The sequence below is a fragment of the Sphingomonas sp. PP-CC-1A-547 genome, assembly GCF_003610375.1.
Taxonomy (GTDB): Bacteria; Pseudomonadota; Alphaproteobacteria; order Sphingomonadales; family Sphingomonadaceae; genus Sphingomonas.
Window position 1 is genome coordinate 495353 of sequence record NZ_RAPZ01000010.1, and the last position, 57242, is coordinate 552594.

Here is a 57242-nt window from a genome sequence, read left to right on the forward strand (position 1 = left end):
TCGACGACGGCGCGCTCTTCGACGCGAACGTTCGTTACGGCGGAATGAATACTCTCCATAGTCCTGCAATAGCAGTAAGATGCGCCTCACCAAATCCTGTTTGAGGCATGGATCGGCAAAACGCATTCACCGTATTTTTGTGGTGCCGCAGAACCGCAGCGATCGTCGACATGGCCCGTTGGTCGCGGTTTTATCCAGCAGCAGCGCGTGTGCCGACCAGAGATCCCGCGCAACCAACCCCCGCCCCACCCGTTCTCAGTGGCAATCCAAGCCAATAGGAGAATGACGATGGCCGACAAGGATACCCCGCAGGAAGTCGCAGCGAAGTTCATCGACAAGCTGAAGGCCAGCCCGTTCGTGATGATCGGCCTCAACGACGGCCAGCATTCCGAGCCGATGACCGCGCAGATCGACGACGATCAACCCAACGCGCTGTTCTTCTTCGCCGGTCGCGACAACCGCATCGCCAAGGGTGGCGCGGCGATGGCCCAGTTCGTCGGCAAGGGTCATGATTTCTTCGCGTGCATGGCGGGCGACGTCTCGACGTCGAACGACCGTACGCAGATCGACAAGCTCTGGAACAACCAGGTCGAGGCCTGGTTTCCGGGCGGCAAGGAAGACCCCAACCTCACGCTCCTGCGCTTCGACATCGACAGCGCCGAGCTTTGGGAGACCGATATCTCGGTCGGCGGTCGCCTGAAGATGCTGTTCGGCGGTACGATCCGCTCGGACGAATCGAGCAGCCACGCGGTGGTGAACTCGATCGCGTAACGACTGCGGGCAGCCTGCAGGGGCTGCCCGTTTTCCATCACCCGTTCGCGGTGATGAACTCTTCCACTACCGGCGCGATCTTCTCCCGCCAGCGCGTGCCGTTGAAGATGCCGTAATGACCAGCACCCTCCGCCATCAGATAGCGCTTCTTCTCGTCGGGTAGCGCAGTCGTCAGTGTCAGCGCCGCCTTGGTCTGGCCCAAGCCCGAAATGTCGTCGCGCTCACCCTCGACCGCGAGCAAACCGATATCGGTGATCGCCGCCGGATCGACCAGCCGACCACGATGCGTCATGATCCCACGCGGCAGCGCATGGTTCTGGAACACCACATCGATCGTCTGGAGATAGAATTCCGCGGTCATGTCGCAGACCGACCGGTATTCCTCATAGAAATCCTGGCTCTGCGACGCGCTCTCGCCGTCGCCCTGGACGAGATGCTTATACATCTCCCAGTGCGAGACCATGTGGTTGCCCAGGTTCATCGACATGAATCCGGCAAGCTGGAGGAAGCCGGGATAAACCTTCCGCCCCGCACCCGGATAATTGCCCGGGACCGTCGCGATGACGTTCTGCTCGAACCACGCATGCGGCCGCTCGGTCGCCAGCGTGTTGACCGCGGTCGGCGCCTCGCGCGTATCGACGGGACCGCCCATCATCGTCAGCGTCTTGGGACGGCACGGGTTCTTGTCCGCACTCATCAGTGCGACGGCGGCGTAACAGGGAACCGAGGGCTGGCAGACGGCCAGCATGTGCGTGCCCCCCTGCCCTTCGTTCGCGCCGATCGTCTCCAGATACTCGATCAGATAATCGATGTAGTCGTCGAGATCGAACCGCCCCGCCGAGAGCGGCACGCTGCGCGCATCGCGCCAGTCGGTGATGTAGACGTCGGCGAACGGCAGCATCCGCTCGACCGTGCCGCGCAGCAAGGTCGCATAATGGCCCGACATCGGTGCGACGATCAGCAGCTTCGGACCGCCCTCGACGCCCTCGCGCACGAAGCGCTTCAGCTGCCCGAAGTCCTTCCGGAGCACGATCTCCTCGCGAACTGCAACCTCGCGGCCGTCGATCGTCGTCGTATCGAGGCCGAAGGCAGGCTTTCCCCGCGTTGCATTCGCGTGTGCGAACACTTCGAGCGCCGAGGCGACCACCGTGCCGCCGCCCAAATAGGCGAACGGGTTTGCCGGATTGTTGAGCATATCCGCGCCGAAGCTCGCCATCTTGCTGGCGCCGGCCATCATCGAACGCTGGAATTCATAGGCATCGTAGAGCATGCGGTATCCTCTCGCCTCATCGGGCTTTGCACGGTGGTAACGCAATTTTGCCGCAGTGCAACGCGCGATCGACCGCCGCTCCGTCTGGCGCGACCGGATCGCCGCTCTCGGCGACGCCCGGTTCTCGTTGAGCGCCACCCCCGCCACTGCTAGGCACCGCGCATGGCCAAGCCGATACCCGAAGAGAAGACGTCCCGCCGGATCGGCGACCTCGCGATGGTGTGGCGTCACGCCTCCCAATACCCCCGCCAGATCGCGTTCGCCGGCCTCGCGCTGATGATGACCTCGGCGGCGACGATCGGCATTCCGTACGGGTTCAAGCGCGTCATCGACCGCGGCTTCGGCCCCGGCGCGGGCGGGTCGGTCGCCAACTCGTTCCACTATTTGCTGATGATCGTCGTGGTACTCGCGCTCGCGACCGCGGTGCGCTTCTACTACGTGTCGTGGCTCGGAGAGCGCGTCGTCGCGGATATCCGCACCAACGTGCAACGCCATCTCCTCCGCCTGACACCGCGCTTCTTCGAGGAAAACCGCCCGTCCGAGATCGCCTCGCGCCTCACGTCAGATACGGCGCTGATCGAACAGGTCGTCGGCAGCACGGTGTCGATCGCCCTCCGCAACACCTTCACCGGCATCGGCGGGCTGATCTACCTGTTCGCGATCTCGCCGAAGCTAGCGGGCATGCTGATGATCGGCATCCCGCTGATCATCCTGCCGATCGCGCTGCTCGGCAAACGCGTCCGCAACTACTCGCGCACCTCGCAGGACCGGGTCGCCGATGTCGGCTCGATCGCCACCGAGACGCTCGGCGCGATGAAGGTCGTGCAGGCATTCGGGCAGGAAGACCGCGAGGCGATCCGCTTCTCCGACGCGGTCAGCGCGACCTTCGCCGCGGCTCGCGCCCGGATCATGCTCCGCGCGGTGATGACGGCAATCGTCATCGGCCTCGTCTTTGGATCGATCACATTGGTCCTGTGGGAAGGCGCAATCGACGTCGCCGCCGGCCGCATCAGCGGTGGCGCGATCGCCGCGTTCGTCCTGACCGGCGGCATCGTCGCGGGCGCGTTCGGCGCGTTGACCGAGGTCTACGGCGACCTGTTGCGCGGCGCCGGTGCAGCCGGACGCCTGTCCGAGCTGCTCCGCGAAAAGCCCGAGATCGCCGCGCCTGCCAATCCGGTCGCCCTGCCCCAGCCGCCACGCGGCGCGCTCGCATTCGAAGGCGTGCAGTTCCACTACCCGACGCGCCGCGACGTCGCCGCGCTCAACGACTTCTCGCTCGACGTGAAGCCGGGCGAGACGGTCGCCGTCGTCGGCCCCTCGGGCGCGGGCAAGACGACCCTCTTCCAGCTGGTCCAGCGCTTCTACGATCCCGATGCGGGCCGCGTGACGCTCGACGGGATCGACCTGCGCGACGCCGACCCGGCAGAGGTCCGCGCGCGGATCGCGATGGTGCCACAGGAGACGATCATCTTTGGCGCCTCGGCCCGCGACAACCTCCGTTACGGCGACTGGTCCGCAACCGACGACCAACTCTGGGCCGCCGCCGAAGCCGCCAACGCCGCCGAATTCCTCCGCAAACTACCCGAGGGCCTCGACACATTCCTCGGCGAAGGCGGCGCACGGCTGTCGGGTGGCCAGCGCCAGCGCGTGACGATCGCGCGCGCGCTGCTCCGCGATGCGCCTATCCTCTTGCTCGACGAGGCCACCAGTGCGCTCGATGCCGAGAGTGAGCGGCTCGTGCAGGAGGCGCTCGAGCGGCTCATGGCGAACCGCACTACGCTGGTCATCGCACACCGCCTAGCGACCGTACGCGCGGCCGAGCGGATCATCGTGATGAGCGATGGTCAGATCGTCGAAGAAGGCTCGCACGCGTCGCTGATGACCAACAGCGGGCTATATGCGCGGCTGGCTAGCCTGCAGTTCAACGAGGCCGCCTAGACCTTTTTGACCTTGGGCTTCTTCGGTTTCGGCATCGGCAGTTCCGCGGTCGAGATACGGACGAGTTCGGCCAGCCAGTCGGCGTCGTCCCAGCGATCGGCATCGACCAGCAGGCACGGTTTCGCCCCCGGATACGGCGACGCTTCGTCGATCGCCCCTGCGAACGCGCGGCCACCCGGGGTCGGCTTTACGAACAGCTGGTCGTCGCAAACCAGCGCGACCATCCTGCCGTCGCAATAGACGCCGTACTCACCGAACATCGGCTTTGCGGAGACATCCCCCGCCGCGGCCAGCTGTTCGACGATAAATGCGACGGTCTTGCGATCGGATGCCATCGGGCGATACTCGCAGATCGATGCGCGCATGGCGAGCCGCGCAACGGCGTTTCTCTTGCGACGGCGCGCCCACACGCGCAGAACTGCCGTCAAACAGGAGATGGGTATGCGCGACTTCGACATCGTCATCTACGGCGCGACCGGGTTTACCGGCCGGCTCGTGGCGGAGTATCTCGTCCAGATCTATCCCACGGGCGTTCGGTGGGCGATGGCCGGGCGTTCGCTGTCGAAGTTGCAGGAGGTCCGCGACCTGATCGGCGCGCCTGCCGATACGCCGCTGATCACCGCCGACTCCGACGACCCCGCTAGCCTCCGAGCGATGGCCGAACGCGCCACCGTAGTTATCTCGACGGTCGGACCGTACCAACTGTACGGCTCCGCGCTGGTTGCAGCGTGCGCCGCGACCGGTACCGGTTATGTCGATCTATGCGGCGAGCCCGCTTGGATGCGCCACATGATCGACGCGCATGAGGGGGAAGCGACGCGGACCGGTGCGCGGATCGTGTTTTCCTGCGGCTTCGACTCGATCCCGTTCGATCTCGGCGTGCTGACGTTGCAGGAGGCGGCGAAGGCCAAACACGGCATCCCCGCACCCCGCGTGAAAGGCCGCGTGCGGAAAATGCAGGGGACCTTCTCCGGCGGCACCGCGGCCAGCCTCAAGGCGACACTCGCCGCCGCCGCGCGCGATCCCGGCATCGTCAAGCTGCTGACCAGCCCGTTCGCGCTCACTCCCGGCTTCCAGGGACCGCATCAGCCGACCGGCCTGCTCCCCGAATACGACACGACCATCTCGGCTTGGGTCGCGCCGTTCGTGATGGCACCGATCAACACGAAGAACGTCCACCGCACCAATTTCCTTCTCGGCGAGGCCTATGGTGCGGACTTCGTCTATGACGAGATGATGGTCGCGGGACTGGGCGATCTCGGCAAGGTCGCGGCCGAGGCGATCGCCAAGTTCAATCCGTTCTCGGGCGACAAGGGGCCGAAACCCGGCGAAGGCCCATCGAAAGAGGAGCGCGATGCCGGCCATTACGACCTGCTGTTCGCGGGCATCATGCCCGATGGCGAGCGGATCGACGCGGTCGTCACAGGCGACCGCGATCCCGGCTATGGCTCGACCAGCAAGATGATCGCCGAGGCGGCGCTGTGCCTCGTCCAGGACGTGGAGGGCGATGGCGGGATCTGGACGCCGGGTGCGCTGATGGGAGCGACGTTGCGCGAACGGCTAGTGGCGAAGGCGGGGCTTACCTTCACGGTCGGGTGATCAACTGCGAAAGAACCGCGTGGCGATCCAGGCAATCAGCACCGACACGATGATGGCGATCGGCACAGCGAGACGTCGGCGTCGCTCGACGGCAGCATAATGCGCGTCGAGATCGAAATAGAAGTTGCCTGGTGCGGTTTCGCGGACGATGCCGTTGGCGCGTAGCCGATCGAACGCCGCCTGCTCCGGAGCGTCACGAGGTTGGAACGCGATCGCATCGTCGGGTCCGATCGCGTGTCGTGCCAGGAACAGCGCCGGGATGACCCCGCGAGTCCGATGCGGCCGCAACGCCATCGGCATGCCGGATGGGCTCGGATATACCGGCGAGCGCTTATTCGGCAAGCGTGAAGACCGTCGCCGCCGCCGCAACGCTTGCAGCGACCCCCGATACCCCGACGATCGCTGCTGCTCGAAGTCGCACCGAAGCGCGAAATGCGCCGAGCTTTCGCGCATCGAGATGATAGCGCCCGGCTCCGTCGTCGACGATCGCGCCATAGACTCGAAGTTGGCGGAATATCCGCGCGTCCTTCGCTACATAAGCGATCGCACGATCAGCCGACGTGGCCCGTGCCGCGACGAAATCCTTGACGATCCGTCGGCGCGATCGGCCTAGAATAAGTCCCCGCATACTCTTCCCCCCGCGCCGATCTCGCATAACGCGGGGGGTTTGTGCAATTCCTAACGCCGCTTGCCCTGATGGCGGATGTTCGTTGGGCGACCGCGTCGCTTGATCTCGCGCACCGGCTTGCGTCCGCCACGGGGAGGCTGGGCCGCGCCCTTCCCCTCGGGCATCTCGAAGCGTAGCGCGCCCGACACCGGGTTCGCTTCCGCCAGCCGCAGCTCCAGCGTCTGACCCTGCGCGAAGACATCGCCGCTATGCTCGCCGGTCAGCGTGCGCGCACCCTCGTCGAAGCGGAAATATTCGCCGCCGAGATCACGCACCGGCATCAGGCCGTCGCCGCCGATCCCCTCGACCGTCGCGAAGAAGCCGAAATTGGTCACGCCGGTGATCCGCACGTCCATCACCTGGCCGACGCGCTCCGACAGGAACGCCGCGACATAGCGATCGGTGGTGTCGCGCTCGGCCTCCATCGCGCGGCGTTCGAGCCGGCTGATGATCTCGCCGACCGACTCCATGTTGGCTGCGTCGTCCGCCGGCAACCCGCCCTCGCCAAGCCCGTAAGCCGAGACCAGCGAACGGTGGACGAGCAGATCGGCATAGCGCCGGATCGGCGATGTAAAATGCGCATAGCTGCCGAGGCTGAGGCCAAAATGCCCGTGATTGCCGGGCGCGTAATAAGCCTGGGTCTGGGTACGCAGGATCTGCTCCATGACCTGAGGGCGGAAGTCCGCATCACCGATCCGCTCTATGATATGGTTGAACGTTGCTGGCCGCACGACCTGCCCGAGCGCGAACGGCACGTCGAACGTCTCGAGATACTCCTTCAGCGCGGCCAACTTCTCGCGGCTCGGTGGCTCGTGGATGCGGTACATCACCGGCGCCTTCTTCGCCTCGAGCGCCTTGGCGGCTGCGACGTTGGCGGCGATCATGTAATCCTCGATCAGCCGGTGCGCGTCGAGGCGTTCGCGCGGGGAAACGGACATGATCCGCCCCTGCTCGTCGAGCACCACACGTCGTTCGGGGAGGTCCAGATCGAGCGGTGCGCGTGCGTCGCGCGCCTTCGCAAGCGCGTGCCAGCAGGCCCAAAGCGGCTGTAGCACGCCCAACATATCTCCCCTCCCGTCTAAGGGAGGGGTCGGGGGAGGCGCTTCCTGACTCTTAGCCGGATCGAATGAGGCACCGCCCTCCCCCGACCCCTCCCGCAAGACGGGAGGGGAGGAGGCGTCGATGATCGCTTGCGCCTCTTCATACGCAAGGTTCGCGGCAATCCGCACGACCGCGCGTGTGAAGCGCCACGACTTCAGCGAGCCATCCTTGCCGATCCGCAGATGACATGCGAGCGCTGCACGGTCCGCGCCTTCCTTCAGCGAACACACTTCCGCCGATAGGATCTCAGGCAGCATCGGCACAACGCGGTCGGGAAAATACACCGAGTTCCCGCGCCGCCGAGCCTCGCGGTCGACCTCCGACTTCGGTCGCACGTAGAAGCTGACATCGGCGATCGCGACGATCGCCTTCCAGCCGCCGGCATTCGCGGGATCGTCGTCCGCCTCGGCCCAGACCGCATCGTCGTGATCGCGCGCATCTTCTGGGTCGATTGCGACTATCGGCAGGTCGCGCAGATCCTCCCGGCCCTCCCCCAATGGCAGCTTCGAGACCCGCTCCGCTTCGTCGAGCGCCTCCTGCGAGAACACATCCGGAATGCCGAGCTTGTGGATCGCGATCAGCGAGAAACTACGCGCGGCAAACGGATCACCCAGCTTCTGCACGACACGTGCGGCGATCTTAGGTGGCTTCCCCGCAAGTTCCGCCAGCACGAGGTCACCCGGCGCCGCACCACCCGCATCCGCCACGGCGAACTCACGCCGTTCACGCTTGTCGACACCCGTCAGCCACAGGCGTCCGGCCTCCTCGCGCAGCACGCCCAACACTTGCTCGGACGCCGGCGCTAGCACCTTCATCGGATGCGCGATCCATCCGTTCCCGGCCTCCTCGGTCCGCGCGAGGATTCGCTCGCCGACGCCGAGTGCACCGCGCTTCCGCTCGCGTACGCGCAACCGCGGCGGCGGCACGCCCTCTGCCTCCCAGCGCTCGGGCACCGCCCAGACGTTGCCGCCGTCGTCGACGTCCGCGATCCGCAGCACCGTCACCTTCGGAATGCCGCCCATCTTGTGGAACGCGCGGCCTGGAGCGCTGTCGATCAGCCCCTCGTCGGCCATGTCCTTCAACAGCGCTTTCAGCCCGATCTTGTCCTGCGCGCTGAGCCCGAAGCCCTTGGCGATCTCGCGTTTCCCCGCGGGCACGTCGGAAGTGGCGATGAAGTCGAGGATCTGCTCGCGCGTCGGAAGACCGGCTTTTGGTTTGTACATGGTACAGAGATAGTCGGTAGGCCCGCCATTACCAAACGGCTAAGCTACGGGCATGACGCAAAGTTACGACATCCTCATCGTCGGCGGCGGCATCAACGGCGCCGCGATCGCCCGCGAGGCGGCACTGAACGGCCTGTCGGTCCTGCTCGTCGAGAAGGGCGACCTCGCCGGCGCGACCTCGTCCGCCTCGACCAAGCTGATCCACGGCGGACTGCGCTATCTCGAATATTACGACTTCAAGCTGGTCGCCGAGGCGCTGCGGGAGCGCGAACGCCTGGTGAAGGCCGCGCCGCACATCATCCGCCCGATGCGTTTCGTCCTACCGCACGAGAATGCGGTACGGCCCTGGTGGATGGTCCGGCTCGGCCTGTACCTCTACGACTGGCTTGGCGGCCGCATGACGCTGAAACGATCGCGGGGCCTGCGCAGGAGCGACACCGCCTACACCGCGCCGTTGAAGAACGGCGCGCGCGGCTTTGTCTATTCCGACGCGTTCGTCGATGATTCCCGCCTAACCGTGCTGAACGCGATGGACGCGCATGCCAACGGCGCGGAGATCGCAGTCCGCACCGAACTCGTCACCGCCCGCCGCGACGGCGGAGTATGGTGCGCGATGCTGTCGGACGGCCGCGACGTCACCGCGCGGGCGCTCGTTAATGCCGCGGGCCCGTGGGTTGCAGAATTGCTCGGGCGGCTCGGCATCAACGCCAGCGCCGGCGTCCGGTTGGTCAGGGGCAGCCACATCGTCGTGCCCCGACTGTACGAAGGCGACCACGCCTATATCCTGCAACTTGCCGACCGTCGCATCGTCTTCGCGATCCCGTATCAGGGCCAGACCGAGATCGGCACGACCGACATTCCCGTCGACCGGCCCGAAGACGCGGTGATCGACGCGGGCGAGATCGCGTATCTCTGCGACGCCGCGAACCAGCATTTCACGCGTCAGATCGCGCCCGCCGACGTCACCTCGACGTGGTCCGGCGTACGCCCGCTCTACGACGACGGCGCCAGCGAGGCGAAGGCGGTCACGCGCGACTACGTCCTCGAACTCGACACGCTCGGCGATACGGGCGCGGCGCCTCTACTGTCTGTGTTTGGTGGCAAGATCACGACTGCGCGCCATCTCGCCGAGGAAGCGCTCGCAAAGATCGCCCCCGCGCTGGGTACGGCCGTTCGCCCGATGACTCGCGACCGTGCTTTCCCCGGGGGCGCCATCCCACCTTTTGCGACCTATCTCGCGCAGGTCCGCGCGCGATGGCCGTTTCTGGGGGATCCCCGTAGCGAACGGATGGCGCACGCTTACGGGGCTTTGCTCGACGACATGCTCGCGAGTGTCACCGACACAGCCGGGCTCGGCGCCGACCTTGGCGGCGGCCTGACCGAGATCGAAGCGCGCTGGATGCACGATCGCGAATGGGCGAGGATACCCGAAGATGCATTAATGCGCCGCAGCAAGATCGGGCTGACCTTGGATCAGGCGGAGACGGACGCATTCGGTACGTGGTGGAGCACGGCATTCCCCTCGTAAGTGTTGGGGCTTGCATGTTTTACGATTGAGCATATTCTCGACGCATATCTATCGAGGAGACCTCCAATGGCCACATACCCGGACCTCCAAGTCGATCCCGAGGACAAGAATCTCGTGATCCTGCAGAGCCTGATCTGCCTGTTGCGCGAAAAGAACATACTGTCGCGCGCCGATATTGAGGAGCTGTGTGACACGGTGAAACGCCGCGCTAGCGACCATGCGAGCGATCCGCTTCCCTGCCAGATGAACGGTGCGCGTGCAGCCGCTACCGAAGTGGCGCAGATTGGCGATTATATCGGCCGCAAGTACGGCGGAAAGCACCGCCGTTCGATCTGAGTCCATGCGTTGCTCGCGAGACGGCGAAATGGTCGCATTGCGCGGTTTGCGTTGAAGGAAGTGTGGATCTGACGAACCAAGCTGGAACGTTAGCCTCACAATGCCGAGGGCAGCACGGCTTGGTCTGTAACCCTCGGCGTTGACCTCTGATTGAGAGCGACCCGCGAGATGCAGCGACGCGATAGTCTGCTGTTCTCGATTCTAGTACCCGAAGGGCCGTACGATGAGAGCGGTTGCTGAAGAACCGTTCGACGCCGTGTTTGTAGGGGTCGCTACGTCACTTCACCAAAAGTGCTGATTGCCGCCGCCGTTACTACCGTTACGCGCGCATTTCCAAGAAGCAGTCGGTGCAGCCACCATCGTCGCTCTCTATCCCGGTGTCGGCCACGGCCGTCCCGGTAAGTCTGCGATAGCTAACTGTCGACGTGATAGGCTCCATGAACTGGCCCCCGTCTCAGACCAAAAGTATGGCCTTAGTCCTGGTACCGCTCCTTCTTTGAGGGAGTTGATCGCCGGAGTTTAAACACCCCGCGCCGTCTAAGGTCGCGAGGCGCGCAGGCAGCTGACCGGCGCGTTGGCAACCGCAGTATCATTGAGGCGCAAAGCAAGCGAGCAACCGCGGGCGCGACTGCTACGTGCCTCGCCCTCGCTCTACCGCTTTGCGATCAGCTCGCGACGAAGCATGTCTCGCCGGCGACGCGCAACCGGCCGCAAATATCCGCTGCTTGGTTCGCGCTGCCTGCGTTCACGCGCAGGCGATACAGGGTGCGGCCACCGGCTGCGACCGGCTGGACCGACTTGTCGAGCGCGCCGACATACGCGAACCGCTTCGAGAAGTTCGCCCAGGCGGCGTTGGCGACCGCCTCGCTGGGATAGGCACCGAGTTGGACCAGCGACCCACCGGTAGCCGTGCCACCGCCATTGGGCTTCGAGGGTGCCAGGGGCGCCGCAGCGACCAGTCGGCCGCCCGAGGCAGGAACCTGTGCGACCGCATTACGACCCGCCGCGTCATCGGGCTTGGCCGCAACCGCACGCCTGCCCGCGACCGGTGCCTCCGGCACGCCGCGCAGGTCGATCGCGCCGTTGCCCGACTTGCCCGCGCTGGTCGCGATCGCCGAGTCGCCCTCGCCCTTGACCTTCAGGCCGCCAGCGTCGTCTGGCTTTACCTTGTAGTCACCCTCCTGGGCGGCGATCAACTGGCCATCGCCGGTGGGTGCGCGCTGTTGCAGCTTGTAGATGCCGAAAATGATCGCCGCGAGGATGGCCAAGCCGAGTACGACGAGCGCGATTACGCGGCCGATACCGACGGTTTCCTGTTCGTCCGGCTCGACCGTTTCGAGCCAAGGGAGCCGGTCTTCCTCGCGCAGATCCATATCTTCGGCCATCACTTCATCTCCGAAACCGCTTCGACACCCATGATGGCGAGGCCGTTATGAATAATCTGCCCTATAGCGGACGCCAGGAAAAGCCTTGCCGCGGTCGCCTGGGGATCCTCTATCACCAGGAAACGACGGTCGGGCCGGTCGTTTCCGACATTCCATAGCGCGTGGAACGCTGCCGCCAAGTCGTAGAGATAGAACGCAATTCTGTGTGGTTCGCGCGCGGTCGAGGCGATCTCGACGAGCCGTGGAAACTGCGCAGCGAGCTGTACCAGCGCCAGTTCGTCCGTATCAAGCCGGGACAAATCCGCAGAAATAGGCGTAATTCCCGCCTCTGCCGCGCGACGATGCAGCGATGCGATCCGCGCATGTGCGTATTGGACGTAGAAAACCGGGTTGTCCTTCGACGCCTCGACCACCTTGGCGAAGTCGAAATCCATCTGCGCATCGGACCGCCGCGTCAGCATCGTGAAGCGCACCACGTCCTTGCCGACCTCGCGCACGACGTCCGCCAGCGTGACGAAATTGCCCGACCGCTTCGACATCTTGACCGGCTCGCCATTACGCAGCAGCCGCACCATCTGGACGAGCTTGACGTCGAACCGCGTCTTGCCGCCGGTCAGCGCCGCAACCGCCGCGACGATCCGCTTGACCGTGCCGCCATGATCCGCACCCCAGATATCGATCAGCTGATCGGCGCTGTGGCTCTTCTGGAAATGATAGGCGAGATCGGCGCCGAAATAGGTCCACGACCCGTTCGACTTCTTGATCGGGCGATCCTGATCGTCACCGAACTGCGACGAGCGGAACAGCGGCAACTCGACCGGCTCCCAATCATCAGGCGTCTCACCCTTCGGCGCTTCGAGCACGCCGTCATAGACGAGATCGCGCGACCGCAGTTCGGCCTCGGCCGCCTCGGGCTTCTTCGCGGCCTGAAGTTCGGCCTCAGACGCGAACACCTCATGCTCGATCCCGAGCAGTGCGAGATCGGCACGGATCATCACCATCATCGCGGCGACCGCCTGCGTGCGGAAGATGGCCAGCCATTCGGTCTCGGCCGCCCCGACGTAGCGATCGCCGAACTCCTTGGCGAGCGACTGGCCGACGGGGACGAGATAGTCGCCGGGATACAGGCCTTCGGGGATCTCGACGGTCTCGCCGAGCGCCTCGCGGTAGCGGAGGTGGACCGAGCGCGCGAGCACGTCGACCTGGCCACCCGCGTCGTTGACGTAATATTCGCGGATGACCTTGTGGCCAGCGAACTCAAGCAGGCTGGCGAGCGCATCGCCGACGACTGCACCGCGGCAATGGCCCATGTGCATCGGACCGGTTGGGTTGGCCGAGACGTACTCGATGTTGACGGTGATCCCGTCGCCCTGCTTCGATCGGCCGTAGTCGGCGCCAGCCTCGGGAATCGCCGCCAGTTCGGCGCGCCAGGCGTCGTCGGTCAGCTTCATGTTGATGAAGCCGGGGCCTGCTACGCCCGCCGAGGCGACGTCCTCGAGCTTCGACAGTTCGGCGACCAGTGCGTCGGCGAGCACGCGCGGATTGGTCTTGGCGGGCTTGGCGAGGACCATCGCGGCGTTGGTCGCGAGATCGCCGTGGCTGGTGTCGCGCGGCGGCTCGACCGTGACGTTCTTGCGATCGAGGCCGGCCGGCAGCGTCCCCGCCGCGGTCAGCGTGTCGAGCGCCGCATCGATATGCGCGGCGAAACGGGTGTAGAGCGTCATGGCAGTCCCGGTACGTCAAGGAAACGCGCGCTCTAGACCATCGCGGCGCGACGCTCAATTTTAATCCCGTTGCGGATAAGGAGACAGCGCCTCAACTCCAAACGTCATTCCCGCGAAGGCGGGAACCCATAGCGGCTAGCTTCACGATCGATCGCCGACGGTCGAGGATATGGGTCCCCGCCTCCGCGGGGATGACGAACGGGATGGGCGGACGACGAGCGGGCGCTGACAATTACGCGCGCACCAGTCCCTCGATCGCCGCCGCCTTCGCGCTCGCCGGAAACAGCGCGGCCATCGCGCGCGCGGGCTCAACGCCAAAATGCGATGAGACCGCGCCGCCGATGAACGCGTCTAGCTGCATCGTCGGTTTCAGATCGCGGGCTTCGTAGAGCGCGGCAGGGGCGAGACCGGGCCAGTCGGATACTACGCGGCCGCCTTTCACGGTGCCGCCGAACAGCATCGCAGACGTGCCCGTGCCATGATCCGTCCCCCCGGTGCCGTTCACCGCTACCGTCCGTCCGAACTCGGTCGCGACCAGCACCATCGTATCCGCCCATAACGGTCCCAGCCCCGCCTGCAGCGATGCGACCATCGCGTCGAGGCCCCTCAACTGCGCGGTCAGCCGGCCGCGCTGGCCGGTGTGCGTATCCCAGCCGCCGGTCTCGATCATCGCGATCCGTGCGCCGGTGTCGGGCTTGAGCAGCCGCGCGGCGAGCGCGCCGATCGCAGCCGCATTGCGCCCGCCGTCCTGCGCAAGATCGCTGGTGAGTTGCCGCGTCGCCATCGCCTCGCTCCACAGGCCGTGCAGTTGCTGGTCGCCGTCGTAAAGCATCGCGACGCGTTGCAGCAGGTCGTCGGACGCGTCCGGCAGGCTCGACGGTGCATAGGATGCCACCTCGCGCCGCCCCCGCAACGCCATCGGCACAGTCGCCGCGACCGCGATCGCGCGCGCCTCGTCCGCGGGCAGCACGCCGAGCAGCCGGTTGAGCCAGCCGTCGCGGACCTGATACGCACTCGCGCCCCCCGTCTCGAGCACGTTCTGGCCGTCGAAATGCGAGCGATCTCGGTAGGGCGAGGCGATCGCGTGCGCGAACAACGCCTGGCCCTGCGTGTAGAGCCCGGCACTCGCGGTCATCGCCGGATGCAGCGTAAACATGCCGTCGAGCTTGGCGCCCGTCGCAAAATCTGCCGCAAGATCGCCGCGGACGCCTGCAAAGGCCGGATCGCCGACCGCGCCGATCGTCCCGAGACCATCGGCCGCGCCGCGCTGGATGATGAACACGAACCTTTTGTCGGTCGCCGCACGCGCGAAGGCGATGCGCGGCGCGAACGCGGACGCCAGCACGCCGAGCGTACCGGTCGAGAGTAAGGAACGTCGGTCGAGCATGACTATCTCCGCAGCGATTCTGGAGCGACGAGCAACAGCGCGAGCGCCTGGGCCGGGCTTTCCGCGCGCGCGAGGCCCTGCGCGGTCGTGGGACTTAGCGAGGCGGGGAACAGAGTCGGCGCCAACGCCCGCGCATCGACCGGCCCGGCGCGCGCCGCGAACCGCTCCGCCGCGTCGACGCGCCGCATGATCGCATCGGGCCCGGCCCAGGCTGCGGCGACGTCGTCATACCCGATCGGCTGCCCCGGCTGCCAGATCGGCTGGCCGAGCTGGTTCATCATCCCCACCGTGACGCCGGGCTGAATCGTCGACGTACCAAGCGCGCGCTGGGTCGAGACATACCATTCCCAGGGCGACTTGAACTTCACCGGCCGGGTCACCCAAGCCTCGGGCGACGCAACGAGCGCGCGGTACACCGTCGGCAGGTCACCGCCCGATTTCAGGAACGCCGCCTTCAGCCGCGCGACCATCGCCGGGGGCGGCGCATCGCCCGCGAAATGCCGCGCGAGCTTGGTCGCGATGTGCGTCGCGGTCGCCGGGTGGACGGCTAGGTCGGAGAGCACCGCCTGCGCCTGCGCCTCCCCCGCCGCGGGATAAAGCTTGCCCATCACCGTGCGATCGCCGGGCTGGTGAACGTCGTCGAGGAACAGGAAGGCGCCCGCGCGCGAATCGTCCTGGATGCGCGCACCGGGACCACGGCCGATACCCGCGACCGTCCAGCCGGTCATCGCCCGCGCGAACTCGGTGACGTCGGCCTGGCTGTAGCCGCTGCGGACGCCGAGCGTGTGCAGCTCCATGATTTCGCGCGCGAGGTTCTCGTTCAGCCCGGTGCGGCGCCGGGTCTTTCGCACCGCGAACGGACTGTCCGGGCCGATCGACACCGCCTGGTCGAGATACAGCAACATCGCCGGATGCCGCTCGACCGCGTTCAGCATGTCGGCGAACTTGCCGAGCACATGCGGGCGGATCGCCTCGAACTCCATCGGCCCGGCGAGCGCCATCACCTCGAACTTCTCAGTCGAGACCGCGAAATGGTTCGCCCAGAAATGCACGAGGCGCTCGACGAACGGTGCCTCGCCGGTGAGCGCCGCCATCGTCCGTGCCGCGACCGCCGCGCCGTATTCGCTCCGGCTTTGCTTGCCGATGACCTGCCGCGCTTCCTGTCGTGCGGCCGCGCCTGGATCGATCGCCGCCGGCGCCATGGGGCCCTGAGTCATGCCGGGGGGCGCAACGCCCGCCGACACGGGGGCAGGGCTCATCGCACCGGACATGATTGGGGCGGCGGCTGCGGGTTTCACGTCCGAGCCGCCCGCCGCCTTCGGCTTACGAGGACCGAACTGATCCCTGATCGCCTTTTCCTGCGCGTAATAGGCGATCAGCCCTACCGAGATGCTGGCCGTCGCCGGTGCGTTCGCAAGTACAGCCGGCCGTGCTTCGAACCGTTCGGACTGCGCGAGCACCCACTTCGCCGGATCGCCAGCGACGCTATCCCCTGGCCTGGCGCCGAGACCGAACCGATTAAGTGCGATACTGGAAGCAGACACGATGCTTCTCCTTCGACGCCGGATTACGCGCCAAATGTCGTGGAAGTATGTCGGCGTCGTCGCTCGTCGCACGGGCGCGGCTATTTACCGTTGCAATGGGCGCAATCGCGACGGATGGGTTTGCAATTGCAACTGATGCTGCAGCGCAATATTTCCGTGACTCGAGAGTTGGGTGAAGACCTGATCCGGCTCGACTCACCTCGGGAGACACGATCATGCGCACGACCATCAAGATCATTGCAGCAGCAGCGGCGGCCCTCACCTCGACGATCGGCATGGCCGCCGACGGCAAGCAGAGCTTCGTCCACGAGGGCAGCACCTACGTCTATACCTCGACGCAGGACCATGGCCGCCAAGTCATCGACGGCCGTCGCTATCCGTCGGGCCAGAAGTTCCACCTGATCGTTCGCGGCGACCGCGTATCGGGTGTCTCGGCCGGCGTCCCGGTCGCGTTCAAGACCAACGAAGCCAATGGCGCGGCTGGCGGCATTGCTTCGGTTACGCGTTGAGCTAGTTAGCTTTTGAAAATTGCAGCGGCGGTCGGACCTCGGTCCGGCCGCCGTTTTGCGTTGTGAGGTAATCCTCCCCCGCAAGGGGGAGGTGGCGCCGAAGGTGACGGAGGGGGAGGAAGCACAACGGCGGTTTCGCGTCCTCCCCCTCCGTCTGGCAAATGCCAGCCACCTCCCCCTGGCGGGGGAGGATCAGTCGCTCAGAATCCTTCGGGCAGATCGATCGGGCCGACCAGGTCGCGATAGCGCGATACAGCGTACCGGTCCGTCATCCCGGCGATGAAATCCGCGATGTGGCGGCTGCGATGGGGGTCTTCGGTCGGCAGCCGCTCGCGCCATTCCTCGGGGATCGTCAGCGGGTCGTCGCGATAGACCGCGAACAGCCCGGACACGATTCCGTGCGCCGCATCCGCCGCCGCGAGTTGGCGCGGGTGATGATAGAGGTTGGCGTACATGAAGCGCTTCAGATCGCGCTCCGCCTCGCGCATCTCGGGCGAGAAGCCGACCAGGCACTGGCCCACATCGCGAACGTCGTCGACGCTGGTGACGCCGCTCGCCGCGATCCGCTGACGGGTTTCTGCGATCAGGTCGTTGACCATCGTCCCGATCTGCGTGCGGACGAGCTCGCCGACCAGGCGCTTCGGCTCGATATCGGGAAAGCGGCGGCGCACATCGTCCCAGCCGCGTGCGACCAGCGGCACCGCGAGCATCTGGTCGAGCGTCAGCAGCCCTGCGCGCAAGCCATCGTCGATGTCGTGATTGTCGTAGGCGATATCGTCGGCGATCGCCGCGACCTGCGCTTCGAGGCTCGAGAAACTGGTCAGCGCGAGTGGGTATTCCGCGTCCGCCGTCGCCAGCGCCCAGCCCGGATGCCGCACCGGGCCGTTATGCTTGGCGAGGCCTTCAAGCGTTTCCCAGGTCAGGTTCAGCCCGTTCCACATCGGATAGGGGCGCTCGATCGTCATGAGCGTGCGCAGCGTGTGGCCGTTGTGATCGAAGCCGCCTTGCCCGTTCAGTGCCGCCTTCAGCGCATCCTCACCGGCATGGCCGAACGGCGGATGGCCGATGTCGTGCGCGAGGCACAGCGCCTCGGTCAGGTCCTCATTCAGCGCCAGGGTGCGCGCGATCGTCCGACCGATCTGCGCAACCTCCAGGCTGTGCGTGAGGCGGACACGGAAATGATCGCCGTCGGGCGCCATGAACACCTGCGTCTTGTGGCGCAGGCGACGGAAGCTGATCGAGTGAATGATCCGGTCGCGGTCGCGCTGGAACGCGTCGCGGGGGCCGCGAACGGACCCGTTCTGTTCCTCGTGAAGCCGCCCTTTGCTGCGCGCCGGGTCCGATGCCCAGGGCGCGCGGTAACTCACTTCGCTGGCAACTTCGTTATGATCTCGCCCGCATCGCTGGTGAAGGTGAACGTCGGGACGCCTTCCTTAGCGAGCTGATTGACGAAGGTGCGGGCTTCCGAATCGGTCTTGAACGGGCCGGCGAGGACGCGGTTGGTCGCCTTCCACGGCGCGGTCCAGCCGCCGCGAGCGCCGAACACGGTCGGTGCCTTGGTCTTCGCCTTCTTCCACGCCTTGGGCAGGTCGCCCTCGGTCGCGCCGGTCGACACCTGCACCCAGGTCCGCGCGGGATTGGCGCGTGCGATCCGCTTTTCTTCGGCCGCGGCCTTGTCGGCGGCGAGCTTCTCGGCAGCGGCAGCCTTCTTCTCGGCAAGCGCCCTCTTGTCGGCGATGGCCTTTTTCGCCGCGGCCTTCTTGTCGAGCGCGGCCTTCTTGTCGGCGGCGAGCTTGTCCGCAGCCAGCGTCTTCGCCGCGGTCGCCTTGGCCGCTGCGTCGCGCTCGGTCTTAACCTTTGCCTCGGCCAGCACGCGCTCGGAATCATCTGAGACCGGGATCGCGGCTGGCGTCACGACCGGTGCGGGATGCATCGGCGCGACGTCAAGTTCGGACGCAGGAATCGACAGGCCCGCGACGATCCGCGCGAGGATCGAGTCCTCGCTCGCGGCGACCGCGTGGGTGCGTGGCGACGATGTGCCGGCTACCGGTGCGAGCGTGGACGAACTGGTGAAGCCGGGCGTCGGCGTCTCGGCGCTGGCGCTCTGCGCTGGGGCGACCTGCTGAACGGGCGCCTGCTGTATCGGAGTCTGTAGCGGCGAAACCGAGGGCGCCGCCGTCGCCGACGCTGCGAGCGCATTCGCCGCGCGGGTCGGATCGGTTCGCGCCTGTCCCACCGGGATGGCCGCCATCTGCGTGGCTACGCTCTGCGGAAGCGTACCCGTCGTCGATGGCGCCGGGACGGTACGAGCGACAGACGATGGGCTCGGCTGGATAGTGGCCGAGACTACCGAGTTCGTTTCCGCAGCCGGATTGGTACGAGTGCCCTGAGCCGCAACGTTCGGTGCCGAATAGCTTGGTTGCGAAGGTTGGACAGTACGCGCCGGAAGCGGCTGCACCGTCTGCATCGGCGCTGCTGCGAGCTGGACGGGGGCAGTGTACGGGGTCCGAGCCGGAACCGTCGTCAGCGTACGTGGCGCGGTGGTCGTCGGCGGGACCGGTGCCGACGTCGTCACGGGTACTGGTGTTGACGACGGTCGCGTCACCGCTGCCATCTGGACACGGTCGCGGCTCGATCGGCGATCGCGCTTGTCCTTCTTGCCGGTTGTCGCAGCGACTGCGGGTTGCGGCGTTACGGCTGCCATCATTACCGGCGCGGTCGGATCTGCGGCTAGAATGCCCAAGGGTGGCGCCATCCGTGCATCCGCGAGGCGTGCCGGCGTCGCGTGGACTTCACCGAAATGTACCGCAAAGGCGCGGTCGCTTGCCGGCAGGTTGGGCAGGCGTTGGAAAAAGGGTTGCAGGCCTTGCGCCGTGCCTGCGGGCATCATCGTGGTTGCGATCTTCTCCGCGCCGGCGACGTCGCCGTTCATCGCGAGGATGAAGGCGCGGGATCGCCATGCGCCACGATCGCTCTTGAGCAGGAGCGGGTTGAGTTGCTGGATCGCGAGATCGGGCTTTCCGGAGATGCCGAGCGACAACGCATAGCGACGGGTAGTCTCGTCGTCGGGCGCATCGCGGAGTGCCACCCGGTAGTCGCGCTGCGCCCGGTCCTGCTGGCCGATCAGGTCGTAGGCGAGGCCGCGATCGGCGGCGAAGTTGCGCGCGTCGAGGCCTAGGCCTTCCGCCTGCGCGTAGTAGCGTAGCGCTTCGCCGGGACGCTCGGATCGGACGAGGATCGATGCCATCCCCGCCTTGGCGCGACCATCGCGCGGGTTCACCTTTTCCGCGCGCGCGAACAGCGCGGCCGCACCGCTGAGATCGCCCAGGCCCATCGACAGGTCGCCGGCCTTGATCAGCGCGTCGATGTTGCGGGGGTTGCTGGCGAGTTGGCGCATCACGTCGCCGAGCTTGTCCGCGTCGGTCGTGCCGGGGATCGCCTGGACGACGGCTTGCGCAGACGCGGCGGCTGGCACGGCCGCGAGCACGAGGGCCAGCGCGGCGGTCAGGAGATGATGGGAGGACCGGGTCATGAGGATCATCTGTCTAGACGCCAGCCCGACCGAACCGGCAATGTCTCGCACGCAACGGCGCGGCGAACTGGGCTGGGGCGGCGACGAATGCAGGGTTTTGCGTGCTCAAGCGCGGTAGCCTGCTTGCGTGCCCTCGCCCTTTGCCGCCTTCGGCGTCTCTCCCTCTCCCGGTGGGAGAGGGATTTGAGCCGCGGCAGCTTGGCCGGGAGGACAAATTGTCAGGAAGGTATTGAGAAGCCTCGGCTATTCCGGCTTACTGGTTGTTCTGGCGATGTAGAAAGCGCGGGATGTCGAGCGGGTCCTGCGGAGTCGCCTCGCCGTCTTCCTTCGCAGCACCGCGTGCCGCATTCGACATCCGCTCGAACAGCGTACCGCCGAGCTTCACGCGCGGTGCGGCCGGCACCGCCTCGGGGGCAGCCTCGGCACCCGGAGCGAGCCAGCGACGACGTGCACCACCTTCGTCAGCAGCCGGCGTCGGCACCGGAACAGCCGGCGCGATCGGTGCGCGAGCGGGCGGCACCGACGATGCCGACGCCGGACGCGCGATCGGACCGCGGCCGTAAGGCTCGTCGCCATAGGTGCGCGGCGCGGGCGCAGGCTGCGGCGCAGGAGCAACCGGCGCAGGTGCGGCCTGCGGCACCATCGTCTCGGCACCGAGCACCAGCTCGTCATCCGACTTCGACGCGGACGGCTCGACTTCCGACGACGCGTTCAGGTCGAGCGGCTCTTCGTCGGCGGACGACGCAGCAGGCGCGGCCGACGAAGCGGCAGGCTCGCTCGGACGGAACGACGTATTCTCGTCGGTCTTGCGCGATCCGAAGCTGAACGAGCGGGTTGGCTCGGGTGCAACTTCCGGCGGACGCGCATCGGCGTCGATCCCGGTCGCGACGACCGAAACGCGGATCTTGCCTTCGAGCTCCTGGTTGAACGCCGAACCCCAGATGATGTTCGCATCGGGATCGACCAGGTCGCGGATGTGATTCGCGGCTTCGTCGACTTCGAGCAGGCGCATGTCGTCACCGCCGGTGATCGAGATGATGACGCCCTTTGCGCCGCGCATGCTGACGCCTTCGAGCAGCGGGTTCGAGATCGCCTTCTGCGCAGCTTCGAGCGCGCGGTTGTCGCCGCTTGCCTCGCCGGTGCCCATCATCGCCTTGCCCATCTCCTGCATCACCGAGCGGACGTCGGCGAAATCGAGGTTGATGAGACCCGGCATCACCATCAGGTCGGTGATGCTGCGGACGCCCTGCTGGAGCACCTCGTCCGCCATCGTGAACGCTTCCTTGAAGGTCGTGTTCGCGTTGGCGATGAGGAACAGATTCTGGTTCGGAATGACGATCAGCGTGTCGACATACTTCTGCAGCTCGTCGATGCCGCCCTCGGCCGACTTGGCACGACGGTTGCCCTCGAATGCGAACGGCTTGGTCACGACGCCCACCGTGAGTATGCCCATGTCGCGCGCCGCCTTGGCGATGACCGGCGCTGCGCCCGTACCCGTGCCGCCGCCCATGCCGGCGGTGATGAAGCACATGTGCGCGCCTTCGAGCATCTTGGCGAGCTGGTCGATCGTCTCTTCGGCGGCCGCGCGACCGATCTCGGGACGGCTACCGGCGCCGAGACCCTGCGTGATCTTGGTGCCGAGCTGAATCCGCTGCGGTGCGGTGGACTGCTTCAACGCCTGCGCGTCGGTGTTCGCCACGAGGAAGTCGACGCCCTGGACGTCGGCCCGCATCATGTTGGCGATCGCGTTGCCGCCCGCGCCGCCGACGCCGATCACCGCGATGCGGGGGGCCAGATCGTCCACTTCGGGACTAAGGAATTCGATGCTCATCGCCGTTCTCCGCACAACCCGGTAGATACGCTACGGCCGGGCCCCTGATTAATCTGTCTGCACCAACGTCACGGCCTGTTCCAGCCGAAATAACGCCAGCGCCCTCGAAACTCTTAATAATTCGCGCGTGCCGCCTGAATCAACTTGCGCATCATGCCCATACCCTTTGGCCGATGCACCGTCGTCCGCTGCGGCGCGAGCCCGCGAAGGTCGATCGGGTTGGTCGCCGCATAGAAAGCCAACCCCGCTAGCGTCGCGAACGCCGGTCCGCCATGCGCTTCCGGCAGCGCGGTCAGACCACGCGGTCGACCGATCCGCACCGACCGCCCAAGCGCCTGTTGCGCATAGTCGGCGATGCCCTTCAGCTCGGCACCACCGCCGGTCAGCACGACCTGACGCCCGACCGGCCCCTCGAACTTCAGCTTGGTGAGCGCATTGCGCACTTCACCCATCTGATGCTCGAGCCGCTGGCGGATCACGCCAATCAGCTGCGCCTTGGTGATCTGCGCGCCCTCGCCCGCGCCGTCCTCCGCGGAGATCGGCATGACCGGGATCATGTCGTGATTGTCGCGCGGCGACGCATTCGCCGAGCCATGGAAGCACTTCATCCGCTCGGCATTCTGCCGCCGCGTGCCGAACGCGCTGGCGATATCATCCGTAATGTCCTGCGCACCGATCGGGATCGAGGTCAGCCCGACCAGCATGCCCCCTGCGAACAGCGACACGTTGGTGATCCCCGCCCCCATCTCGACCAGCGCGACGCCAAGCTCGCGCTCCTCGTCGCTGAGGCAGGCGAGCCCGGTCGCGACCGGCGAGGCGATGATCGACTTCACTTCGAGATGCGCCGACCGCACGCAGAGATCGAGGTTGCGCACCGGCGAACCATCCGCGGCGACGACATGGATGTGCACCCCAAGCCGGTCGGCATGCAAACCGAGTGGCGTCTTCACCCCCGTCAGCCCGTCGAGCGTATAGAGCGCCGGCTGCGCGTGGAGCACCATGCGGCCCTGCGGATCGATCGAGTTGCGCCCCGCGGCGAGCAACGCGTCGATATCCTGCTGCTCGACACGGTGGCCGCCCAGTTCGAACTCGACCTCGGCGACGTCGGACACGAGCCCGCCGGCCGAGAATCCGACCCAGACATTCTCGATGTTGATCCCGGCGATCCGCTCGGCCTGCTCGACCGCCTCGCGCACAGCCGCCTCGGTCGTCGCCATGTCGGCGATATAGCCGCGCTTGACGCCGCGGCTCTCGCGCTGCCCGGTGCCGAGCACGATCAGCTCGCCGCCGTCCCCCTTCTGCGCGATCATCGCCGAAACCTTCGACGACCCGATATCGAGCGCCGTGATCAGCCCTTCCGGTGCCACCTTAGCCATGTCATCCCTCCCCGCCCGTTACGTTCGCGCCCGCCGTTTGCGACGGAGTATTCGCAGTCTCGCCTGCCGTTGGCACGCTGGTCGGTGCTGGCACGTCGACGCTGTGCGCCAGGCTCGCGCCCGGCTTGCGCGCGACCAGCTTGGTCGGATCGCGCATGTCGAACCGGATCCAGCCGCGCCCCAGCAGCGGCCTCGCCCCATCCAGTTCAGCGAACTTCACCAGCGCACGAGGTGCACCGTCTTCCGGCAGCGCCAACGTCTCGCCGCTCTCGAACGTCAGGTCCCAGCGCCGATTACCGACCCAGGTCGCCGCCTTCACGCGCGGCTTCAGCGCAGGCGCGGCGGCGAGCAGCGTCTGGTACGACGCCTCCTGCCGATCCGCGCCCGGCCCGATCACCAGCGGCAAGTTCGGGATCGCGTCGGGCTGGACCGGCTCCAGCAGCACGCCGGACGAATCGATCAGCGTGAGTTGGCCATTGTCCTGCCATACCGCCGCGGGCGTGCGCTCGACGATATCGACCAGCATCGTATTCGGCAGCCGCCGCGACACATGCGCGTCCGCGATCCAGCCATAGCGCAGCAGTTTCTGCCGCACCGCTTCCAGGTCGACCGACAGCATCGACGTCTGGTTCTGCTTGTCCTCCAGCGCGACCGCATAGACCGACATCCGGTCCATCCGCTTGAGGCCCGTCACCTCGATCTGCTCGACCTTGAAGCCAGCGCGCCCGGCGCCCTCGGCCACCGCCGCGCCGATCATGCCGGGAATGCCGACCCACGTCGCCGCCGCGATCGCCACCGCGCCGCCCGCGCCGAGGATCGACCACGTCGCGATTTTCCGAAGCGTGTCCTCGCTGACCGGGAGCATCCCGACCAGCCGGTCCATCGCCGACACCTTCTTGACCGCGACTTTACGCCGCGGGGCGGGCCGCTTGGGCGGCGGACCGCGCTTGATCGTGCGGCTCATGGGGAAGGATGATCCTGAAGCGCCTCATCGACGATCGCCTGGACCAGCTCGGCATAGCTCATGCCGATATGCCGCGCCTGTTCGGGCACGAGGCTCAGCGGCGTCATCCCCGGCTGCGTGTTCACCTCGAGCAGGAACAGCCCGTCGACGCCGCGCTCGTCATCCCAACGGAAGTCCGACCGCGACGCGCCCTTGCAGCCGAGCAACCGGTGCGCTTCGAGCGCGAGGCTCTTGCACGCGTCGGTGATCTCGTCGGGAATCTCCGCCGGGCAGACGTGAACGGTCATTCCGTCGGTGTATTTCGCGTCGTAATCGTACCAGCCGCTCTTGGGCTTCAACTCGGTCACGCCCAGTGCCTTGCCGCCGAGCACCGCGGTCGTCAGCTCACGCCCACGAATATACGGCTCGGCGAGCAATTCCTCGAACTCTCCCCACGGCCCGACGCTGTCGCGCGAAATCGGATTGCCGTAATTGCCGCTGTCGGTGACGATCGCCACGCCAACCGAGGAGCCCTCGTTGACCGGCTTCAGCACGTAGGGCCGCGCCATCGGATCGCTCTCGAACAAATCCGCCGACTTGACGATCCGCCCACCCGGCATCGGCACGCCCGCGGGCACGAGCAGCAGCTTGGTCAGCACCTTGTCGATCGCAATCACCGACGTGGCGAGGCCGGAATGCGTGTAGCGCAACCCCATCAGATCGAGCAGCCCCTGCACTGAACCGTCTTCCCCCGGCGTCCCATGCAGCGCGTTGAACACAAGATCAGGCTCGGCCTCGGCGAGCTTGGCGGCAACATCCCGCCCCATATCGATCCGCGTAACCCGGTGCCCGAGCGACTCCAGCGCGTCCGCACAGCCGTTACCCGACATCAGCGACACCTCACGCTCCGCCGACCAGCCGCCCATCAGGACCGCGATGTGAAGTGGCGCGCTCACTGCTCCCCTCCCGCCTGCGGGAGGGGTCGGGGGAGGGGTTGATGGGAGATGCCGGTATCCAGACCGCCCTCCCCCGCCCCCTCCCGCAAGCGGGAGGGGAGGTACTCACCAACCCGCTGGATTTCCCATTCCAACGTCACCCCCGAATGCGCCTTCACTCTATCCCGTACCTCTTCACCAAGCGCCTCGATCTTCGCGCTCGACGCGGACCCGAGATTCAGCAGGAAATTGCAATGCTTCTCACTGACCTGCGCGTCGCCGCGAGTCAGCCCCCGACACCCGGCCGCGTCGATCAACGCCCACGCCTTGTGCCCCTCGGGGTTCTTGAACGTCGACCCACCCGTGCGCGAACGGAGAGGCTGCGAAGCCTCGCGCTCGGCGGCGATCCGGTCCATCTCCGCACCGATCACGGCTGGCTCGCCGGGCGTACCGGAGAACACCGCTTCGACCACGACTGCGCCCGCGGGCAGGTCCGAGTGACGATAGGTGAACCCGAGTTTCTCCGCGGACCAGACTTCGACCGAACCCTCCCGCGTAACCACGGTAGCCTCGACCAGAATATCGCTGACATCCCGTCCATAAGCGCCAGCGTTCATTCGAACCGCACCCCCGACTGTTCCCGGAATCCCACGCAGAAACTCAAGCCCGGCAATGCCAGCGTCCCGCGCGGCGCTGGAAACGGTAATCCCCATCGCCCCTGCCCCTGCTCGCACGCGGCCATCCTGCACTGAAACCTTGGCCATTGCCTTGGGAAGCCTCACCACGACGCCCGGCACACCACCGTCCCGCACGATCAGGTTCGAGCCGACCCCGACCGGCAGCACCGGCGTCGCAGGATCGAGAGTCTTCAGCAACCCCGCCAGATCCTCGACATCCGCAGGCCGCACCAGCCACTCCGCCGGGCCACCGGTACGAAACCAGATAAAGTCCGCCAGACTGCCGTTAGCCGTCAGAGACCCACGCAAATCCTCCCCGGCACGGGGAGGGGGACCGCCAAAGGCGGTGGAGGGGGCGCTGCCAGAAGCGTTACGCTCGTGGACGCCCCCCTCCACCATGCCTTGCATGGTCCCCCTCCCCGTGCCGGGGAGGATTTGCGACGCGCCACTCACGCCAGCACCTTCCCGCGTTCGGCAGCGATCGCATCGGCCAACCCGGCCGCCCACTTCGTAATGTCGCCAGCCCCGAGGCAAACGACCATGTCGTCAGCCTCGATCGTCGCCGCCAACTCCACCGCCAGCGCATCCGCATCCGCGACCACACCCGCGAACCGGTGCCCGCGCCGCTTCAACCCCTCGACCAAAGCCGCCGCATCGACACCCTCCACAGGCGCTTCACCCGCCGCGTAGACCGGCGTCACCAGCACGCGATCCGCATCGTTGAACGCAGTCTGGAAATCCTCCATCAGATTGCCGAGACGCGAATACCGATGCGGTTGCACGACCGCGATCACACGACCCTTCACGCCCTCGCGCGCTGCCGCCAGCACCGCGCGGATCTCCACCGGGTGATGGCCGTAATCGTCGATGATCGTCACGCCGTCGACTTCGCCGACGTTGGTGAAGCGCCGCTTCACGCCGTCGAACTTGGCGAACCCCTGCTGGATCGTCGCGTCCGCAATCCCGAGTTCCAGCGCCACCCCGATCGCCGCCAGCGCGTTCTGCACGTTGTGCCGCCCCGGCATCGGCATCTCGATTCCCGCGATCGTCCGCGTGGCGCCATCACGCGCGCGCACCACGCAATCGAAGCGGTTGCCGCCCGGGATCGGCGTGACCTCGACGCCGCGCACATCCGCCTGCGCCGAGAAGCCGTACGTCACGACCCGGCGGTCACGCACCCGCGGCAGGATCCCCTGCACCTCCGGATGATCGAGGCACAGCAGCGCCGCGCCATAGAATGGCACGTTCTCGACAAACTCGACGAACGCATCCTTCACCGCGTCGAACGAGCCGTAATGGTCGAGATGCTCGGGATCGATGTTGGTGACCACCGCGATCGTCCCGTCGAGCCGCAGGAAGCTGCCGTCGCTCTCGTCCGCCTCGACCACCATCCAGTTGCTCGCACCCAGTCGCGCGTTCGAGCCGTACGAGTTGATGATCCCGCCGTTGATGACGGTCGGATCGACGCCGCCGGCATCGAGCAATGCCGCGACCATCGAGGTCGTCGTGGTCTTGCCGTGCGTACCCGCGACCGCGACGGTCGACTTCAGGCGCATCAGTTCGGCGAGCATTTCCGCCCGCCGCACCACCGGCACGCGCGCATTGAGCGCCGCCTCGACCTCCGGGTTCGAACGCACGATCGCGGTCGACACTACCACCACCGCGGCGTCGCCGATGTTCGACGCCGCATGGCCGATCGCGACCGGGATGCCCTTGTCGCGCAACCCCTGCACGACATAGCCCTCGGCGACGTCCGAGCCCTGCACGCGGTAGCCGAGGTTCTTCATCACCTCGGCGATGCCCGACATGCCGATCCCGCCGATCCCGACGAAGTGGATCGTGCCGATATCCGTTGCGACGCCCTTCATGCGAACTGCGCCTTGGGCTTGGAGGGCACACCGACCGGAATGCGCGACAACGGTGCGTCTAGGCTCTCGACCAGATCCGCCAGATCGCTCGCCGCGTTCGGCCGCCCGCAACTGCGCGCACGCCCCGCCGCGTTCTGCAACGCCGCCGGATCGAGCCCGAGTTTCTGCATCTGCTTGGCCAGTTCCACTGCGGTAAAGTCTCCTTGCGCGATCGTTCGCGCACCGCCCGCCCGCGTGATCTCGCGCGCGTTCACGGTCTGGTGATCGTCGGTTGCGCCCGGCAGAGGCACCAAAATCGCCGGACGCCCCGCCGCGGTAAGTTCCGAAATCGTCGAAGCGCCCGCACGTGCGATGACCAGATGCGCCCACGCCAGTTGCTCGGGCATATCGGGCAGATACGTCGCCAGCTCGGCCGGAATATGATGCTCGGCGTACTTGGCGCGAACCGCGTCGATATCCTCGATCCGCGCCTGATGCGTCACCTGCAACCGCCGCCGGAACGTCACCGGGAGCATCGCCAGACCATCGGGCACGACCTGCGACAGGATGCTCGCTCCCTGGCTCCCGCCGGTCACGAGCACACGGAAGATCCCGTCCTCCTCTAGCAGCGGATACGGTCGCGAGCGCAACGCCAGCACCGCCTCGCGCACCGGATTGCCGACCAGATGCGCCTTGCCCAGCAGCTTCGGCGCGAGGCGCTCGGTCGGCTCGGACGAGGTCGCGATCGCGTCGACGCGCCCCGCGACGAAGCGGTTCACGCGCCCCAGCACCGCGTTCTGCTCGTGCACCGCAGTCGGAATCTTGTCCGCGAACGCCGCGAGCAATGCCGGCAATGCAGGATAGCCACCGAAGCCGATCACCGCGGCGGGCTTGAACGTCCGGTACAGCTCGCGCGCCATCGCCCGCCCGCGCCACATCTCCCGCGTGGCCCGCGCCCAGCCGAGCGGCCCGCCGGTAAAGCGTCCCGCCGGCAGGACATGCGTCTGGATATCCTCGAACAGCCCCGGAAACCGCACGCCGCGCGCGTCGCTGACCAGCGCGACACGGTGGCCGCGCTTGGTCAGTTCGGCCGCGAGCGCCGCTGCCGGGACCATGTGTCCCCCGGTCCCACCGGCTGCGAGGACATAATGCTTACTCATTCACCACTCCAGCGGACGACATAGGGGCTCCGCGTGAGAAACGGATTGCGCCGGGTAAACGCCAGCAGCAACCCCATGCCGACCGACAACGCGATCATCGACGATCCGCCATAGCTGATGAACGGCAGCGTCATACCCTTAGACGGCGCGAGGCCGGTGTTGACCGCCATGCTCACCAGCGCCTGCGCGCCGAACTGCGTGGCGAGGCCCGCGGAGGCGAGCAGCTTGAATTCGTCCTGCTCGTCCAGCAACTTGACGAACACGCGCACGACGATCGCCAAGAAGATCACCGCGATCACCGAGCATGCGATCAGCCCGAATTCCTCGCCGATCACCGAGAAGATGTAATCGGTATGCGCCTCGGGCAGCCCAAATTTCGCCGCACCCGCGCCCGGCCCCGTCCCGGTCCAGCCGCCCGCGGTCAGCGTATTATGCGCCGCATTCGTCTGGAAATGGTCGCCTGCGCCCTCGCCCTCGACGCCGGGAAACAGGAACGCATCGATCCGCGACCGCGCCACGCCGTAGAAGACATACGCGGCGATCAGCCCCGCCGGCGCCATAGCGACGAGGCCGAGCATCACCTTGGCCGGCGTCCCCGCGATCATCAGCAGCGCCATCCAGACCGAGCAGAAGATGATCGTCTGGCCGAAATCGGGTTGCAACATCAGCAGCACCGCGACTCCCGCAGTCATCGCGCCGGTGATCAGCACGGTCGGCAGCTCGGCATCCTTCGCACGCAGCGACAACAGCCACGCGACCGTGACGATGAACAGCGGTTTCAGGAACTCAGAAGGCTGGAACTGCGCGAACCCGACGCCGAGCCATCGTCGCGCACCGTTCGCCTCGACCCCGATGAATGGCGTCACCATCAGCATCAGCACGAACAGCGCGCACCCGCCGATCGCCATCCGCCGCGCCATCGACACCGGCATCATCGACACGCCGAACAGCACCGGCAGCGAAACGCCGACCCACATCAGCTGCCGCCAGAAATAGTAGAGCGGCGCGATCTTGTGGTGCTCGCCCGAATAGCGGACCGCGCTCGCCGGCGACGCCGCCGCCACCGCGATGAGGCCGATCGCGATCAGGAACAGCGTCAGCAACAGCAGCATCCGGTCGATATCCCAGAACCATGTGCCGAGCGGCGACTGATCGCCCCGCCCGCCGCGCCGCTTCATCTTCGCGACGATGCTGGTCTTCGGTGTGCCCATATCAATGGTTCCAGCGCGGATATCGGTCATGCCAGCGACTCCACCGCAGCGCGGAACGCCGCCCCGCGCGCTTCGTAATCGCAAAACTGGTCGAAGCTAGCACAGGCGGGGGATAACAAAACAGTGTCGCCGGGCTTGGCGTTTGCGGCGGCAATGCGGACCGCTGCGTCGAGCGTGCCGACGTTATCGACGGGCATGGAGTCCTTCAGGATCTCAGCGAATTTCGGGCCAGCCTCGCCGATCGTGTAGGCGTGGACGACGTGGCCGAAGGCGGGCTTGCAGGCATCGAGATCGTCGCCCTTCGCGCGGCCGCCGACGATCCAGTGGACGCGGTCGAACGCGGCCAGCGCCGGCGCGGTGCTCTCGGGATTGGTCGCCTTGCTGTCGTCGACATAGGCGACGCCGGCGTACGAGGCGATCTGCTCCATGCGGTGCGGCAGGCCCGTGAAACTCGCGAGGCCGCGGTCGATATCGACCTCACTCACGCCCAGCGCCTTGACCACGGCGATCGCGGCGAGCGCGTTCTGGGCGTTGTGCGGGCCTTGGAGCGTCGGCCAGTTGCTCTGGTCCATGCACACGCCCGGGGCGATCTTGGTCAAATGCTCGCCCTTCGCCGACAGCCCGCGCGCGATCTGCGCGGACGGCGCGTCGCCGATGCCGATGACGGCTTCATGCTCGGCCGACTGCATCGCGAACAGCCGCGCCTTGGATGCCGCATAGCCTTCGAAGCCTTCGTACCGGTCGAGATGATCCGGCGTGATGTTGAGCAGCACCGCGACGTCGCAATCGAGCGTCTGCGTCAGGTCGATCTGGTAGCTCGACAGTTCGAGCACGTAGACGCCCCCCTCGCTGAGCGCTTCCTGTTCGAGGATCGGCAGGCCGATATTGCCGCCCATCAGCGTGGGAATGCCGGCGGTCTTGAGGATGTGGTGGACGAGCGCGGTGGTGGTGGACTTGCCATTGGTCCCGGTGATGCCGACGACCTTGTGCGGGGGGAGGTCTGCGCGAGCCTGCGCGAAGAGTTCGATGTCGCCGATCACGGGCACGGCGGCTGCGCGCGCGGTTGCGGCGAGTGGATGCGTGTTGAGGGGCACCCCAGGCGACACGACGAGTGCGTCGAACTCCGATAGATCCTCCAATGGCGCGACGATCAAATCCTCCCCGGCACGGGGAGGGGGACCGCCAGCCGCAGGCTGGTGGTGGAGGGGGGCATCCGCAAGCGCAACGCCTGGAACAGCCCCCCCTCCACCAGCAGAGCTGGTCCCCCTCCCCGTACCGGGGAGGATTGCGTCGCGCTTCGCCTCGTCGGAGTCCCACGCGACCACGCTCGCCCCTCCGGCCACCAACGCCCGCACGGTCGCAGCCCCCGACCGCGCCAGCCCCAGCACCGCATAGCGTTTCCCGCGCCAGGCCTTCGCAATAATCACCGCAGCTTCAACGTCGAGAGGCCGACCAGCGCCAGCACCAGCGCGATGATCCAGAAGCGGATCACGACGGTCGCCTCGGCCCAGCCGAGCTGTTCGAAATGATGATGGATCGGCGCCATCCGGAACACGCGCTTGCCGGTGCGCTTGTAGAAGAACACCTGGATGATCACCGACAGCGCCTCGATCACGAACAGCCCGCCGATGATCCCCAGCACGATCTCGTGATGCGCGACGACCGCGATCGTCCCCAGCGCGCCGCCAAGCGCGAGGCTCCCGGTATCGCCCATGAACACCGCGGCGGGCGGCGCATTGAACCACAGGAACGCGAGCCCCGCGCCCACGATAGCCCCGCAGAAGATCGCCAGTTCACCAGCACGCGGAACGTGCGGAATGCCGAGATAATCTGCGAACTTCACGTTCCCGACCAGGTACACGATCACCATGAACGCGACGCTGGCGATGATCACCGGCATCGTCGCCAGCCCGTCGAGCCCGTCCGTGAGGTTCACCGCATTGCCGAACGACACGATCGTGAAGGCGGCGAACACCGGGAAGAACCAGCCCAGGTCGAGGTACATGCGCGACGTGAACGGCAAATACAGATGCGGGCCGTTCTGCGACATGATGATCGTCGCGGCGACACCGGCGATGATGAACTCGAGCAGCAACCGCGTGCGGCCGCTGATCCCCGCGGTGCTTGCCTTGCGCACCTTGTCGTAGTCGTCGAGGAACCCGATCGTCCCGAAGCCGAGCGTGACGAACAGGCACGCCCAGACGTACGGGTTGCTCAGGTCCATCCACAGGAAGATCGCTAGGCACATCGAGGTCAGGATCATCAGCCCGCCCATCGTCGGCGTGCCGCGCTTCGCCAGATGCGTCTGCGGGCCGTCGGCGCGGATCGGCTGGCCCTTGCCCTGCCGCACACGCAACCAGCCGATGAACTTCGGCCCGATGATCAGGCCGATGATCAACGCGGTTGCGACGGCACCGCCGGTCCGCACCGTCTGGTAACGGATGAGGTTCAGCAGGCCGGGAAACCCCAGATGCTCGGCGAGCCAGTACAACATTCAGTTAATCCCGCCTTTGAGGCCAGCCTGGAGACCCGCCACGACGCGGGCGAGCCCCACCCCGTTCGATCCCTTGACGAGCACGACATCGCCCGGCGCCAGGAACGTCCGTAACGACGCGAGCGCGGCCGCAGCGTCGCTCACATGAACGGTTTCGATCTGCCCCTCAAGCACCTGCGCTAACGGCGCCATCGCTTCACCGACGAGCAGCGCCATTTCGACGCGCGCGGCGAGGATCGGCTCGGCAAGGGCTGCATGATAGTCGTCGGAGCCCTCGCCAAGCTCGCGCATTTCGCCGAGTACCGCGATGTGACGACCGGGCTCGTGGCCGAGGACGCTGAGCGTCGCGCGCATCGAGGCGGGGTTGGCGTTGTAGCTCTCGTCGATCACCAGCGCCTGGCCTTCGCCGACGGTGACCAGCGACCGCGCGCCACGGCCTTGCAGGCCACCGAGTTCGGCAAGTGCCAGCCCCGCCAATCCAAGATCACTGCCGGCCACCTGCACGCACGCCAGCACGCCGAGCGCGTTCGACACCCAGTGCGCGCCGGGCTGCGCGATCGTGAAGCTCAGTTCGTGCTCGGCGCCCTGCCCCATTCGTGCGGTGACGAACGTGCCGCCGGTCGGCAGGCGCATCGCCTCGATCGCGCGGATGTCGGCGCCCTTCTCGCTGCCGAACGTGACGATGTGCGCGGCGTGCGGCGCGGCGTGTCCGAGCAGGCGGTCGCGGTGAGGGCTGTCGTAGGGGACGATCGCCGTTCCGTCCGGTTCGAGCCCGGCGAAGATCTCGCCCTTGGCGTCCGCGATCGCGCTCTCGTCGGGAAAGAACGCGGTATGCGCAGGCGCGATCGCCGTGATCATCGCGATGTGCGGCCGGACGAGCTGGGTCAGCTCGGCGAGTTCGCCGGCATGGTTCATCCCCATCTCGAACACACCGAATTTCGCGTCGCGCGGCATCCGGGCGAGGCTCAGCGGCACGCCGGTGTGGTTGTTGTAACTCTTGACCGAGCGATGCACCTCGCCGGGAGATGCGCGGTCGAGACAGGCGAACAGGGCCTCCTTGGCGCTGGTCTTGCCGACGGAGCCGGTGACGCCGATGATCTTCGCGGTGGTACGTGCGCGGCTGGCGCGGCCGAGGGCTTGGAGCGCGACGAAACTGTCCGCCACGAGAACATGCGGATGGTCGCAAGCCTCCGAAACGATCGCCCCCGCCGCGCCCTGTGCAAACGCCTGGTCGAGGAAGAGGTGGCCGTCGCTGGCTTCGCCCTTCATCGCGACGAAGAGGTCGCCGGGGCCGACTTCGCGCGAATCAAACGCAACGCCAGTGACGAAGAAATCACTAGAAGCCGCGCCCCCAGTAGCGGCCGCGATCTCCGCAGAAGTCCAGAGACTCACTGCTCCCCTCCCGCTTGCGGGAGGGGTCGGGGGAGGGGCTGACCAAACAGGCCGGACGCCAGTACGTACATCGCACCCTCCCCTAGCCCCTCCCGCAAGCGGGAGGGGAATGAAGATGTAGCCACACTCACGCCGCGCACTCCCGCGCGACGGTCACGTCGTCGAAGGGGAGGACCATGTCGCCGACGATCTGGCCCTGTTCGTGGCCCTTGCCGGCGATCAGCACGATATCCTCGGGACCGGCCTCTCGCACCGCCGCGCCGATCGCCGCCCGTCGATCGCCAATTTCCTCGGCCCCCCGCGCGCCCTTCAGGACGTCGCACCGGATCGCGCGCGCGTCCTCGGTCCGGGGATTGTCGTCGGTCACGATCACGCGGTCGGCATGTTGGACCGCGACCTGTCCCATCGTCTCGCGCTTGCCGGTGTCGCGATCGCCGCCTGCGCCGAATACCACGATCAGTTTGCCGCCTGCATGGGGTTTGAGCGCGGCGATTGCTGCTTCGAGAGCGTCTGGGGTATGCGCGTAATCCACGTACACCGGCGCACCGGATTTCGCGATCACCGCACGCTCCAGCCGCCCTCGCACCGGCTGCAGCCGCGCGAGGTTGGCGATCGTCGCGGCCACGTCCCCTCCTGTGGCGATCACGAGCCCGGCCGATACCAGCGCGTTGGCCGCCTGGTATGCGCCGATCAGTGGGAGGGTTACCGTGTACGTCTGGCCCTCGGCCTCAATCGTCAGACCCTGCCCCAGCAAGGTCGGATCGCGGCTCACTAGCCGCAGCGTCTCGCCCTGCGTCCCGACCGTGATCAGCCGGTTGCCACGCTCGCGCGCCAAATCGATCACGCGTGCCGATTGGGGATCGTCCGCCCAGACCACCGCTGCGCCGTCCGGCGAGAGCACTTCGGAGAACAGCCGGATCTTGGCGGTGAAATACGCGGCCATGTCGCCGTGATAGTCGAGGTGATCGCGGCTGAGGTTCGTGAACGCCGCCGCGGTAACCTTCAGCCCCTCGGTCCGATACTGCGTCAGGCCGTGGCTCGACGCCTCGAACGCGAGGTGCGTCACACCCTCTCGCGCAAGCCCAGCCACATTCGACAGGAACGTCACCACATCCGGCGTCGTCAGCCCGGTCGTCACACGCTCGTCGGCGGTCGTGACGCCCAGCGTGCCGATCGAGGCGGCATGAAACCCGGCCATCCGCCACAGCTGCCGCGTCATCTCGACGCACGACGTCTTCCCGTTGGTCCCGGTAATCGCCACCGACGTCTCGGGAAAGGGCGCGAAGAACTTTGCGGCCAGTTGCGCGAACCGCTCCCGGGGATTTTCATCGGCAATGTAGGTGGCGCCCTCGACCGTCAGCCCCGGCCGCGCGACCACCGCGATCGCGCCCGAGCGGATCGCGTCCTCGATAAAATCCTCGCCATTGACGCGCGCGCCTTCGAACGCGCCGAACACCGTGCCCGGCGCGACCTTGCGGTGATCGATCGCGAACCCCGTCACCTGCGCCTCTTCCGTCCCGTCGGTCAGCGCTGCGAGTTTCATGCAATAGTCCTCATTGCCCGGTCGGCTGTGTACGCGACGGGTCCTGCCACAAAGTCGGCAGGATGTCAGACTCGTCGATATCGCGGTGCGCGTCGGGCACCACGCCCAGGATCGCACCGACGCGCGAGATCGTCCGGCCGACCACCGGCGCGGTATTCCACGCCGCCGTCTTCCAACCGGCGGTTTCCTTCGTGCCCAGCGGCGAATCGAGCATCGCCAGCACGACATAGCGCGGCGCATCCATCGGGAATGCCGCGGCAAACGTCGCCACGTTGCGCGAATGATCATAGCCACCCGAGACCGCCGCCTCGGCCGTGCCGGTCTTGCCGCCCACACGGTAGCCCGGCGCATCGCCCTTGCGACCCGTGCCGCGCTGCACGATCAGCCGCAGCATCTGCCGCATCCGCGCGCTGGTCTGCTCGCTGATGACGCGACGACCGGCAACCGCATGACCTGGCGCGACCTTCAGCAACGTCGCCGGCCGCCAGATCCCGCCGTTGACCAGCGCCGCATACGCGCTCGCCAGATGGAGCGGGGTGACCGCGATGCCGTGCCCGTAGGCGGTGGTCATCGTCGTCGTCCGCGCCCAGTATTTCGGCCACAACGGACGGCCCTTCTCGCGCAGTTCGATATCGGGCTTGGTATCGAAGCCCAATTTCTTGAACATCGCCTGCATCTTCGCGGGCCCGACCTCGTCGGCCACACGTGCGGTGGCGATGTTGGACGAATAGATCAGCGTCTCGGCCATGTTCAGCCAGCGCTTCGGATCGCCGCGCTCGTCGTGGATCGTAAAACGCCCGACCTGGAGCGGATGCGTCGCATCGAAGCGCCGCGCGAACGACGTCACGACGCCGGTATCCATCGCGGTCGCCATCGTGATCGGCTTGAACGTCGAGCCGAGCTCGAACACGCTCTGGGTCGTGATGTTGCGGAGCTGTTCGCTGCCCGACATGCCAACGCGGTTGGGGTTAAACGTCGGCAACGAGACCATCGCGATCACTTCGCCGGTCGCCACGTCGAGGACGATGCCGCCAGCACCACGCGCGGAAAAGGTCGTCATCGCGCGACCTAGTTCGCTCTCCATCGCAGCCTGGACGCGGTTATCGAGCGACAGCGCGACAGGCGTGCCGTTGAGCGCAGGATTGGTCAGCCGCTCGTCGAGGACACGCTCCATCCCGCTCATGCCGTGGCCCGCGGTCGACAGGAAGCCGAGCGCGTGCGCCGCCATCGTCGACTGCGGATAAAGCCGCTGCGTATCGCGGTCGAACACGATCGCGGGCTCGCCGATCGCGTTGACCTGCTCGACCAGCGCCGGCGACGCGCGCCGCTGGAGATAGATGAAGCTCTTGCCCGACGTCAGCAGCGCATAATAATGCGCTTGGTCGCCCGCCTCGGGCATCAGCGCGGCAAGCTTGCTGGCGATCTCGGTCGGATCGCCGATCAGCTTCTTCGGGTGCACCGCGATCGTCCACGCATCGATCGTCCGCGCGAGCGGCGCGCCATTGCGATCGACGATGTCGCCACGCGCGGCGATCGCCGCCGAGCGCGCCTGCGGATCGGCGAGCGACGCCTGCACCGCCAGCATCCCGAGCCGTCCGACCACTACCAGCACCGCTGCTCCGAACAGGAACATCAGCATCATCAGGCGCGTGTGCGCCGTCGCCACCAGTGCATGACGCTGGTTGGCGCTACGTTGTTGCGAAACAGGCCGGGCGACCAACGCGGTCACCGCCGCTTACGGCTCTCGGAGCGGGCGCCGCTCATGATGTCACCCAGCGTCGTGTCGGACAGCAGCTTCCGGTCGAGCATCGCGACCGCCTGCGGCCGGACCTTAGCGACGGCAGCGAGGCGCTCGGTCTTGGCGGCGCGGACGAGTGCGGCCTCGGCCGAGCGCGGCGTCGACACCGACGCGCGGATCACGACCGGCTTGAGCGCGGTCTTCGACGCGGCCTGGATCGCGACGTTCATCGCACGCGGTGCGCTAACCTGCGCCATCTGGACGGGAGCAAGCTTCACCACGGCAGGAGCGGCGGTCACCGGCACGATCGACGTGGAGACGACGGACCCCGCCCCCGACGGCACGAGCAGCGCGGCGGTCTGGACCCCGTCCGCGCGCAGGCTGTTGACGTCGAGCGCCGCGAGCGCAGCCTCGCTCACGACGAACTGCCCCGCCGTCGGCGCCGACAGCGCCAGCGTGTCGCCGTTCCAGCGCTCGAGCTGCGCAAGGTTGCCCCGCGTGTCGAACTCGGTCTCGAGCGCACGGATGTCGCGCTGCGCGGAGCGTATCTGACCATTGACCGCCTCCAGCTTCTTGCGCTCGGCGGCGACCTGCAGCGACACGAGGTAGAAACCGAGCACGACGGCCACGCAGCCCCCGAACCAGCCCACACCCTTCATCCGATACGCCGCCGTCATGTCGTCACCTCTTCCGTCCAAGGTTGCGCGGAGGTCCGCCGCGCCGTCCGTAATGTCGCCGAGCGCGCACGCGGGTTGCGGGCGATCTCGGCCTCGCCGGCGCGAACACCGCGGCCGACGTGAGAAAAACTAGGTTCCGCAACGGCTTTCACCTGCGGAAGATGACGGGAGCCTGAAGGCGAGCCGCCGGAACGAGTGCGCAGAAAGCGCTTCACCATCCGGTCCTCGAGGCTGTGGAACGTCACGATCGCGAGCCGGCCACCGGGCTTCAGCACGCGCTCGGCCGCAAGCAACCCGTCGGCGAGTTCGCCAAGCTCGCGGTTCACGTGGATCCGGATCGCCTGGAACGCGCGGGTCGCGGGGTCCTTCTTGTCGTGCGCCTTGTAGCCGAGCGCGCGGCGGACGATGTGTGCCAGCTCGCCGGTCCGGGTCAGCGGGCGCGCCGCGACGATCGCGCGGGCCACGCGACGCGACTTGGGCTCGTCGCCATATTGATAGAGCACGTCGGCGATCTCGTTCTCGTCCGCCTCGTTGACGAAATCCGCTGCCGACATGCCGGCCTGCGCCATCCGCATGTCGAGCGGGCCATCGGACTGGAACGAGAAGCCGCGCTCGGCCTGGTCGAGCTGCATCGACGACACGCCGATATCGAGTGTCACCCCGTCGACCGGTGCCAGCCCGCGCGATTCGAGTTCGGACGCCATCGCCGAGAAGTCCGCGGCGATCAGCGTCAGGCCTTCTTCGGCTTCCTCGATCGCGCGACCATTGGCGATCGCGTCTGGATCGCGGTCGAACGCGACGATCCGCGCGCCCGACTTGAGCAACGCCAGCGTATAGCCGCCCGCGCCGAACGTGCCGTCGACCATCGTCTCGCCGGGCTCAGGGGAAAGCGCGGCCAGGACTTCGTCAAGCAGGACGGGGATATGCGGCGCGGATGTGTCGAGAACGGGGGGGCTGCTCACAGCTGAACCCCCTTCTCGGCCATGTAGAAGCGCGCCATCTCCTTGACGACGGGGGGCATGCCGTCGGTGACGATCAGCGTCGCGGGGTCCCAGACCTCGATGTAATCGAGTACGCCGTAGAAGAACGCATGGCCCTTGATACCCGCGTAGAAACGCGAAAACGCGGGCATGATGAAGCGACCGGAGCCGTCGAACGGTACCGCTTCGCCCGACGCGGCGGCGCGCTTGATGTTGTAGTCGTATTCGCCGTTCTCGGACGTGTTCTCGGATTCGCGGCGATCGAGGCGCTCGGCGAGGATGTCGACGTAACCGGGATCATACGCGACCAGGCAGCGATTCTTCTGATGCGCGCCGATGATGATGGTGCCGCCGTCCTTGCCGTTCGCCTTGGGAGCATTCGCCGAAAGCGTGGTGCGGAGTGCCGAAGGGATGGCTACCCGGCCCTTGTCGTCGACAAGGCCGATACCGTCTCCTTGATAGCGACCCCGTACCGACACGCCAAAACCCTTCGAACTGGCGCGCACGCTTCACCGCCTCGAAACACGACCATCGTCGCGCCCCGGTCGCGTTTTCAGCGAACGATGAAAATGCCCCTGTATTAACCTCCATCTACCATAGCGCTTCGGGGACGCAACGGGATTTTTGGGGATTGGACGGATTCGATGCCGGTTTCGACGCTCAGTCCGGAGGGATTTGCGTGCGAATTGGATGTGACTTGGTGGTCGCGACGATCTGGCTGGGGATTTCCGGGGATGGGCTAAGGAGAAACGCCGGTCCTGCAGGAGGCCAAGCTAAGACCGTTAGACCTCATCGCAGCGCAACGCTCTCCCCTCCCTGGAAGGGAGGGGTCGGGGGTGGGTCGGCCTGATCGAGCCACCCGCGTTCGAATGTGCGGAAACCAACCCACCCCCAGCCCCTCCCCTTCAGGGAGGGGAGCAAGGCGGCGCAGTATATGCTGGCAATTACTGCGCGGGTGCCTGCGCGTTGGCGCTTGGGGCGACGCCCATCTCTGCAAGCGGCTCACCCGCTCCGGCGGCTTCGGTGACGTTCGAGACGCCCATGTTCGCCACGACATCTGCCTGCGCGGTACCCGCGGTCGCCACCGGCCGCTCGCGATTCGTCGAACCGATGATCGCGCTGGCGAGCCCGATCAGCAGCACGACCGCGGCGAGGCCGATCATGCCGACCTTGATGCGCTGCATGGTCTGGGAGGGTTCGTGGGAGGACTTCATCTTGCCCCACCTCGATACCCGACTGCCGCGCGTCTGTCGATTCTCGGGAACCATACCGCTCAAGCCAGACCCTTCGCCTGGCGCCATTCGGGATCGTACAGCGTCGAGAGATAGCGGAATCCGGTGTCGCACAGGATCGTCGCGATCCGCTTGCCGGGTCCGAGATGCTTCGCCAGCGCCACCGCGCCAGCGACGTTGATTCCCGACGACAGGCCGAGGCAGAGCCCCTCCTCGTCGAGCAGGCGACGGACCCAGGCATAGCCTTCCTGGTCGGAAATCCGGAATTGCGTGTCGATCGGCGCACCTTCGAGGTTGGCGGTGATACGCCCCTGCCCAATGCCCTCGGCAACGGACGTGCCTTCCGCCTTCAGTTCGCCATGCGCATAATAGTTGTAGAGCGCCGCGCCGTGTGGATCGCTGAGCGCGATGCAGACCGACTCGTCCTTCGCCTTGAGCCCCAGTCCGACCCCGGCGATCGTCCCGCCGGTCCCTGCCGCGCAGGTGAAGCCGTCGATCCGCCCGTCCATCTGGGCCCAGATCTCTTCCGCCGTGCCGACGATATGCGCGCGGCGATTGGCGGTGTTGTCGAACTGGTTCGCCCAGATCGCGCCGGGTGTCTCCTCGGCGATCCGCCGCGAGGTATGGACAAAATGGCATGGCGACGAGAACGCGGCGGCGGGGACCAGCACCAGTTCGGCACCCAACGCGCGCAACGTGTCCATCTTCTCGCGACTCTGCGTCTCGGGCATGACGATGATCGTCTTGTAGCCCTTCGCATTGGCGACAAGCGCAAGGCCGATCCCGGTATTGCCCGCCGTCCCCTCGACGATCGTGCCGCCGGGCTGCAGCATTCCGCGCTGCTCCGCGTCCTCGACGATGAACAGCGCCGCGCGATCCTTCACCGATGCACCGGGGTTGGCATATTCGCACTTGCCGAAGATATCGCAACCGGTCGCCTTGCTGGGACCTCTCAGACGAACAAGCGGTGTATTGCCAATCAGAGCGAGCGTGTCGGGTGTCGTGTGCATGCGCGCTATGTGGCGTGGCGCCCCGCCCAGAGCAAGCGAGCGAAAGTTTGCACGATTAAACGCCGCCGACGCGAACGCTCGAAGTGGATGACATGCTTTTCATGTCGTGTTCATTACAACCAATATATGATCTATGTTAGGAAGATCGAAACTGGCGGGAGCGGGATGATGGAACAGTATCGGCAGGCTCTGGCCTTGTTGTCGGAAGCGTCAGACCTGATGGAAGCGGTCGGCGACACCTTGATCGGCGCGCATATCGCGACTCCGCTGGCGATGGTCGAAGAACGACTTCAATCGCAGGATGACGTAGCCAAGCAGGACCGTCCGCTGCACGAGTGAACTCTGACATCTTACCCGTCATACATACTGCCCTTTTCGTCGCTCGGCGATGGTACCGCAAACCATAGGCCTTGACGCTCCATGCTGCATGCGCGAAGCGAGATCCCGCTATGAAAATCCTCCCCATGACCGCCGTCGCCGCGCTGCTCGTGCTGGCAGCCTGCAACTCCAAGCCTGCTACGCCCGAAGTGCTGGATAGCAATCCAGATCCGATGGCGAACACGCTCGCCAACGCCGCGCCGGTCGAGCTGCCGCCCGCGATCAAGTCCGAGAAGACGCTGCGCTGCAAGGACAACAGCCTGCTCTACGTGACGTTCTTCCAAGGCGACAAGCAGGCCGTGGTCAAGACCAAGAAGGACGGCCCCGCGACGACGCTGAAGTCGGACGTTGCCGGTTCGCCGAAGACCGCCGAGGGCGGCTGGTCGATGACCGGCGACGAATCGAGCGTCACGCTGACCGCGCCCGGCAAGTCGGCACAGATCTGCCACGCGTAAGTTTCTACGTTTACGAATGACGAAACGGCTGGCGGATCATCCGCCGGCCGTTTTTCTTTGCGCCGCACACTCTTGCCCTCACCGCCGCGGACCGGCACGCTAGTCTGATGGCAACCGTTGCGATCTACAGCCTCAAGGGTGGCGTCGGAAAGACGACGCTTTCGGTGAACCTGGCGTGGTGCGCCGCGACATTGTCCGCGCGCCGGACGCTGCTCTGGGATCTCGACCCGCAGGCGGCGTCCACCTGGGTGCTCGGCGGACCCCATGGAGCCGGGGGTAAAGTCGATCAGGCGCAGGCGATGTTCTCGAAGGACGTCGCGGTCGCCAAGCAGGCGCGGCCGACCGCCTACCCGCATCTCGACCTGATCGCGGCGGACGCGTCGCTGCGCGGGCTCGACCAGCTATTCCACGAGATGGACAAGAAGAAGCGGCTCGCCAAGCTGCTGTCCGAACTCGCCGGCTACGACCGCGTGATCCTCGACTGTCCGCCGGGGCTGACAGAGACCGCGGACCAGGTGATGCGCGCGGCCGATCTTATCGTGATCCCCGTCATCCCATCGCCGCTGTCGACCCGAGCGTATGACGCGGTCGTCCAGCATCTCGGTGGCCGGACGCCGTTGCTCCCGGTCCATGTGATGGTCGACAAGCGTCGCGCGCTGCATGCCGAGGCGCTGGCCCGCCACCCCGACTGGCCGGTCATCCCGATGGCGAGCGGGATCGAGTCGATGGCGGTCAAGCGCGCGCCGGTCGGCGTGTTCGCGCCGAAGTCCGCCGCCTCGCAGGCGTTTGCGGACCTCTGGCGCCGGATCGAACACCGGCTCGCCCCATGAGCGACGTTTTAGACCCGCAACTCGTGCTCGGCGCCTATTCGGTCGGCGTGTTCCCGATGGCGGACAGCCGCGACGCCGCCAGCGTGTACTGGGTCGAGCCGCGCCGCCGCGCTGTCCTGCCGCTCGACGGGTTCCAGCTCTCGCGCTCGCTGAGGAAGACGATCGCCGCGGACCGGTTCCAGGTCACCGTCGACACTGCGTTCGAACGTGTCGTGCAGCTATGCGCCGAGAGCGTCGAAGGTCGCCCGGAGACGTGGATCAACGACGGCATAGAGCGCGTCTTCCAGACGCTGCACGCGATGGGGTTCGCGCACTCGGTCGAATGCTGGGACGGCGGCAAGCTGGTTGGGGGGCTCTACGGCCTGTCACTCGGGCGCGCGTTCTTCGGCGAAAGCATGGTCAGTCGTGCCACCGACGCGTCAAAGGTCGCGCTCGCGCACCTCGTCGCGCGGCTGAGAACGGGCGGGTTCACGCTACTCGACTGCCAGTTCCAGACCTCGCATCTCGCCTCGCTCGGCGCGATCGAGATCGACCGCAAGGACTATGTCGCGTTGCTGGGTGCGGCACTCGAGGGAGCGCTCAAGCCATCCTCCGGCGCCGGGGCCTCCTCGGCGGCCGGCGACTTTCGCGCGCTCGATCGCTTGGCGGGCAAGGCTTCCGCATCGGGGGCGGTATCCGGCCCGGTTTCCGGGAAAGTCATCGCGCAGCTCTTGGTCCAGACGTCGTAGACCGGATGCTGGACCGCGTTTAGCGCGGGGCGTTCCTTGTACAGCCAGCCGGAGAAGGTCCGGCGCCAATGCGTGTCTACGCCGCGCACCAGCACCTGCACGAACGCGCCGGTTAGCTGCTCCTGCTCCCACGGAGCGGTCTGTTCGCACGCGCGCAACCGTAGCACGACGTCGCCCATGCGCGTCGCCTGGCCGGGTTTAAGCCGCACTTCGCGGGTTTCACCGTTACGCTTGTTGAGCAGCCCGAGCACCGCGACGCGCTGCGCCATCGGCGTGCCGCCATTGGCGACGGCCGCGGCACCGGTATCGATCGTCTCTATCGAGGAATTGCCCTGCTCGTCAGCGCCTGGCAGGTCCTGCTGGACCGCAGCGACCTTCGTCGCGGGCGTCGTGAGCGCGCGGTATCCGAACCAGCCGCCCACCGCCAACGCCACGACCAACACGGCCGCGGCGAGCCAGCGCATGATCACCCTTCGGGCGTCCAAGCTTCGTAATCGCCCGTCGCGGCGGCACGGTGGCCACCCTTTTCGAGCGCACCGGCAGGACGATAGGCGAGCGCGGTACCGGTCATGTTCGGCACGGCGGGCTTCTGCCACGCACGGATCGGCGGCAATGCGCGATCGGGTACGTCGTCGACCTGATGATGCAGCCAGCTGAACCATGCCGGCGGCACGCGGCTCGCGTCGGTCGCACCCTGATAGATCACCCAGCGGCGCGGGTTGCCGGCGGTGTCCTTGCCACCTTCGTAATAGACGTTGCCAAGCGCGTCCTCACCCTTCTTCGCCATGCTGCGCAAGCCGAATTTGGTGCCGAGGGTGGCGCCGTTCCACCACGTGAAAGTCGATGCGAGAAAGCCCATGACTGGCGCTTACCGCGAGTGGGGGCGGGCTTCAACCTTGATGATGGGGAAGGTCCTCATCCTTTCCCGCCAGGAGGAGGATCGTGGAGGTCCGCAGTTTAAACGTTGCCCCGCCCTCCTTGTTCTCCCGCGAAGGCGGGAGCCCAGTCTGGGTCCCCGCCTTCGCGGGGAAACAGTCTTGGTTGTTTGGAAGAGCTAGCCGCAACGGACCCCCACCTTTTTGCAGGATCAATACAGCAAGGACACCTCCCCGGCGAAGGCCGGAGCCCAGGTGGAAAGGTCAAAGTAACGGAGCGCAGCGTCAGTTAGCGACGTCCCCCAACTGGACCCCGGCCTCCGCCGGGGAGGTGTCGTTCCGGAGTTTTGGGTCGACCGGAGTATCGGTCGACGAGGCGAGATCGACCTGTCCAACGACAAGCAATGAACGCGCTTACGCCAAACCGAGCGCCTACCTCGCCTTGTCCCACGTCACCAGATCACCCTCGGCAATCCCCAGTTCCGAAGCACGGCCGCCCATCAGTTCCACCACTGCGCCGACCGGCTCGCCCGACGGGATCGGCGCTTCGGAAAACGGCACCGCATTCTCGGCGATCCTCGCGATCGTCCCGTCCGCACGGATGTAGATGATATCCAGTGAGCTCGGCGTATTCTTCATCCAGAAGTTCGCCACCACCGGCTCGCCACCCTTGGCAGGATACGGCCAGAACAGCATGCCGCCGTCGGGCTTCAGGTCGGTGCGGAACATCAGTCCGCGCGCCTGCTCGGCCTCCGTCTTTGCGCTCTCGACCTTGAACGCATGCGTCCCGTTCGCGCTCTTGATCGTCAGCGGCAGCGTAGCGACCGCGGCCACGTCCGAGTCCGCGCGGCTATTCATGTACGCGACACCACCGGCGCCGACGCCCAGCGCCAGCACCGCGGCCAACACGGCCTTCGTAACGAATGTCATCCGAGATCCTCTTCGACCGCGACGGCAAGCGGCCCCTTACGTCCTTCGACCACGCGCGCGCGAAGCGGTTGGTCTGGCTCGACCGTCTCGATTCCGGCGCGGCGCAGCGTTTCCATGTGGACGAAGATGTCGCTGCCATCGGCACCCCGTACCAGAAAGCCATAGCCCTTCAACCGGTTGAACCACTTCACCGACGCTGCCTCGAACGGTCCCGCCGCGTCGATCATCGCGATCGGATCGATCCGATCGGGCGAAACCGGCGCCCGGACCTGCTCCTCGACCGCGTTGGTCAGATCGATCGATAGGATCTCGCGCGCCTGGAACCCGCGGCCGCGCTGGACCGACAGGGTTTCGACGCGCGCACCTTCGGGTAGGCTGCGGCGGCCATGCGCCTGCAGGACGGAGAAGTGCACGAGAATATCGCCGACGGTCTCGTCGTCCGCCACCGCGAAGCCGAACCCGCGCGTGACGTCGAACCATTTGATAACGCCGCCGATCGCGCGCGTTTCGGCCGCGCCAACACCCTCGCCAACACCCTCGAGCGTCGTCGTTCCCGCTTCCACTGGCCCCACCTCTACCGGCATGTCAGCACCTGCTGCGTGTCGTTACGCATTGTTACACCCCTGAACGCCTTGCTAGCACGGTTCGTCGCAGTCGCAATGAATCCGTTGCGACCCTCAGTCGAAATCCATCGATTCGGGGCTGTCGGACGGCGGTGCAGCAACAATTTTGCGTGCGAGATCGAACCGGTGCCCCGCCCGCAGCATCGCCGCGAGCTGTTTTTCGTGGAGTTTTCGGTCGCCGTCCCCGGTGCCGTAGGGGCCGATTCTCTTGCGTCGTGCGAAGGCGAGTGCCGATTCGACGGCGCGGTCGGCGATTGCGGGCGCAACCGACTCCGCATCGCCTTCATCGATACCGGCCTCGCGGAACGCGCCGGCGACTCGGCGAGCGCCGAGGCCGCGTCGCTGCATCGCAGCAGCGCGTTGTTCGGCAAAGGCACGGTCGTCGACATAACCGAGATCGGCCATCCGCTGCGCCAGTTCACCAGGCTCGGCCAGCGCCGCGCCGGTGCCCCCGTCCCAGCCCCGCTCGCGGATCTTCCGCATCAGGTAATCGGTCAGCCGGCCCCGCGTGGTCGCGAACCGCTCGACATAGCGGAGCGCCATCTGTTCCAGCGCCGCGGCGTCGAGCGGTTTCGGCGCAGGACGCTCGCGCGCCCGCTCCTTGCCGCCGCCCTTCCCGCCGCCTTTGCCCCAGCTCTTGCCGCCGCGCCGCTTCGTGCCGCCGCTATCGTCGAACGCGCCGTTTTCCTGGTCGCCGGCATCCAGCGACGGGGGAAACGCGTTGCTTTCGCTGTGGCTATCATCGGTCACGCCATCATTGTGCCACACTGGCACCCGAAGTTGAACGGCTAGACTGAAGATAGGCGTGGTGTGTTCGAGCGCCGCGACGAACCAAGGAACTGCGATGACGACCGACACGGCTAACAAGGACGGCATGACCGTAGCGGCAATCGTTGCGACGCCGACCCAAGACGCCCTGCCGCGCCGCTTCGCCGATTTCGGTACGCTGGGCGAAGCGCTCGATTACGCCGCTAGCGGTAACCGCGGGCTTAATTTCCACGACGCCCGCGGCACGTTGTCGCAGCCTTACCCCTATTCGCAGCTCCGGGAAGACGCTCGCGCGATGGCCGATCGCCTGATCGCCGCCGGCGTCGCCTCTGCCGACCGCATCGCGCTGGTCGCCGAGACCGGCCCCGAGTTCGCGGCGCTGTTCTTCGGCGTCGTCTATGCCGGCGCATGGCCCGTGCCGCTGCCACTGCCGACCTCGTTCGGCGGGCGCGATTCGTACATCGAACAGCTCCGTGTCCAGCTTGCGAGCTGCGACCCGAAGATGCTGATCTTCCCGCCAGAGCTTGCGCAGATGGCCGGCGAGGCCGCGCGCCTGTCGGGCACCGTCGGGATCGACTGGTCCGAGTTCGCGACCCGCGAGGCACCGGTCGCAACGCTGCCCGAGGCGAAGCCCGACGACATCGCGTACCTGCAATATTCCAGCGGCTCGACGCGCTTTCCGCACGGCGTCGTCATCACGCACGCCGCGCTGCTCAATAACCTCGCCGCGCACAGCCACGGCATGGAAGTCTGCGACACCGATCGCTGTGTCTCCTGGCTGCCCTGGTATCACGACATGGGCCTGGTCGGCTGCTTCCTGTCGCCGATCGCCAACCAGGTCTCCACCGACTATCTCAAAACCGAGGATTTCGCGCGCCGTCCGCTTGCATGGCTCGATCTCATCAGCCGCAACGAAGGCACGACGCTCAGCTATTCGCCGACCTTCGGCTACGATATCTGCGCGCGTCGGATGTCGTCGCAGACCAAGGCGAGCGACCGGTTCGACCTGTCGCGCTGGCGGGTCGCGGGCAACGGCGCGGACATGATCCGTCCCGACGTGATGCAGTCGTTCGTCGATGCATTCGCCGATGCGGGCTTCAAAGCCAGCGCGTTCCTGCCGAGCTACGGTCTCGCCGAGGCGACGCTCGCGGTCTCGCTGATGCCGCCGGGCGAAGGCATCCGCGTCGAACTGGTCGAGGAAACGCAGCTTTCGGGTGGCTCGCGCGGCGGTGACCGTCCCCAGCGCTACCGGGCGATCGTCAACTGCGGCAAGCCGGTCCGCGACATGCGAATCGAAATCCGCGAGGAGGACGGCACGCCGCTTCCCGATCGCGCGATCGGCAAGGTCTGGTGCAGTGGCAAGTCGGTGATGGTCGGCTATTTCCGCGACGATGCCGCCACCGAGGCGTGCATGGCCGACGGTTGGCTCGATACCGGCGACATGGGCTACATGTCGGACGGCTACATCTACATCGTCGGCCGCGCCAAGGACATGATCATCGTCAACGGCAAGAACCACTGGCCGCAGGACATCGAATGGGCGGTGGAACAGCTCCCCGGCTTCAAGGCGGGCGACATTGCCGCGTTCGCGATCACCACGCCCGGTGGCGAGGAGACCCCTGCCGTACTGGTCCAGTGCCGCAGCTCGGACGAGGCCGAACGCCTGCGCCTGCGCGACGAGATCCGCGAGCGCGTGCGGTCGGTGACGGGCATGAACTGCCTGATCGAACTGATCCCGCCGCGCACCCTGCCCCGCACCTCGTCGGGCAAGCTCAGCCGGGCGAAGGCACGCAACCTGTATCTCAGCGGCGACATCAAGCCGTACGACATCGCAGCTTAAGACCGTCCTGCCTATGAGCAGGCGACGAAAGCCCGGCCATGGCTGACATATGGATCGAGCTGTGGCAGGAGCCTGCGCGATCATGCGCATTGGCCCCAAACCGAACTTAATTACACTCACCGCGGGCAATACGAACCATCTGCTAACCAAGCTGATCTATGACTGACGCCGTGAGTCTTGCACCGCCCTCTCCGTCACGCCGCGTGACCGTCGACATTCCCACGTTGCTGGGGGTTCGCGGCGGCGGGGCGGATCATGTCGAGTGGAGCCGAATCCGCGCCGCACAGCTGTTCGCGGGGCGCAAGATGGCGCTGGTCCTGCTGACTGCGAATATCGCGGCGGTGCTGGCGACCGGGTTCCTCGTCCGCGATACCGTCCCCGCATGGCAGATCGCTACATGGTCCGCGCTGCTCGTCGCAGTCGCTGCTTCGGTCGGATTTCGTCGTCTCGCCGTCCATCACAATGGTGAAAGCCAGGCGAGCGTCCGCGACCTGCGCAAGACCGGGTGGGAGGGGCTGGCGCTTGGCCTCGGCTGGTCGTGCGTGCCTATCCTGTTCTGTACGCACGCGCCATCGGGCACGACCGCCGGGCTCGGGATCACGTTGACCGTCTTGATGACTGCCGCGGCGTTCGCGATGGCACCGCTGGCGCTCGCGACGCTGGTATTCCTGGGGTATCTCGGCGCGGCGATGGTCATCCAGCTGCTGATCGCCGGCACGACCTCGGCGGCATTCGGGATCCTGGGCTTTACCCTGTTGCTGATGGCGGGATGTATCAGTCGCGCCCGCGCACTCGTGCTGATCCGCGCCAACGAGATCACGCTGAACGAGCGCGACGAGACCGTCAGCCTGCTACTGCGCGAGTTCGAGGATACCGGGGCGGACTGGCTGTGGGAGACCGATGCCATGCGTCGCATCGTCCGCGCGTCGCCGCGGTTCGCGGTCGCGTGCGGCCTAGAACCCGGTGCCATCGACGGCATGCCGTTGCTCCAGTTGTTGGCGGGGCCGAGCTGGGACAGCGGCGAATTCGCGCCCGAACTGCGAACGCTGGCGGAAAAGCTGCGGCGACGCGAGAGTTTCCGCGACGTCAGCCTGCCGGTGACGATCGGCGGCCAGGGTCGTTGGTGGGACATTGCCGCCTCGCCGCGATTTGGCGACGATGGCGAGTTCTACGGATTCCGCGGTGTCATTTCAGACATTACCGAGCTTCGCGCATCGGAGGACCGGATCAACCGGATGGCGCGGTTCGACGTGCTCACCGGATTGCCCAACCGGTTGATGATCAACGAGACGCTCGTCAGGACGATGGGTGAGGCCGACCGATGGGGCGGCCGGTATGCATTCATGATGCTCGACCTCGATCGGTTCAAGGCCGTCAACGATACGCTCGGCCACCCGATCGGTGATCGCCTGCTGGGACGCGTGTCCGAGCGGCTCGAGGGCTTGATGGCGGACGGTAATTTGTGCGGGCGCCTCGGCGGCGACGAATTCGCGGTGATCGTGCGCGATGCAACCGATGCCGGTGCGATAGACGACTTGGCGCGGCGCATCATCGAGACTCTCTCGCAGCCCTACGACATCGACGCGCATACGTTGTACATCGGTGCCAGCGTCGGCATCGCGATCGGCCCGCGCGACGGACGCACGGCGGAAATGCTCGTCCGCTCAGCGGATCTCGCGCTTTACCGTGCCAAGGACGCAGGCCGGGGAGTGTATCGCAGCTACGAGCCCGAATTGCATGTGAAGGCCGAGGAGCGACGTATTCTTGAAATGGCGCTGCGCACGGCGCTCGAGAATGGCGAGATGCACCTCGAGTATCAGCCGGTCGTCGATGCACGCGGCGAAAGGCTGGTCGCGTTCGAGGCGCTGTTGCGCTGGACCAGTCCACGGTTCGGCGTCATCGCCCCGGAAAAGTTCATTCCGCTCGCCGAGGACGCGCGCCTGATCGCGCCGATCGGGGCGTGGGCGCTGCGGACGGCGTGCGAGGAGGCCGCGAAATGGCCGTCCGACATCCGCGTTGCGGTCAACGTGTCAGCCGACCAGCTCCAGAACCCCAATTTCGTGACGACGGTCACCTCCGCGCTGGCGAACACAGGCCTTTCCGCAGATCGCCTCGAACTCGAGGTTACCGAGAGCGTGTTCCTGACCGAGGCGCTCGGGGCGACCAAGGTCCTGGAACGACTGCTCGATCTCGGCGTCCGTCTCAGCCTCGACGATTTCGGCGTCGGCCATTCGTCGCTGGGGTATCTCAGCCGCACGCGGTTTTCGTCGATCAAGATCGACCGGAGCTTCGTGCGGGACGCCGCCGCCGGGACGCGCGAAGCGGTTGCGATCGTCCATGCGGTGATCGCGCTCGCCCGGAGCCTCGACATCGACACGACGGCGGAGGGCGTCGAAACCGAAGCCGAACACCGGATGGCGCAGGCGTTCGGTTGCACCAACGTCCAGGGCTTTTATTTTGGTCGCCCGATGCCCGTCGAACGAGCGCGCGCGCTTGCGAATGGTCGTTGGAAAGCATCGGCCGCCGCCTAGGCGACCGATGGGCGGTTACCGGGTCGGTCGGCGGTCGCGTCCGGCGAAGCTGACGAGGCTTTCCGCGCCCGTCGCCGACAAAGCGGACACGCCAACGAAATTGTCGTCCACCGGCACCTGCGTCAGGATAGTCCCAGTCCCGGTAACGTCGCGTGTCTCCGCCCAGCTCTGCGCATCGTTGCGACGCCACCGCACGCGGTAGCCGGCAGCGCCTGGCACCGCAGTCCACTTCACCGTCGTATCGCGGGACAATGCCCCGGCGATCGACACGTCTTCAGGGGCCGCGGGAGCGCTGGCAATCCGCGACAACGTCGCGACATTGATCGCCGTAACCTTCGCGAGATACGGAAAGTCCATGCCCTCGATCGTGTCGCCGTAGACCACGCCCTTTTCGGTGCGCAGGTCCTGATGCTGGCGATCCCAATTCTCGGCTGCGACCGAGAACCGCACCGCGGGGTAGCCGAGCTTCAGGAACGGCTCGTGATCGCCGCCACGGCCGAACCGGTCCGGCCGGCGATCGATCATCACGTCGAGGCCGCCGGGAATGTCGCGCGCGATACCGTCGATCGCCTTGGCCAGCGCGCGGCTGGGGCCGTCATCCTCGCCGCCCTCGGCCCGGCGGCCCTGCTGGGCGACCAGATCCTCGGAGGCGCGAATGCCTTCGGAGAACACCCGGACCTTGTCGGCGACGCGTACGCCGCCCTGCCCGACCGTGTTGCCGACGATGTCGTTGTTGAGCATCGCCGACACCTGCCAGCCGCGCGCCTTGGCGGTATCGGCGAGCAGTTCGGCGCCCCACAGGCCCTGCTCCTCGCCCGAGAACACTGCGTAGACGATCGTCGCATCGAACTGGCGTTGCGAAAGGAGTCGCGCCGCCTCCAGCACCAGCGCGACGCCCGAGGCATTGTCGTTGGCGCCGGGCGCATCGGAGGTGACGTTCATCACGTCGGTCACGCGGCTGTCGATATGCGCGCCGACGATCACGACGCGATTCGGATCGCGGCCCTTCTGAATACCGAGCACATCCTCGACCACCACGCCGGTCGGTGCGCGTGGTCCGGTAAAGCGGCGCGAGATGCGATCGACGGTGATGCATCCGCCACACGTCGCGGCGATCTCCTGGAAACGGCTGGCGGCCCAGTTCCGGGCGGCGCCGATACCGCGCTTCGGATCGGTCGTGATGGACGCGGTGTGACGCGTACCGAAACCGACCATCGTGGTCACGTCTGCCTTCAGGCGAACCGGAGACGGAGCAGGGTAAGGGGCGACGGCGGCAAGAAGCAGCGGGACGGCAAAAATAGGCATGAGCGGATCGTGGCCTGATCTCGCGCCGCGCTCAAGAGGGTAGCGTCACAATCATTCCAAGCGGGCAATTTTGTGTGCCGACAAGATGTTATCCAAAATGAACCGATCAAATGTTTGAGACTTTTTAAGCCAACCGCTATTACATGATCGAGAGTGCGAGGACCTAAGATGATCATTGGCCATTCTGTTTCGGACGGCGACGGCGTTATCCTCGCGATAGACGAACCGGTCGCTACGGTGCTGCAACGCACGCAGAAACAGCTTGTAGGCCTGTCCTATCTATCGATTACGCACCCCGACGACGTCGCGAGAAATCTGAGCCATGTTGCCGCATTGCAACCCAACGGCAATTCAGCTCGCATCCGGAAGCGCTATATCGGCGGTGACGGCGACATCATCACGCTCGAAGTCCAGGTTTCGCGGCTCGGCAACGGCCAGTCGGGTAGACTTATCGGCACGTTGTGCACGGCACCTACCCTGGCCGAGCATATCGGTGGCGACGGCATGCCGCATCATCTTTGGCGCCGAGCCAAGGACTTACTGAGTGTCATCCGTGCTCGCGACGCCGTGCTTGGCTCGGACCTGTTCGCCGATCATGCCTGGACCGCGTTGCTGATCGTGTACGTCGCCGAAGCCGAAAGCCGGATCGCCAGCGTCGACATGGTTGCCGACCAGTTACGCCTGTCGCGGTCAACGCTAGGTCGGTGGATTCGCGTGTTGCAGGCCAAATCCCTGATCGAACCGCCGGATACCGATCGTGACGCACTGCAGCTGACCCAGACCGGCATCCAGAGCGTCGAGCGTTTGCTCGCTACCCAGCCGGCGATGGCTGTCAACTGACGCTTGCCGCCCTCAACTAAGCCGGTCGATCGCCTCTCGAGTCAGCGATCCGGGGATGATCATTACCGGCACAGGCAGCGCCCCTGCGTCCGTGCCTGCGAAATGCGCAATCAGTTTGCCCGGAGCACCGGTTGCGGCGGCGCCCAGCACCAGCGCGGCAATATCGGGGTTTGCGGCAATCATCTCGCGGATGATCTTCGCGCTTTCACCTTCGCGCACTGTAATTGAGGGACGCAGACCGGATTCCTCCAGCAACGTACCTGCCGCCCCCGCGACCAGCCCCTCGGCGTGCAGCCGCGCTTCCTCCTCGATCGTCGCCTGGACGCCGCCGAACGCAATGAACTCCTGTGGTGGGATCACCGTCAGGATTTCGACGCCGCCGCCGGTCTTGACTGCACGTCGTGCAGCAAAACGCAGAGCTATGCCTGCTTCCGGACTGTCGTCGATAACCACCAGATAAATGCGCATTTTCGCCCCCGTTATGTGCCGTAGGTGGCCCGAAGCCGCGCACGACGCAAGACCACGCACTTGTGCCGACGGGGTTGACCCGAGCGGACGAGGGCGCGAGTAGGCATGCCGTTACGTCACGCCCTGGGGAAATCCATGTCGATCGAGATCAAGATGCCTGCGCTGTCCCCGACCATGGAGGAGGGTACCCTCGCCAAATGGTTGATCAAGGAGGGCGACGTCGTGAAATCCGGCGACCTGATGGCCGAGATCGAGACCGACAAGGCGACGATGGAATTCGAAGCCGTCGATGAGGGCACCGTGGTCAAGATCCTCGTCGCCGAGGGTACCGACAACGTGAAGGTCGGCACCGTCATCGCGATCATCGCCGAAGAAGGCGAGGACGCGTCTTCGGTTTCTGCTCCGACCACGAGCGAGACGCCCGAGCCTGTCGCGAAGGAATCGGAAGCGAAGCCCGACCCGAAGGATCCGAACGACACCGGTAGCGAGGCCAAGCCGGTCGAACGCACCGAGGCTTCGGCCGAGGATCACGGCCGTCCCGACGATGCCGGTGCGGCCAAGCCCGCCGCCAACGGTGACCGTGTGAAGGCGAGCCCGCTCGCGCGCCGTCTCGCCGCCGACAAGGGCATCGATCTCGGCGCCGTCTCGGGGTCGGGGCCGAAGGGTCGCATCGTCAAGGCGGACGTCGAGAGCGCGAAGCCGGGTGCTGCGCCTGTCGCTGCGAAGACCGACGCTCCTGCGCCGACCGCCTCCGCTGCTCCGGCGCCTGCCGCGAAGCCTGCGGCCGTGCCGGATATTCCACACGAGGCGACCAAGCTCAGCAACGTCCGGAAGACGATCGCGCGTCGCCTGACCGAGTCGAAGCAGACCGTTCCGCACATCTATCTCACCGTGAACGTCCGCCTCGACGCGCTGCTCAAGCTGCGCGGCGAGCTGAACAAGAGCCTCGAATCGCGCGGCGTGAAGCTGTCGGTCAACGATCTGCTGATCAAGGCGCAGGCCGTGGCGCTGATGCAGGTGCCGAGCTGCAACGTGATGTTCACGCCCGACCAGCTCATCACCTTCCAGCGTGCCGACATCTCGGTGGCGGTGAGCACGCCGTCGGGTCTGATCACGCCGATCATCGTCGGTGCGGACACCGCATCGCTGTCGTCGATCTCGACGCAGATGAAGGACCTTGCCGGCCGTGCGCGCGACGGCAAGCTGAAGCCCGAGGAATATCAGGGTGGCACCGCTTCGATCAGCAACATGGGCATGTTCGGCATCACGCAATTCGATGCGGTCATCAATCCGCCGCAGGCGATGATCCTCGCGGTCGGCGCGGGCGAGAAGCGCCCGGTCGTGATCGGTGACGAACTGGCGGTCGCGACGGTCATGTCGGCCACCGGCAGCTTCGATCACCGCGCGATCGACGGGGCCGACGGCGCGCAGTTCATGAAGGCGTTCAAGCACCTCGTTGAGAACCCGCTGGGCATGCTCGCCTGAGATGGGCCTGGTGTCGTCGTTCAGGTCGCTTTCGGGCACCACCATCGAGATCCTGCACATCCTCGGCGGGCTCGTGGCGGCGGTGGCAATGACCTGGGCGGCGGCATGGTCCTACCCGCTTGGGCAGGACGTGATCTGGTCTTGCGGGGCCGCAGCCATGGTTGCGACCGTACTTATGGGCGTGGGACCGTTGCGCCGCGCCCGGCGTCTCGACCGAACGACCCGCAGGAGTGAAGCGTGACCGACCTGCCCCCCAACACCGCACCGACGATCCGCGTTACCGCGATGCCAGCCGACGCGAATCCGTATGGCGACATCTTCGGCGGCTGGCTGATGGGCCAGATGGATTTGGCCGCCGGTTCGGTCGCCTCGCGGCGTAGCGGCGGCCGTGCCGTCACGATTGCGGCGGACGCGATGAAGTTCCACATGCCGGTCGTCGTCGGTGACGAGGTCTCCGTGTACGCGCACCTGATCGCGGTCGGCCGTACCTCGATGACGATCGAAGTCGAGGCCTGGCGTCGTGCGCGCCATAGCAACGACAGCTGCAAGGTAACCCAGGCTCGCTTCATCTTCGTGGCGGTCGGCGACGATCGCAAACCGCGGCCCGTGCCGCCCGAAACCAACTGATTTTCAAAGGACTCTACCGTGGCTGATACCTATGATCTCGTCATCCTCGGCTCGGGCCCCGGCGGCTACGTCGCCGCGATCCGTGCGTCGCAGCTCGGCCTGAAAGTTGCGATCGTCGAGCGTGAGCGCTTGGGCGGCATCTGCCTAAACTGGGGCTGCATCCCGACCAAGGCGCTGCTCCGCACGTCGGAAATCTACCACTACATGCAGAACGCCGAGAGCTACGGCCTCAAGGCGGACAATGTCGGGTTCGACCTCGCCAAGATCGTCGACCGCTCGCGCAAGGTTGCAGGCCAGCTGAACGCGGGCGTCAAGGGCCTGATGAAGAAGAACAAGGTGACCGTCGTCGAAGGCGTCGGCACCGTGACCGCCAAAGGCAAGCTCAGCATTAAGCAGGGCGACAAGACCGTCGAGCTCGAGGCGAAGAACATCATCGTCGCGACCGGCGCGCGCGCGCGCGACCTGCCGTTCGCCAAGGCCGACGGCGAGCGGATCTGGACCTATCGTCACGCGATGGTGCCGACCGAGATGCCGACCAAGCTGCTGGTCATTGGCTCGGGCGCGATCGGCGTCGAGTTCGCCAGCTTCTACAACGACATGGGGGCCGACGTGACGATCGTCGAGATGCTCCCGCGCATCCTCCCCGTTGAGGACGAGGAAGTCTCCGCGTTCATGGACAAGGCGCTGACCAAGCAGGGCATCAAGCTGCTGACCCAGACCGGCCTCGAAGGTCTCGCACCCTCGGCGAACGGCGTCACGGCGAAGATCAAGGCGAAGGACGGCAAGGTTTCGGAAGAGACCTTCAGCCACGCGATCATCGCGATCGGCATCGTCCCCAACACCGAGAATATCGGGCTGGAGGCTTTGGGCGTCGAGACCGACCGCGGGCACATCAAGACCGACGGCTATGGCCGCACCAACGTCGACGGCATCTGGGCGATCGGCGACGTCACCGGCGCGCCGTGGTTGGCACACAAGGCCAGCCACGAGGGCATCATC

At 66.3% G+C, this 57242-nt stretch carries 52 protein-coding genes and 1 pseudogene (2 of these 53 running past the window's edge); 16 read left to right on the top strand and 37 right to left on the bottom strand.

The genetic code is table 11. From position 1 onward, the window contains the following. A protein-coding gene (locus tag C8J39_RS03045; RefSeq protein WP_120299232.1) for a cupin-like domain-containing protein crosses the window boundary here: on the bottom strand, positions 1–59 show its 5' end (the start). Its footprint begins 982 nt before the window's first position; 59 of the gene's 1041 nt are visible here — the first part of the coding sequence; the start codon lies at positions 57–59; its stop codon lies beyond the left edge, outside the window. Between the two features lie 229 nt (positions 60–288). Between C8J39_RS03045 and C8J39_RS03050 the strand changes: the two genes are divergently transcribed. After that, positions 289–771, top strand: coding sequence for a pyridoxamine 5'-phosphate oxidase family protein (locus C8J39_RS03050; RefSeq protein ID WP_120299696.1), 483 nt, complete (start codon positions 289–291; stop codon positions 769–771). A gap of 37 nt (positions 772–808) precedes the next feature. Here the strand turns inward: C8J39_RS03050 and C8J39_RS03055 are convergent, their stop codons facing one another. Beyond that, positions 809–2041, bottom strand: coding sequence for a polyhydroxyalkanoate depolymerase (locus tag C8J39_RS03055; protein WP_120299697.1), 1233 nt, complete (start codon positions 2039–2041; stop codon positions 809–811). A 162-nt stretch (positions 2042–2203) separates the two neighbouring features. Between C8J39_RS03055 and C8J39_RS03060 the strand changes: the two genes are divergently transcribed. Then, complete coding sequence (locus C8J39_RS03060; RefSeq protein ID WP_120299233.1) at positions 2204–3979, top strand: ABC transporter transmembrane domain-containing protein; 1776 nt, start codon at positions 2204–2206, stop codon at positions 3977–3979. Here the strand turns inward: C8J39_RS03060 and C8J39_RS03065 are convergent. After that, the gene (locus C8J39_RS03065) at positions 3976–4314 is read right to left on the bottom strand and encodes a TfoX/Sxy family protein (RefSeq protein ID WP_120299698.1); all 339 of its coding nucleotides are present in this window, start codon (positions 4312–4314) and stop codon (positions 3976–3978) included. The two genes, C8J39_RS03060 and C8J39_RS03065, sit on opposite strands and share 4 nt — an antisense overlap. A 106-nt stretch (positions 4315–4420) precedes the next feature. Between C8J39_RS03065 and C8J39_RS03070 the strand changes: the two genes are divergently transcribed. After that, positions 4421–5578 carry a trans-acting enoyl reductase family protein gene (locus tag C8J39_RS03070; RefSeq protein ID WP_120299699.1) on the top strand — a complete coding sequence of 386 codons (1158 nt, stop codon included), beginning with the start codon at positions 4421–4423 and terminating at the stop codon, positions 5576–5578. Here the strand turns inward: C8J39_RS03070 and C8J39_RS03075 are convergent, their stop codons facing one another. The 3 genes from C8J39_RS03075 to C8J39_RS03085 are packed head-to-tail and all read right to left on the bottom strand — an operon-like array spanning position 5579 to position 8569. Then, positions 5579–5878 (bottom strand): hypothetical protein, encoded by a 300-nt coding sequence (locus tag C8J39_RS03075; RefSeq protein ID WP_120299234.1) that lies wholly within the window; start codon positions 5876–5878, stop codon positions 5579–5581. It abuts the gene before it with no gap. Positions 5879–5909: 31 nt separating this feature from the next. Then, positions 5910–6206 carry a hypothetical protein gene (locus C8J39_RS03080; RefSeq protein ID WP_056486607.1) on the bottom strand — a complete coding sequence of 99 codons (297 nt, stop codon included), beginning with the start codon at positions 6204–6206 and terminating at the stop codon, positions 5910–5912. A gap of 50 nt (positions 6207–6256) precedes the next feature. Further along, the gene (locus tag C8J39_RS03085; protein WP_120299235.1) at positions 6257–8569 is read right to left on the bottom strand and encodes a ribonuclease R family protein; all 2313 of its coding nucleotides are present in this window, start codon (positions 8567–8569) and stop codon (positions 6257–6259) included. Positions 8570–8621: 52 nt separating this feature from the next. Between C8J39_RS03085 and glpD the strand changes: the two genes are divergently transcribed. Both glpD and C8J39_RS03095 read left to right on the top strand, forming a co-directional pair. Beyond that, positions 8622–10097 (top strand): glycerol-3-phosphate dehydrogenase, encoded by a 1476-nt coding sequence (glpD, locus tag C8J39_RS03090; RefSeq protein WP_120299236.1) that lies wholly within the window; start codon positions 8622–8624, stop codon positions 10095–10097. A gap of 66 nt (positions 10098–10163) precedes the next feature. Continuing rightward, positions 10164–10433: a hypothetical protein gene (locus C8J39_RS03095; RefSeq protein ID WP_120299237.1), complete on the top strand. Its 270-nt coding sequence runs from the start codon at positions 10164–10166 to the stop codon at positions 10431–10433. 665 nt (positions 10434–11098) lie between these two features. Here the strand turns inward: C8J39_RS03095 and C8J39_RS03100 are convergent. From C8J39_RS03100 to C8J39_RS03115, 4 genes are all read right to left on the bottom strand, one after another. Then, positions 11099–11818: an SPOR domain-containing protein gene (locus tag C8J39_RS03100; protein WP_120299238.1), complete on the bottom strand. Its 720-nt coding sequence runs from the start codon at positions 11816–11818 to the stop codon at positions 11099–11101. Then, positions 11818–13542: an arginine--tRNA ligase gene (gene argS, locus C8J39_RS03105; protein ID WP_120299239.1), complete on the bottom strand. Its 1725-nt coding sequence runs from the start codon at positions 13540–13542 to the stop codon at positions 11818–11820. The genes C8J39_RS03100 and argS overlap by 1 nt, the downstream gene beginning before the upstream one ends. A 232-nt stretch (positions 13543–13774) precedes the next feature. Then, positions 13775–14929 (bottom strand): DUF1501 domain-containing protein, encoded by a 1155-nt coding sequence (locus C8J39_RS03110; RefSeq protein WP_120299240.1) that lies wholly within the window; start codon positions 14927–14929, stop codon positions 13775–13777. A 2-nt stretch (positions 14930–14931) separates the two neighbouring features. After that, on the bottom strand, positions 14932–16473 hold the full coding sequence (locus tag C8J39_RS03115) for a DUF1800 domain-containing protein (RefSeq protein WP_120299241.1): 1542 nt from the start codon (positions 16471–16473) through the stop codon (positions 14932–14934). A gap of 215 nt (positions 16474–16688) precedes the next feature. On the opposite strand from C8J39_RS03115, the gene C8J39_RS03120 reads away from it, so the two are divergent. After that, a complete protein-coding gene (locus C8J39_RS03120; protein WP_056486630.1) occupies positions 16689–16982 on the top strand; it encodes a hypothetical protein in 294 nt (97 codons plus the stop codon). A gap of 200 nt (positions 16983–17182) precedes the next feature. Here the strand turns inward: C8J39_RS03120 and C8J39_RS03125 are convergent, their stop codons facing one another. The 20 genes from C8J39_RS03125 to C8J39_RS03220 all read right to left on the bottom strand — a co-directional run bounded on the left by C8J39_RS03125 (position 17183) and on the right by C8J39_RS03220 (position 41560). Continuing rightward, on the bottom strand, positions 17183–18349 hold the full coding sequence (locus tag C8J39_RS03125; RefSeq protein WP_120299242.1) for a deoxyguanosinetriphosphate triphosphohydrolase: 1167 nt from the start codon (positions 18347–18349) through the stop codon (positions 17183–17185). Next, a complete protein-coding gene (locus C8J39_RS03130) occupies positions 18346–20514 on the bottom strand; it encodes a tetratricopeptide repeat protein (protein ID WP_120299700.1) in 2169 nt (722 codons plus the stop codon). Before C8J39_RS03130 ends, C8J39_RS03125 begins: the two co-directional genes overlap by 4 nt. A 253-nt stretch (positions 20515–20767) precedes the next feature. Continuing rightward, complete coding sequence (gene ftsZ / locus C8J39_RS03135; RefSeq protein ID WP_120299243.1) at positions 20768–22345, bottom strand: cell division protein FtsZ; 1578 nt, start codon at positions 22343–22345, stop codon at positions 20768–20770. A 113-nt stretch (positions 22346–22458) separates the two neighbouring features. Next, positions 22459–23721: a cell division protein FtsA gene (gene ftsA / locus C8J39_RS03140; RefSeq protein ID WP_056051322.1), complete on the bottom strand. Its 1263-nt coding sequence runs from the start codon at positions 23719–23721 to the stop codon at positions 22459–22461. Position 23722: 1 nt separating this feature from the next. Beyond that, positions 23723–24685: a cell division protein FtsQ/DivIB gene (locus C8J39_RS03145; protein WP_120299244.1), complete on the bottom strand. Its 963-nt coding sequence runs from the start codon at positions 24683–24685 to the stop codon at positions 23723–23725. Beyond that, positions 24682–25620, bottom strand: coding sequence for a D-alanine--D-alanine ligase (locus C8J39_RS03150; RefSeq protein ID WP_120299245.1), 939 nt, complete (start codon positions 25618–25620; stop codon positions 24682–24684). The genes C8J39_RS03145 and C8J39_RS03150 overlap by 4 nt, the downstream gene beginning before the upstream one ends. Further along, positions 25617–26585: a UDP-N-acetylmuramate dehydrogenase gene (gene murB, locus C8J39_RS03155; protein ID WP_243649704.1), complete on the bottom strand. Its 969-nt coding sequence runs from the start codon at positions 26583–26585 to the stop codon at positions 25617–25619. Before murB ends, C8J39_RS03150 begins: the two co-directional genes overlap by 4 nt. A 140-nt stretch (positions 26586–26725) precedes the next feature. After that, positions 26726–28144 carry a UDP-N-acetylmuramate--L-alanine ligase gene (gene murC / locus C8J39_RS03160; protein ID WP_120299246.1) on the bottom strand — a complete coding sequence of 473 codons (1419 nt, stop codon included), beginning with the start codon at positions 28142–28144 and terminating at the stop codon, positions 26726–26728. Further along, positions 28141–29283 carry an undecaprenyldiphospho-muramoylpentapeptide beta-N-acetylglucosaminyltransferase gene (murG, locus tag C8J39_RS03165; RefSeq protein WP_056060230.1) on the bottom strand — a complete coding sequence of 381 codons (1143 nt, stop codon included), beginning with the start codon at positions 29281–29283 and terminating at the stop codon, positions 28141–28143. The genes murC and murG overlap by 4 nt, the downstream gene beginning before the upstream one ends. Then, entirely contained in the window at positions 29280–30461 is a 1182-nt protein-coding gene (locus C8J39_RS03170; RefSeq protein WP_060526809.1) for an FtsW/RodA/SpoVE family cell cycle protein, read from the bottom strand. The genes murG and C8J39_RS03170 overlap by 4 nt, the downstream gene beginning before the upstream one ends. A gap of 59 nt (positions 30462–30520) precedes the next feature. Then, positions 30521–31921, bottom strand: a complete 1401-nt coding sequence (gene murD, locus C8J39_RS03175) for a UDP-N-acetylmuramoyl-L-alanine--D-glutamate ligase (protein WP_120299247.1) — start codon at positions 31919–31921, stop codon at positions 30521–30523. Further along, positions 31918–32988 (bottom strand): phospho-N-acetylmuramoyl-pentapeptide-transferase, encoded by a 1071-nt coding sequence (gene mraY, locus C8J39_RS03180; protein ID WP_120299248.1) that lies wholly within the window; start codon positions 32986–32988, stop codon positions 31918–31920. Before mraY ends, murD begins: the two co-directional genes overlap by 4 nt. Next, the gene (murF, locus tag C8J39_RS03185; RefSeq protein WP_120299249.1) at positions 32989–34380 is read right to left on the bottom strand and encodes a UDP-N-acetylmuramoyl-tripeptide--D-alanyl-D-alanine ligase; all 1392 of its coding nucleotides are present in this window, start codon (positions 34378–34380) and stop codon (positions 32989–32991) included. A gap of 127 nt (positions 34381–34507) precedes the next feature. Further along, complete coding sequence (locus tag C8J39_RS03190) at positions 34508–35923, bottom strand: UDP-N-acetylmuramoyl-L-alanyl-D-glutamate--2,6-diaminopimelate ligase (RefSeq protein WP_120299250.1); 1416 nt, start codon at positions 35921–35923, stop codon at positions 34508–34510. Positions 35924–35933: 10 nt separating this feature from the next. After that, on the bottom strand, positions 35934–37652 hold the full coding sequence (locus C8J39_RS03195; protein ID WP_060526690.1) for a penicillin-binding protein 2: 1719 nt from the start codon (positions 37650–37652) through the stop codon (positions 35934–35936). Continuing rightward, a complete protein-coding gene (locus C8J39_RS03200; protein WP_056060249.1) occupies positions 37649–38338 on the bottom strand; it encodes a hypothetical protein in 690 nt (229 codons plus the stop codon). The genes C8J39_RS03195 and C8J39_RS03200 overlap by 4 nt, the downstream gene beginning before the upstream one ends. Then, on the bottom strand, positions 38335–39300 hold the full coding sequence (gene rsmH, locus C8J39_RS03205) for a 16S rRNA (cytosine(1402)-N(4))-methyltransferase RsmH (protein WP_120299251.1): 966 nt from the start codon (positions 39298–39300) through the stop codon (positions 38335–38337). Before rsmH ends, C8J39_RS03200 begins: the two co-directional genes overlap by 4 nt. Beyond that, positions 39297–39824 (bottom strand): division/cell wall cluster transcriptional repressor MraZ, encoded by a 528-nt coding sequence (locus C8J39_RS03210; protein ID WP_243649705.1) that lies wholly within the window; start codon positions 39822–39824, stop codon positions 39297–39299. The genes rsmH and C8J39_RS03210 overlap by 4 nt, the downstream gene beginning before the upstream one ends. 438 nt (positions 39825–40262) lie before the next feature. After that, positions 40263–40532 carry a hypothetical protein gene (locus C8J39_RS03215; RefSeq protein ID WP_243649706.1) on the bottom strand — a complete coding sequence of 90 codons (270 nt, stop codon included), beginning with the start codon at positions 40530–40532 and terminating at the stop codon, positions 40263–40265. A gap of 59 nt (positions 40533–40591) precedes the next feature. Next, entirely contained in the window at positions 40592–41560 is a 969-nt protein-coding gene (locus C8J39_RS03220) for a cysteine synthase A (protein WP_120299252.1), read from the bottom strand. Between the two features lie 126 nt (positions 41561–41686). Here C8J39_RS03220 and C8J39_RS18440 point away from each other — a divergent pair, with 126 nt between their 5' ends. The 4 genes from C8J39_RS18440 to aat all read left to right on the top strand — a co-directional run bounded on the left by C8J39_RS18440 (position 41687) and on the right by aat (position 43951). Beyond that, entirely contained in the window at positions 41687–41899 is a 213-nt protein-coding gene (locus tag C8J39_RS18440) for a hypothetical protein (protein ID WP_132833296.1), read from the top strand. 125 nt (positions 41900–42024) lie between these two features. Beyond that, on the top strand, positions 42025–42393 hold the full coding sequence (locus C8J39_RS03225) for a hypothetical protein (RefSeq protein ID WP_404969307.1): 369 nt from the start codon (positions 42025–42027) through the stop codon (positions 42391–42393). Between the two features lie 107 nt (positions 42394–42500). After that, positions 42501–43223 carry a ParA family protein gene (locus C8J39_RS03230; RefSeq protein WP_120299253.1) on the top strand — a complete coding sequence of 241 codons (723 nt, stop codon included), beginning with the start codon at positions 42501–42503 and terminating at the stop codon, positions 43221–43223. Beyond that, positions 43220–43951, top strand: a complete 732-nt coding sequence (gene aat, locus C8J39_RS03235) for a leucyl/phenylalanyl-tRNA--protein transferase (protein ID WP_120299254.1) — start codon at positions 43220–43222, stop codon at positions 43949–43951. The genes C8J39_RS03230 and aat overlap by 4 nt, the downstream gene beginning before the upstream one ends. Positions 43952–43986: 35 nt before the next feature. On the opposite strand, the pseudogene C8J39_RS19205 reads toward aat, so the two are convergent. From C8J39_RS19205 to C8J39_RS03260, 5 genes and pseudogenes are all read right to left on the bottom strand, one after another. Then, a pseudogene (locus C8J39_RS19205) lies at positions 43987–44415 on the bottom strand (DUF2155 domain-containing protein); the annotation flags it as partial. 2 nt (positions 44416–44417) lie between these two features. Further along, positions 44418–44810, bottom strand: a complete 393-nt coding sequence (locus tag C8J39_RS03245) for an NADH:ubiquinone oxidoreductase subunit NDUFA12 (RefSeq protein ID WP_056060269.1) — start codon at positions 44808–44810, stop codon at positions 44418–44420. Between the two features lie 448 nt (positions 44811–45258). After that, entirely contained in the window at positions 45259–45756 is a 498-nt protein-coding gene (locus C8J39_RS03250) for a DUF192 domain-containing protein (protein ID WP_120299255.1), read from the bottom strand. After that, complete coding sequence (locus tag C8J39_RS03255) at positions 45753–46340, bottom strand: cold-shock protein (protein ID WP_120299256.1); 588 nt, start codon at positions 46338–46340, stop codon at positions 45753–45755. Before C8J39_RS03255 ends, C8J39_RS03250 begins: the two co-directional genes overlap by 4 nt. A 93-nt stretch (positions 46341–46433) precedes the next feature. Then, entirely contained in the window at positions 46434–47129 is a 696-nt protein-coding gene (locus C8J39_RS03260) for a RecX family transcriptional regulator (RefSeq protein ID WP_310793799.1), read from the bottom strand. 94 nt (positions 47130–47223) lie between these two features. Between C8J39_RS03260 and C8J39_RS03265 the strand changes: the two genes are divergently transcribed. Together C8J39_RS03265 and C8J39_RS03270 are read left to right on the top strand one after the other, a co-directional pair. Then, positions 47224–48987 (top strand): fatty acyl-AMP ligase, encoded by a 1764-nt coding sequence (locus C8J39_RS03265; protein ID WP_120299257.1) that lies wholly within the window; start codon positions 47224–47226, stop codon positions 48985–48987. Positions 48988–49145: 158 nt separating this feature from the next. After that, a complete protein-coding gene (locus tag C8J39_RS03270) occupies positions 49146–51518 on the top strand; it encodes a bifunctional diguanylate cyclase/phosphodiesterase (RefSeq protein ID WP_120299258.1) in 2373 nt (790 codons plus the stop codon). 15 nt (positions 51519–51533) lie between these two features. Here C8J39_RS03270 and C8J39_RS03275 read toward each other — a convergent pair whose 3' ends face one another. Continuing rightward, positions 51534–52823 (bottom strand): M20/M25/M40 family metallo-hydrolase, encoded by a 1290-nt coding sequence (locus C8J39_RS03275; RefSeq protein ID WP_120299259.1) that lies wholly within the window; start codon positions 52821–52823, stop codon positions 51534–51536. 168 nt (positions 52824–52991) lie between these two features. Here C8J39_RS03275 and C8J39_RS03280 point away from each other — a divergent pair, with 168 nt between their 5' ends. After that, entirely contained in the window at positions 52992–53663 is a 672-nt protein-coding gene (locus tag C8J39_RS03280) for a PAS domain-containing protein (protein ID WP_120299260.1), read from the top strand. 12 nt (positions 53664–53675) lie between these two features. Here C8J39_RS03280 and C8J39_RS03285 read toward each other — a convergent pair whose 3' ends face one another. Further along, positions 53676–54131, bottom strand: a complete 456-nt coding sequence (locus tag C8J39_RS03285) for a universal stress protein (RefSeq protein ID WP_107952148.1) — start codon at positions 54129–54131, stop codon at positions 53676–53678. A gap of 135 nt (positions 54132–54266) precedes the next feature. Here C8J39_RS03285 and C8J39_RS03290 point away from each other — a divergent pair, with 135 nt between their 5' ends. From C8J39_RS03290 to lpdA, 3 genes are all read left to right on the top strand, one after another. Continuing rightward, positions 54267–55616, top strand: coding sequence for a pyruvate dehydrogenase complex dihydrolipoamide acetyltransferase (locus C8J39_RS03290; protein ID WP_120299261.1), 1350 nt, complete (start codon positions 54267–54269; stop codon positions 55614–55616). Positions 55617–55901: 285 nt separating this feature from the next. Next, entirely contained in the window at positions 55902–56243 is a 342-nt protein-coding gene (locus tag C8J39_RS03300) for an acyl-CoA thioesterase (protein WP_107952653.1), read from the top strand. Between the two features lie 18 nt (positions 56244–56261). Continuing rightward, a protein-coding gene (gene lpdA / locus C8J39_RS03305) for a dihydrolipoyl dehydrogenase (RefSeq protein WP_120299262.1) crosses the window boundary here: on the top strand, positions 56262–57242 show its 5' portion. The gene runs 414 nt beyond the window's last position; the window shows 981 of its 1395 coding nt (coding positions 1–981); the start codon lies at positions 56262–56264; the stop codon falls past the right edge of the window.

Excerpts from the sequence above, each read along its gene's own strand:
- C8J39_RS03230 (WP_120299253.1), top strand. The coding sequence starts at position 42,501 with ATGGCAACCGTTGCGATCTACAGCCTCAAGGGTGGCGTCGGAAAGACG.
- C8J39_RS03275 (WP_120299259.1), bottom strand. The coding sequence starts at position 52,823 with ATGCCTATTTTTGCCGTCCCGCTGCTTCTTGCCGCCGTCGCCCCTTAC.
- C8J39_RS03085 (WP_120299235.1), bottom strand. The coding sequence starts at position 8,569 with ATGTACAAACCAAAAGCCGGTCTTCCGACGCGCGAGCAGATCCTCGAC.
- C8J39_RS03245 (WP_056060269.1), bottom strand. The coding sequence starts at position 44,810 with ATGGGCTTTCTCGCATCGACTTTCACGTGGTGGAACGGCGCCACCCTC.
- C8J39_RS03290 (WP_120299261.1), top strand. The coding sequence starts at position 54,267 with ATGTCGATCGAGATCAAGATGCCTGCGCTGTCCCCGACCATGGAGGAG.
- ftsA (WP_056051322.1), bottom strand. The coding sequence starts at position 23,721 with ATGGCTAAGGTGGCACCGGAAGGGCTGATCACGGCGCTCGATATCGGG.
- C8J39_RS03170 (WP_060526809.1), bottom strand. The coding sequence starts at position 30,461 with ATGAAGCGGCGCGGCGGGCGGGGCGATCAGTCGCCGCTCGGCACATGG.
- C8J39_RS03060 (WP_120299233.1), top strand. The coding sequence starts at position 2,204 with ATGGCCAAGCCGATACCCGAAGAGAAGACGTCCCGCCGGATCGGCGAC.
- C8J39_RS03100 (WP_120299238.1), bottom strand. The coding sequence starts at position 11,818 with ATGGCCGAAGATATGGATCTGCGCGAGGAAGACCGGCTCCCTTGGCTC.
- C8J39_RS03220 (WP_120299252.1), bottom strand. The coding sequence starts at position 41,560 with ATGCACACGACACCCGACACGCTCGCTCTGATTGGCAATACACCGCTT.
- C8J39_RS18440 (WP_132833296.1), top strand. The coding sequence starts at position 41,687 with ATGATCTATGTTAGGAAGATCGAAACTGGCGGGAGCGGGATGATGGAA.
- mraY (WP_120299248.1), bottom strand. The coding sequence starts at position 32,988 with ATGTTGTACTGGCTCGCCGAGCATCTGGGGTTTCCCGGCCTGCTGAAC.
- C8J39_RS03255 (WP_120299256.1), bottom strand. The coding sequence starts at position 46,340 with ATGCCGGTAGAGGTGGGGCCAGTGGAAGCGGGAACGACGACGCTCGAG.
- aat (WP_120299254.1), top strand. The coding sequence starts at position 43,220 with ATGAGCGACGTTTTAGACCCGCAACTCGTGCTCGGCGCCTATTCGGTC.
- C8J39_RS03095 (WP_120299237.1), top strand. The coding sequence starts at position 10,164 with ATGGCCACATACCCGGACCTCCAAGTCGATCCCGAGGACAAGAATCTC.
- C8J39_RS03280 (WP_120299260.1), top strand. The coding sequence starts at position 52,992 with ATGATCATTGGCCATTCTGTTTCGGACGGCGACGGCGTTATCCTCGCG.
- C8J39_RS03285 (WP_107952148.1), bottom strand. The coding sequence starts at position 54,131 with ATGCGCATTTATCTGGTGGTTATCGACGACAGTCCGGAAGCAGGCATA.
- murG (WP_056060230.1), bottom strand. The coding sequence starts at position 29,283 with ATGAGTAAGCATTATGTCCTCGCAGCCGGTGGGACCGGGGGACACATG.
- C8J39_RS03215 (WP_243649706.1), bottom strand. The coding sequence starts at position 40,532 with ATGAAGTCCTCCCACGAACCCTCCCAGACCATGCAGCGCATCAAGGTC.
- murC (WP_120299246.1), bottom strand. The coding sequence starts at position 28,144 with ATGAAGGGCGTCGCAACGGATATCGGCACGATCCACTTCGTCGGGATC.
- C8J39_RS03250 (WP_120299255.1), bottom strand. The coding sequence starts at position 45,756 with ATGACATTCGTTACGAAGGCCGTGTTGGCCGCGGTGCTGGCGCTGGGC.
- C8J39_RS03070 (WP_120299699.1), top strand. The coding sequence starts at position 4,421 with ATGCGCGACTTCGACATCGTCATCTACGGCGCGACCGGGTTTACCGGC.
- C8J39_RS03190 (WP_120299250.1), bottom strand. The coding sequence starts at position 35,923 with ATGAAACTCGCAGCGCTGACCGACGGGACGGAAGAGGCGCAGGTGACG.
- ftsZ (WP_120299243.1), bottom strand. The coding sequence starts at position 22,345 with ATGAGCATCGAATTCCTTAGTCCCGAAGTGGACGATCTGGCCCCCCGC.
- C8J39_RS03055 (WP_120299697.1), bottom strand. The coding sequence starts at position 2,041 with ATGCTCTACGATGCCTATGAATTCCAGCGTTCGATGATGGCCGGCGCC.
- C8J39_RS03225 (WP_404969307.1), top strand. The coding sequence starts at position 42,025 with ATGACCGCCGTCGCCGCGCTGCTCGTGCTGGCAGCCTGCAACTCCAAG.
- C8J39_RS03120 (WP_056486630.1), top strand. The coding sequence starts at position 16,689 with ATGCGCACGACCATCAAGATCATTGCAGCAGCAGCGGCGGCCCTCACC.
- C8J39_RS03300 (WP_107952653.1), top strand. The coding sequence starts at position 55,902 with ATGCCAGCCGACGCGAATCCGTATGGCGACATCTTCGGCGGCTGGCTG.
- argS (WP_120299239.1), bottom strand. The coding sequence starts at position 13,542 with ATGACGCTCTACACCCGTTTCGCCGCGCATATCGATGCGGCGCTCGAC.
- C8J39_RS03075 (WP_120299234.1), bottom strand. The coding sequence starts at position 5,878 with ATGCCGATGGCGTTGCGGCCGCATCGGACTCGCGGGGTCATCCCGGCG.
- C8J39_RS03270 (WP_120299258.1), top strand. The coding sequence starts at position 49,146 with ATGACTGACGCCGTGAGTCTTGCACCGCCCTCTCCGTCACGCCGCGTG.
- C8J39_RS03200 (WP_056060249.1), bottom strand. The coding sequence starts at position 38,338 with ATGACGGCGGCGTATCGGATGAAGGGTGTGGGCTGGTTCGGGGGCTGC.
- C8J39_RS03080 (WP_056486607.1), bottom strand. The coding sequence starts at position 6,206 with ATGCGGGGACTTATTCTAGGCCGATCGCGCCGACGGATCGTCAAGGAT.
- C8J39_RS03065 (WP_120299698.1), bottom strand. The coding sequence starts at position 4,314 with ATGGCATCCGATCGCAAGACCGTCGCATTTATCGTCGAACAGCTGGCC.
- C8J39_RS03130 (WP_120299700.1), bottom strand. The coding sequence starts at position 20,514 with ATGACCCGGTCCTCCCATCATCTCCTGACCGCCGCGCTGGCCCTCGTG.
- C8J39_RS03110 (WP_120299240.1), bottom strand. The coding sequence starts at position 14,929 with ATGCTCGACCGACGTTCCTTACTCTCGACCGGTACGCTCGGCGTGCTG.
- C8J39_RS03050 (WP_120299696.1), top strand. The coding sequence starts at position 289 with ATGGCCGACAAGGATACCCCGCAGGAAGTCGCAGCGAAGTTCATCGAC.
- glpD (WP_120299236.1), top strand. The coding sequence starts at position 8,622 with ATGACGCAAAGTTACGACATCCTCATCGTCGGCGGCGGCATCAACGGC.
- C8J39_RS03265 (WP_120299257.1), top strand. The coding sequence starts at position 47,224 with ATGACGACCGACACGGCTAACAAGGACGGCATGACCGTAGCGGCAATC.
- C8J39_RS03145 (WP_120299244.1), bottom strand. The coding sequence starts at position 24,685 with ATGAGCCGCACGATCAAGCGCGGTCCGCCGCCCAAGCGGCCCGCCCCG.